At 42.8% G+C, this 43,600-nt stretch carries 36 protein-coding genes and 2 tRNA genes; 25 read left to right on the top strand and 13 right to left on the bottom strand.

What is annotated here, in order from left to right:
* Positions 1-615: 615 nt before the first annotated feature.
* From thrS to rplT, 4 genes are all read left to right on the top strand, one after another.
* Positions 616-2,553 carry a threonine--tRNA ligase gene (gene thrS, locus BW980_RS16485; RefSeq protein WP_076456308.1) on the top strand — a complete coding sequence of 646 codons (1,938 nt, stop codon included), beginning with the start codon at positions 616-618 and terminating at the stop codon, positions 2,551-2,553.
* Positions 2,554-2,585: 32 nt separating this feature from the next.
* Complete coding sequence (infC, locus tag BW980_RS16480; RefSeq protein WP_083690505.1) at positions 2,586-3,140, top strand: translation initiation factor IF-3; 555 nt, start codon at positions 2,586-2,588, stop codon at positions 3,138-3,140.
* A 104-nt stretch (positions 3,141-3,244) separates the two neighbouring features.
* Positions 3,245-3,442: a 50S ribosomal protein L35 gene (rpmI, locus tag BW980_RS16475; RefSeq protein WP_013994375.1), complete on the top strand. Its 198-nt coding sequence runs from the start codon at positions 3,245-3,247 to the stop codon at positions 3,440-3,442.
* A gap of 88 nt (positions 3,443-3,530) precedes the next feature.
* Positions 3,531-3,875 carry a 50S ribosomal protein L20 gene (gene rplT / locus BW980_RS16470; RefSeq protein WP_013994374.1) on the top strand — a complete coding sequence of 115 codons (345 nt, stop codon included), beginning with the start codon at positions 3,531-3,533 and terminating at the stop codon, positions 3,873-3,875.
* A gap of 53 nt (positions 3,876-3,928) precedes the next feature.
* On the opposite strand, the gene BW980_RS16465 is transcribed toward rplT, so the two are convergent.
* Positions 3,929-4,351 carry a secondary thiamine-phosphate synthase enzyme YjbQ gene (locus BW980_RS16465; protein WP_076456241.1) on the bottom strand — a complete coding sequence of 141 codons (423 nt, stop codon included), beginning with the start codon at positions 4,349-4,351 and terminating at the stop codon, positions 3,929-3,931.
* Positions 4,352-4,444: 93 nt separating this feature from the next.
* Between BW980_RS16465 and BW980_RS16460 the strand changes: the two genes are divergently transcribed.
* On the top strand, positions 4,445-5,245 hold the full coding sequence (locus BW980_RS16460; protein ID WP_076456240.1) for an HAD family hydrolase: 801 nt from the start codon (positions 4,445-4,447) through the stop codon (positions 5,243-5,245).
* A gap of 15 nt (positions 5,246-5,260) precedes the next feature.
* Here the strand turns inward: BW980_RS16460 and BW980_RS16455 are convergent, their stop codons facing one another.
* From BW980_RS16455 to BW980_RS16445, 3 genes are all read right to left on the bottom strand, one after another.
* Positions 5,261-5,665, bottom strand: coding sequence for a hypothetical protein (locus BW980_RS16455; RefSeq protein WP_076456239.1), 405 nt, complete (start codon positions 5,663-5,665; stop codon positions 5,261-5,263).
* Positions 5,662-7,608, bottom strand: coding sequence for a hypothetical protein (locus BW980_RS16450; RefSeq protein ID WP_139327710.1), 1,947 nt, complete (start codon positions 7,606-7,608; stop codon positions 5,662-5,664). The genes BW980_RS16455 and BW980_RS16450 overlap by 4 nt, the downstream gene beginning before the upstream one ends.
* Before the next feature lie 123 nt (positions 7,609-7,731).
* A complete protein-coding gene (locus BW980_RS16445) occupies positions 7,732-8,712 on the bottom strand; it encodes a helix-turn-helix domain-containing protein (RefSeq protein WP_076456237.1) in 981 nt (326 codons plus the stop codon).
* 126 nt (positions 8,713-8,838) lie between these two features.
* Here BW980_RS16445 and BW980_RS16440 point away from each other — a divergent pair, with 126 nt between their 5' ends.
* From BW980_RS16440 to BW980_RS16420, 5 genes are all read left to right on the top strand, one after another.
* Positions 8,839-11,253 (top strand): TonB-dependent receptor, encoded by a 2,415-nt coding sequence (locus BW980_RS16440; RefSeq protein ID WP_076456236.1) that lies wholly within the window; start codon positions 8,839-8,841, stop codon positions 11,251-11,253.
* Positions 11,254-11,273: 20 nt separating this feature from the next.
* Positions 11,274-12,656 (top strand): hypothetical protein, encoded by a 1,383-nt coding sequence (locus BW980_RS16435; protein WP_076456235.1) that lies wholly within the window; start codon positions 11,274-11,276, stop codon positions 12,654-12,656.
* 81 nt (positions 12,657-12,737) lie between these two features.
* Complete coding sequence (locus BW980_RS16430; RefSeq protein ID WP_083690504.1) at positions 12,738-14,249, top strand: ankyrin repeat domain-containing protein; 1,512 nt, start codon at positions 12,738-12,740, stop codon at positions 14,247-14,249.
* A gap of 6 nt (positions 14,250-14,255) precedes the next feature.
* A complete protein-coding gene (locus BW980_RS16425; RefSeq protein WP_076456234.1) occupies positions 14,256-14,753 on the top strand; it encodes a DUF2271 domain-containing protein in 498 nt (165 codons plus the stop codon).
* Between the two features lie 5 nt (positions 14,754-14,758).
* Positions 14,759-16,954 carry a PepSY domain-containing protein gene (locus BW980_RS16420; protein ID WP_076456233.1) on the top strand — a complete coding sequence of 732 codons (2,196 nt, stop codon included), beginning with the start codon at positions 14,759-14,761 and terminating at the stop codon, positions 16,952-16,954.
* A gap of 43 nt (positions 16,955-16,997) precedes the next feature.
* Here BW980_RS16420 and BW980_RS16415 read toward each other — a convergent pair whose 3' ends face one another.
* From BW980_RS16415 to tgt, 6 genes are all read right to left on the bottom strand, one after another.
* Positions 16,998-18,263 carry an asparagine synthetase B gene (locus BW980_RS16415; RefSeq protein ID WP_076456232.1) on the bottom strand — a complete coding sequence of 422 codons (1,266 nt, stop codon included), beginning with the start codon at positions 18,261-18,263 and terminating at the stop codon, positions 16,998-17,000.
* A 108-nt stretch (positions 18,264-18,371) separates the two neighbouring features.
* Entirely contained in the window at positions 18,372-19,919 is a 1,548-nt protein-coding gene (gene dnaB / locus BW980_RS16410; RefSeq protein WP_076456231.1) for a replicative DNA helicase, read from the bottom strand.
* Positions 19,920-20,074: 155 nt separating this feature from the next.
* Positions 20,075-21,028, bottom strand: a complete 954-nt coding sequence (locus BW980_RS16405; protein WP_076456230.1) for an acetyl-CoA carboxylase carboxyltransferase subunit alpha — start codon at positions 21,026-21,028, stop codon at positions 20,075-20,077.
* A 48-nt stretch (positions 21,029-21,076) separates the two neighbouring features.
* Positions 21,077-21,970: a DMT family transporter gene (locus BW980_RS16400; RefSeq protein ID WP_076456229.1), complete on the bottom strand. Its 894-nt coding sequence runs from the start codon at positions 21,968-21,970 to the stop codon at positions 21,077-21,079.
* Between the two features lie 20 nt (positions 21,971-21,990).
* Positions 21,991-23,073, bottom strand: coding sequence for an LptF/LptG family permease (locus tag BW980_RS16395; protein WP_076456228.1), 1,083 nt, complete (start codon positions 23,071-23,073; stop codon positions 21,991-21,993).
* Positions 23,073-24,203 (bottom strand): tRNA guanosine(34) transglycosylase Tgt, encoded by a 1,131-nt coding sequence (tgt, locus tag BW980_RS16390; protein WP_046287948.1) that lies wholly within the window; start codon positions 24,201-24,203, stop codon positions 23,073-23,075. The genes BW980_RS16395 and tgt overlap by 1 nt, the downstream gene beginning before the upstream one ends.
* A 261-nt stretch (positions 24,204-24,464) precedes the next feature.
* Here tgt and BW980_RS16385 point away from each other — a divergent pair, with 261 nt between their 5' ends.
* From BW980_RS16385 to BW980_RS16375, 3 genes are all read left to right on the top strand, one after another.
* The gene (locus BW980_RS16385; protein WP_256439066.1) at positions 24,465-25,340 is read left to right on the top strand and encodes a transketolase; all 876 of its coding nucleotides are present in this window, start codon (positions 24,465-24,467) and stop codon (positions 25,338-25,340) included.
* 61 nt (positions 25,341-25,401) lie between these two features.
* Positions 25,402-26,355: a transketolase family protein gene (locus BW980_RS16380; RefSeq protein WP_076456226.1), complete on the top strand. Its 954-nt coding sequence runs from the start codon at positions 25,402-25,404 to the stop codon at positions 26,353-26,355.
* Between the two features lie 47 nt (positions 26,356-26,402).
* A complete protein-coding gene (locus BW980_RS16375; RefSeq protein ID WP_076456225.1) occupies positions 26,403-26,996 on the top strand; it encodes a porin family protein in 594 nt (197 codons plus the stop codon).
* An 81-nt stretch (positions 26,997-27,077) separates the two neighbouring features.
* Here BW980_RS16375 and BW980_RS16370 read toward each other — a convergent pair whose 3' ends face one another.
* A complete protein-coding gene (locus BW980_RS16370; protein ID WP_139327709.1) occupies positions 27,078-27,989 on the bottom strand; it encodes an FKBP-type peptidyl-prolyl cis-trans isomerase in 912 nt (303 codons plus the stop codon).
* Between the two features lie 83 nt (positions 27,990-28,072).
* On the opposite strand from BW980_RS16370, the gene BW980_RS16365 reads away from it, so the two are divergent.
* Positions 28,073-28,474, top strand: coding sequence for an RNA-binding S4 domain-containing protein (locus tag BW980_RS16365; protein WP_076456224.1), 402 nt, complete (start codon positions 28,073-28,075; stop codon positions 28,472-28,474).
* 53 nt (positions 28,475-28,527) lie between these two features.
* Positions 28,528-29,025, top strand: coding sequence for a phosphoribosyltransferase family protein (locus BW980_RS16360; protein WP_076456223.1), 498 nt, complete (start codon positions 28,528-28,530; stop codon positions 29,023-29,025).
* On the opposite strand, the gene BW980_RS16355 is transcribed toward BW980_RS16360, so the two are convergent.
* Positions 29,017-29,532: a shikimate kinase gene (locus tag BW980_RS16355; protein ID WP_076456305.1), complete on the bottom strand. Its 516-nt coding sequence runs from the start codon at positions 29,530-29,532 to the stop codon at positions 29,017-29,019. The genes BW980_RS16360 and BW980_RS16355 overlap by 9 nt on opposite strands.
* Positions 29,533-29,670: 138 nt before the next feature.
* Between BW980_RS16355 and BW980_RS16350 the strand changes: the two genes are divergently transcribed.
* Both BW980_RS16350 and BW980_RS16345 read left to right on the top strand, forming a co-directional pair.
* Positions 29,671-29,746, top strand: a tRNA-Lys gene (locus tag BW980_RS16350).
* 96 nt (positions 29,747-29,842) lie between these two features.
* A tRNA-Lys gene (locus BW980_RS16345) sits at positions 29,843-29,918 on the top strand.
* 178 nt (positions 29,919-30,096) lie between these two features.
* On the opposite strand, the gene BW980_RS16340 is transcribed toward BW980_RS16345, so the two are convergent.
* Positions 30,097-30,558, bottom strand: coding sequence for an Lrp/AsnC family transcriptional regulator (locus tag BW980_RS16340; RefSeq protein WP_076456222.1), 462 nt, complete (start codon positions 30,556-30,558; stop codon positions 30,097-30,099).
* Positions 30,559-30,723: 165 nt separating this feature from the next.
* Between BW980_RS16340 and BW980_RS16335 the strand changes: the two genes are divergently transcribed.
* From BW980_RS16335 to pafA, 8 genes are all read left to right on the top strand, one after another.
* Entirely contained in the window at positions 30,724-31,698 is a 975-nt protein-coding gene (locus tag BW980_RS16335; RefSeq protein ID WP_076456221.1) for an NAD-dependent epimerase/dehydratase family protein, read from the top strand.
* Positions 31,683-32,882 carry a glycine C-acetyltransferase gene (gene kbl, locus BW980_RS16330; RefSeq protein ID WP_076456220.1) on the top strand — a complete coding sequence of 400 codons (1,200 nt, stop codon included), beginning with the start codon at positions 31,683-31,685 and terminating at the stop codon, positions 32,880-32,882. The genes BW980_RS16335 and kbl overlap by 16 nt, the downstream gene beginning before the upstream one ends.
* A gap of 597 nt (positions 32,883-33,479) precedes the next feature.
* A complete protein-coding gene (locus BW980_RS16325; protein ID WP_076456219.1) occupies positions 33,480-34,073 on the top strand; it encodes an RNA polymerase sigma factor in 594 nt (197 codons plus the stop codon).
* 142 nt (positions 34,074-34,215) lie between these two features.
* Entirely contained in the window at positions 34,216-35,409 is a 1,194-nt protein-coding gene (locus BW980_RS16320) for a FecR family protein (RefSeq protein ID WP_076456218.1), read from the top strand.
* A 118-nt stretch (positions 35,410-35,527) separates the two neighbouring features.
* Positions 35,528-39,031: a SusC/RagA family TonB-linked outer membrane protein gene (locus tag BW980_RS16315; RefSeq protein WP_083690502.1), complete on the top strand. Its 3,504-nt coding sequence runs from the start codon at positions 35,528-35,530 to the stop codon at positions 39,029-39,031.
* 18 nt (positions 39,032-39,049) lie between these two features.
* Positions 39,050-40,438, top strand: a complete 1,389-nt coding sequence (locus BW980_RS16310) for a RagB/SusD family nutrient uptake outer membrane protein (protein WP_076456217.1) — start codon at positions 39,050-39,052, stop codon at positions 40,436-40,438.
* 68 nt (positions 40,439-40,506) lie between these two features.
* A complete protein-coding gene (locus BW980_RS16305; RefSeq protein WP_076456216.1) occupies positions 40,507-41,457 on the top strand; it encodes a glycerophosphodiester phosphodiesterase family protein in 951 nt (316 codons plus the stop codon).
* Positions 41,458-41,794: 337 nt separating this feature from the next.
* Positions 41,795-43,423 carry an alkaline phosphatase PafA gene (pafA, locus tag BW980_RS16300; protein ID WP_076456215.1) on the top strand — a complete coding sequence of 543 codons (1,629 nt, stop codon included), beginning with the start codon at positions 41,795-41,797 and terminating at the stop codon, positions 43,421-43,423.
* The last annotated feature ends 177 nt before the right edge of the window (positions 43,424-43,600 follow it).

Genomic DNA, 43,600 nt, shown 5'->3' with positions numbered 1-43,600 from the left:
AGGTTTCCCTTTTTTCCCTATTACGCTGTCTCCACAATATGTCAAATGAACTTCTATATTCCTCCCCGGTCTCCCGGTGACGCCCGATGAACACTATCAGTGTTTGTCTAAGCGGCTGCAAATATACGACTGTTTTTTTAACCGGCAACTTTTTTTGAAAAAAAATTGAATCTTTTTTTTCGCCGTAAAAAACAATATTTCAAAAGGAACGTTTACTCTTTCTTTACCCTCGCTTAACAAACATCTTCATACCTGTTTTGCGGGCTGCAAATGTAAGACCCTTTTTTAATTCTCAAAGAGTTTTTTCAAACTTTTTTCAAGTTTTTTACAACTTCCTTACAACGAGGAAATTACAATCCTTAAAAATTAGAGGGCCTTAAAATTAGACCTTTTTATCGATCCACACAATAGGTAAACGGTACTTTTTACTCAATTTTAAGATTATTATACCCTTAACCTAGAGTTTTCCATAACCTAACCATGGCTTCACAATCGCCCCTATCTATATATATACCCCTCTTCTATAATATAGCCCCCCAATAAACTTGACACTATATATTGTGTGCGTTACGGCGGAATACTATCTTTGCACCCTTATTAAAAACAATGGGCAAGATGAAAATTACATTACCGGACGGAAGTATAAGGGAATATGCCAATGGAAGCACTCCTATGGATATTGCTAAAAGCATAAGTGAAGGTCTGGCGCGGAACGTAATTTCCGCAAAATTCAATGACACGGTAGTAGAAACCGTTACCCCGCTTAACGAAGACGGGACCTTAGTACTCTACACCTGGAACGACAAGGAAGGCAAAAAAGCGTTTTGGCACTCTTCTTCCCATATTGTGGCCCAGGCCCTGGAAGAGCTCTACCCCGGTATCAAACTGACCATCGGGCCGGCTATTGAAAACGGTTTTTATTACGACGTTGATTTCGGCGAGCATACAATTTCGGAAAAGGATTTCCCGGCCATCGAAAAAAAGGCCCTGGAAATCGCCAGGGGAAAGCACGATTTTAAAATGCGCCCCGTATCTAAGGCCGATGCCCTAGCGCTTTACAAAAAGCAAGGGAACGAGTTCAAGGTAGAACTGATCGAAAACCTTGAAGACGGCACCATCAGCTTTTGTGACCACGACACTTTTACCGATTTATGCCGAGGCGGCCACATCCCGAACACCGGCATCGTAAAGGCCATTAAAATATTGAACGTTGCCGGAGCCTACTGGCGAGGTGACGAGAACAAACCGCAACTCACAAGGGTCTATGGTATTTCTTTTCCTAAACAGAAAGAACTTACCGAATACCTAGCCCTTATAGAAGAGGCTAAAAAACGCGACCACAGAAAACTGGGCAAAGAGCTTGAGCTTTTTACCTTTTCTCAGAAAGTAGGCCAAGGTTTACCCTTATGGCTCCCAAAAGGTGCGGCCCTAAGGGAACGCTTAGAGAATTTCTTGAAAAAGGCCCAAAAGAAAGCGGGCTACGAAATGGTAGTTACCCCACACATTGGACAGAAGGAGCTTTATGTAACTTCGGGTCATTATGCTAAATATGGAGAGGATAGTTTTCAGCCTATAAAGACTCCTAAGATGGACGAAGAGTTTTTATTAAAGCCAATGAACTGTCCGCATCACTGTGAAATTTTTAATTTCAAACCTCATTCTTACAAAGATTTACCAAAACGTTTCGCAGAATTTGGTACCGTATATAGATACGAACAAAGTGGCGAACTTCACGGCTTGACCCGGGTAAGGGGCTTTACCCAAGATGACGCACACATTTTCTGTACGCCCGAACAGCTTGATGAAGAATTCAAAAACGTTATAGATCTATCCTTATATGTACTGGGCTCACTAGGGTTCGATAACTTCACAGCCCAAGTATCCGTAAGGGATCTTGATACGCCCGACAAATATATAGGTAGCGTAGAAAACTGGGGAAAAGCAGAAAATGCTATTATCAACGCGGCCAAGGAAAAAGGATTGGATTTCATAATAGAGAAAGGTGAAGCTGCTTTTTATGGCCCTAAACTAGATTTTATGGTGAAGGATGCCCTAGGCCGACAATGGCAGTTGGGTACCATACAAGTAGACTACAATCTTCCGGAACGCTTTGACCTTACCTATAAAGGAAGTGATAACGAACTACATAGGCCGGTAATGATTCACCGTGCCCCCTTCGGTAGCATGGAACGCTTCATCGCCCTGCTACTTGAACATACGGGAGGAAATTTCCCGCTTTGGCTGATTCCGGAACAAGCTATTGTATTGCCAGTGAGCGAGAAACATGAAAAATATGCGGAAAAAGTTTTAAAATCCTTAGAAAATGACGAAATTCGCGCCCTCATTGATGATAGGAATGAAACTGTAGGCAAGAAAATACGTGAAGCCGAAATGAACAAAATTCCTTTTATGCTAATCGTCGGGGAAAATGAAGAAGCGTCGAACACCATTTCCGTTCGCAGACATGGCGGGGAAGATTTAGGTTCTATTTCCCTAGAACAATTTTCAGACTTGGTAACTAAAGAAATAAATAGTACTTTAAAGTCGTTTTAAAAAAAATTAAGTTTAACTAAAAAGAATTAGTCATAGCAATACGTAAAAGATTTAGGCCCCAACCTAGGAGGGAAAATAAAAACCCTCATAAAATCAATGAAAAAATATTAGCACCTAAGGTAAGGTTGGTAGGTGACAATGTAGAGGTCGGGGTATACCCGATACGCGAAGCACTGAACAAATCGGAAGAAATGGGTCTTGACTTGGTCGAGATATCACCAAAGGCAGAACCACCGGTTTGTAAGATTATAGATTACAAGAAGTTTCTTTACGAACAAAAGAAGCGTGAAAAAATCATGAAGGCGAAGGCCACCAAGGTTATCGTTAAGGAAATCCGTTTCGGACCCAATACCGATGACCATGATTACGACTTTAAAAAGAAGCACGCCGAAAAGTTTTTGAAAGACGGAGCCAAATTAAAGGCCTACGTTTTCTTTAAGGGACGTTCTATAGTATATAAGGACAAAGGTGAAATTCTACTTTTAAAGCTTGCCCAAGATTTGGAAGAGTGGGGTAAAGTAGAACAACTACCTAGACTAGAGGGTAAACGAATGACCATGTTCATTGCCCCTAAAACAAAAAAATAGAAGTACTACGGTTCAAACCGTATTACCCAAAAGATACTGAGCGCTGTCCGTCTTATGGCGGACAGTTTCAGCATAAATAAGTGAGATTCATATAAATAGGAAAAATGCCTAAACAGAAAACAAAATCGAGTGCCAAGAAGCGTTTTAAGCTTACCGGTACCGGTAAAATCAAAAGAAAGCACGCTTTTAAGAGTCACATCTTGACTAAAAAGTCTAAAAAGCGTAAGCTTAAGTTAACCCATGATGGCTTAGTTCATCAGTCAGACGTTAACAGTATTAAAGAACAGTTGCGTTTAAAGTAACATTCTTTCGGTAACAAAGTATTAACCATGGAGTTAGGCTCTAAAAGTGTGCAGCAAATTGCACCGCCTACTACAAAAATTAAAAATTATGCCAAGATCAGTAAATGCAGTTGCTTCTAGAGCCAGAAGAAAAAAGGTGATGAAGCAGGCCAAAGGTTACTTTGGAAGACGTAAAAACGTTTGGACAGTAGCCAAAAATGCGGTAGAAAAAGCAATGTTATATGCTTACCGCGACAGAAGAAACAAAAAGAGAACTTTCCGTGCCCTATGGATTACCCGTATTAATGCAGGTGCCCGTTTACACGGATTGTCTTACTCCCAGTTTATGGGGAAATTAAAAGCGAACGACATTGAGTTGAACAGAAAGGTTCTTGCCGATTTGGCCATGAACCATCCGGAAGCTTTTAAAGCCATCGTAGACAAGGTTAAATAAATTAAGAATATATCTCACTTAGAAAGAATCCGGTACGTTTGTACCGGATTTTTTTATTCCCCAAAAGCGGTAAGCACCAGGTTTCTTCCCGATGCATGGTCCCTGTGCTCACATAGGTAAACCCCTTGCCAAATCCCTAGGTTCAATCTTCCATTGCTTATTGGTATTTGTACCGATGCGCCCATTAGGGACGCCTTTATATGTGCCGGCATATCGTCCGGACCTTCGTATGTATGAATATAATACGGTGCGTTCTCTGGTACCATCACGTTCATATGGCTTTCAAAATCGGTTCGTACGGTCGGGTCGGCATTTTCGTTGACCGTTAAGCTGGCCGAGGTGTGCTTTATAAAAATCTGGCACATACCTACCCTGATCTTCTTAAGCTCGGGAAAGGCGTACAAAATCTCTTCGGTCACTAAGTGAAAACCCCGTTTGTATGCCTTTAACCTTATCTCTTTCTGGAAAAATTTCATGTGTGATTTTATATGAAATAAATGTAAAACTTTCTAAATACGAAGCCTAATTAAATTTTGAACAGATACCTTTGCATCTTCTAAAAAATGCATATGGACCTATCGAAAGTAAAAATGGTCGTCACCGATATGGATGGCACCTTGTTGAACTCCAACCACCAAGTAAGCGATCGCTTTTTTGAACTCTTTGAAATCATGAAGCAAAGGGGGATTATTTTCGTTGCCGCCAGTGGAAGACAGTACCATAGTATTGTAGACAAGTTGCACCCCATTAAAAACGATATTGTCGTAATTGCCGAAAACGGCGGCTTTGCCATGCAAAGGGATATTGAGCTCTTAGCCACCCCCCTACCCTATGCGGCCAAGAATTCGGTTCTTAAGGTATTGGATTCCGTTGAGAACATCCACCCTGTTCTTTGCGGGAAGCACAATGCCTATATCAAAAACAATTCAAGGGAATTTGAAGCCAAACTACGGGAGTATTATACCGACTTTAAAATGGTAGACGACCTCAAGGAGTTTGACGGCGAGATCCTAAAGATTGCCATCTACCACTTTGAGAGTTCAGAAAAATACATTTACCCCTCGGTGGCGCATTTAGAAGGCTCATTAAAAGTAAAGGTCTCCGGTGAAAACTGGGTAGACATTTCGAGTCCTGACGCCCATAAAGGATACGCCCTTCAGAAAGTTCAAGAACGCTTTAACGTTAGCCCGGCAGAAACCATGGTTTTTGGCGATTATAACAATGACCTTGAAATGTTGGCCTTAGCGGACTTCAGTTTTGCGATGGAAAATGCACACCCCAACGTAAAGAAAGCGGCCAACTACCTTACCGCCAATAATGATGATTTTGGTGTGGAACGCATTCTCGAAAAATTGGTGAACGCCCGATAAGAAACAAAATACAAGTTATTCTACAAAAATTTTAGCCTCGACCGATTCGTACTCATAGACGGACAGATTTATCGTCTCCGATAATACGATGCTAGAGTTAGGGGCTATTTTCCTGTAGATACGTTTGTAATGGCCTATTTCACGACCTTCCTTGGTCTTCACCTTAAAGAATACATTGTATTTCCTTTGGGGCGATAGAAAAATATCTTCGGACCGGTTCATTACCTCGTAATCCACTTTAATGGAATTCGTCTCCTTACGCAGCTCTTGAACATATACAACTTTCACCTCTAACTCAAACTCCTTCGGCGCCGTTTCATGATGGGAAGAAGACATCTCGTAGCCTTGATAGGCCAAGGAGCCACAACTATTCAGTGCCAGCTCTAAAACAATGCTTCCTATCAGTAGAATCCTTTTCATTTCACGAATATCGATAATATATTGGCCACTCTCTGGTCATCGTGCAAATTCTTGTGCTTTGCCCCTATCTCATCTTCATCGGCCCTGTACAGTTCATAATAAACCTTCAGCTCCTTTTTTAAAAATTGATGGGCGCTATGATGCAAATACTGACCTATTGAAGTATCGGCCACAAAGAGGGACACGTAGGTTTTTTGATATTTCTTGAACAGTTGCTTGAACAATTTGGGGTTGGCCCCATAAGACACCTTATCCTCAGAAGAAAGCTCCTCGAGTAAGGTTTCCAATAAAGGAAGGCTCCTAATCGTTTCATTGTTGATCAGCAACATCTTGTCGGCAAGCAAATCGATGTTTTTGTAAAGCGCTCTTTTGTCATCCTTCTCACCACCCTGCCATTGGTGTAAAACCACCAAAAGCTTGTCTAAAATCTTCTGCATTTCTTCCCAGTCGTCTTGAGACTCCTTGTTCAATGATATTTCCTTGTCGTAAATATTGTAGAAATCGATTAGGTCTTGCGATATTTTCGAGGCTATAATCTTTTCATCTTCGTCGAGTACACTTAAATCGAGAAACTCTATTTCCTCCGACTCCTTTGCCGCACGATTAAATACCTCTACATAATAGGCATCGGTCTCTTCGAAACCTACGTCGGCATTCCCCCTTTCGCTGAACTTTCGGCCCAAGCGCTTCAGCTCTTCAAGGTATTGATAATGCCCTAAAATTTTACCTAAGAGATAGGCACGCTTCTTTCTCGTCTCGAGAGTAGACTGTGCGACTTCCATCCTATTGGCGCCAAGAAGTCCTACTTGAAAGTTTTTATAATGTACATAACTTGGGTTATGCGTACCCTGAAAGCCGACTTCGTCGAGAGACTTGGGCGTATCGGTTCCGAAGAAGGCCTTTCGCTTTACCATTTGTTCTTCGGGAAGTTGCTCCAGGTATTTATAACTGCCCCTGTAATCCAACTTTTCAATTTCCTGATACACCTCAAGGGCTTTTTCATCCTCGCCAAGTGCATGGTAGGCCCCGGAAATATTCGCCAATAGGCCCCAAACCACTTTCACCTGTTTTTTGTCTTGACTATCGTATTTCGATATCTCCTCCCGCCAAAAATCAATTTTTGGAAGCAATAGGGCCTCTATCTCCTTCTGATAATTCCTTCCTGGCGCTACATCCGATAAGCTCTTTAAAGCTTCTATCGAAGCTTGTATGCCACTTAAATCAAAGCCCTTTTTCTTCTTAAACGTATAGACGTACAGCGACTTCTTTTTACGACGCAGATCAATAAGGTCTTGCAAGTACTCCACTAGCTTATAATGCAAGGGTCCTGATACGCTCCCGTTCGCACCCGCCATATACTTTTCCGCATTTTCCATAAAATGGGCCTTCGTCAATTCCAATGCCTTTTTTTCACTGGTAATGGCGCTATTTTCGAAAACATTTATCGAGTGCAAGGTGTTGTAATCCTCAAGTTTTTTCTCGTGCAGAAGTCGACCTTGGGCATCGGTGATTTCGATTTTTATACCGCTATGAAGTTTTAACTGGCCCTTATAGCGCTCTTCTTCTTTTCCCCCCTTCTTTTCCTTATCGGCCGAAATCTCAAAAACGCTAGGTTCGGGAGTAAGAATAACCTTTATATCCGCCTCATCGATTCGCGTGGTTTGATACGACCATAGATCGAGAAAGGTCACCAAATTCGAAGAAAGGGTTATTTTACCCTCCGTAGATTTCAAAAAGACCAACTTATCCCCATTCCCATGGATCAAGGCCGCAGATATCGTCAGGGGCTTTTCATCGATGGAAAAGGCTATTTTATTCGATGTAGCCTGTATTATAGGGTAATTCCATGCGTAATAATCAATGGATCTTTGTTTCGGATTTTGCGCCACAGCACTAAAAATCCCTAATAGAAGTAGTAGGTAAAGAGTACAATTTTTGTTCAAAATAATTCTGTTTGTAATCAAACGAAAAAGGAATAAAAATATTGGGACATCAAGGTTCCGTCCACACCTTGGCAAAACCATTTTTGCCCGATCAAGAATGACCACCTGTATTACACCACCTTATTAAATTACTGACAACAAAGTACTTGGCAAATACCCCATAGTCTTCTTGAAGGCTACGGTAAAATGCTGGGGATTGGAATAGCCCACTTCGTAAGAAGCCTGAGCGATAGAACAGTTTTCGTCGACTATCAAAGTTTTGGCCCTTTCCATCCGAAGACGTGTGATATATTTAAAAATGGTAGTTTGATGGACTTTCTTAAAGCAAGTTTTGAGTTTGGTGGTATTAAACCCTGCTATTTCCGACAGTTCTTTTATGGTCAACTTTTTCTTGAGGTTCTGCTTTATGTACCCCACTACCCTTTCAATGGCTTCATTATCCAAAATAGGCAACTCAACTTCGCCATGCCCACCAATACTATGTCCTCTTCCCAAAAACACCTCTATGAGCAAACAACGTATTTGAGACGCTATATAATTCGTTCTGGCGCTTCCGGTAAATGGGCAGTTCAACATTTCAAGAAGCGGTACACGCAACTTTCCGGGTATTACCCGTCCTTTACTCCAAAGAAGTTTGGCTTCCTTGTCCTCGGCCATAAAATGTCCAAGCACGGAATCGCCCCCTTTTCCCAACAAATCCTCAAGAAACTTCCTTGTAAAGAATATTTCCACGGAAGTATAATCTAGACCTTTAAACTTCTGAGTGCCCAAAATACTCGGCCATTGGACGAGATTGTAGTAGCCTGACTTAATACCGACTCTAGCCCTGTTTTCAATTCCGGTAAACTTGTAAGTGCCTTGCAACAAGAAATGAAGCCCCAAACACGAATGAAGGTTTTCATATGGGACGGTAGAAGGATTTTCTAAGCTGAATTTTCTCAATAAGATCCTAGCCCCTTCCAATCGGAGCTCTTGACAACTTCCCTTTAGCCCTTTTTCATGTTGAAAATCAAGCGCTTTGGTTACATTTTCATGAATAGATGGCACTAGGTCACCCCCCTGGTCTGCCTTATACTGCCCCGATGGAAAAAGACCTATTCTCATTTATTCTTAATTCGTAACTAAAACTTCCTTTTGCGTTAGTGCTACCCAAAAACCTAGATTAGTTTTGCAAAGCTATTTATTTAGATTAAATCTTAATAAGAATAATAGATTATTTTTCAAAATAATATGAAGAACATATTTGCGGCTTTCTTTTTACTAGTTGTCTTCTCTGCCCAATGTCAAGAAGCCTCATCAACCATATCCGGTATTGTGACCGACGCCTATGGAAGGCCCTTGTCATTCGCCAGTATTATACTTGAAAACCTAAAATTGGGTGTTCTTACAGATGATAACGGGGCATACTCCATTCATCAGGTACCTAAGGGAAACCATAAATTGAAGGTTTCGTATATCGGTTACGGTACAAACTCAAAGCTTATTGAGGTCAACGAAAAAAACACCAATCTTAAAATAGATTTCGCCTTAAAGGAAAGTGTCGAGAATCTAGACGAGGTAACCGTTAACGGAAAGACGAAGAAAACCTCCCTCGAAACAAAGGGGTTTGCCGTAAACTCGGTCGAAACCAAGGAAGCAGGACTCAGAAGCATTCAAACCAATGAGTTATTGAATACTACGGTCGGTGTAAAAATACGACAGAACGGTGGTTTAGGTTCTAATGTCAAATACAGCTTAAACGGCCTATCCGGTAGATCTGTCAGCATTTTTATCGATGGAATTCCCATTTCCATATATGGTTCATCCTTTAGCCTGAACAGCATTCCTCCTTCAATGATCAAAAACATTGAAGTTTACAAAGGGGTAGTACCAGGGCACTTATCTAGTGACGCCGTTGGTGGCGCCATTAACATTGTACTTCACGAAGGAGCCAAAAATAACCTGAACGCTTCGGTTTCATACGGGTCGTTTAATACCATACAGACAAGTTTGAACGGGGCGTATCGATTCGATAAATCAGGTTTTACCATAAAGGCATCGGCCTTTCATAATTACTCTGACAACGATTATAAAATTTCAGGCAGAACCATTGTCGATATTGCCCCCAATGGGATAGAAACACCTATTGTCGCTAGAAGGTTTTATGATGCCTATAGATCTACCGGAGGTATGGCACAGGTCGGTTTTACAAATGTGGAATGGACCGATCAATTTTTAGTCGGTGTTACCGCTTCCGATGAGTACAAACAAGTACAACATGGCACTTTTGTAACCAAACTACCCTACAAAGGCCGATTTTTGGAATCGGACGCCATTCTAGGAAACCTAACGTTTAAAAAGAAAAATCTATTCATAAAAGGACTCGACCTAAATATCAACGGGGTATACGGCAAACGCAATCGCATTATAAACGATACAGTGGCCCAAGCTTATAGTTGGACCGGGAAAAGAAGAATCAGGTTCGACGGGGAATATCTCGATTACATCTGGGATTCACAAAATGAAAACGGTCCTACACTGGCGAAAATTACCCGCAATGTATCCTCTATACGTTCAGGCCTGTCCTATACCATAAACGACAACCATAAAATCTTATTGAACCATGTATATAGTGGTGTAGACCGAGAAGATAGTGACGAAATGATATCGCTACTCGAAAACACTTTCCATCAAACTAGCGACCTTTATAAGAATATTATTTCCCTAAGCTACGAACTACAAGCCTTTGAAAGTAAGTTTAAGCTAAATGCCTTTGGAAAACATTACATTCAAAAAGTACTAAATACACAACCCGTATTTAACGATGACAATACCCAAGTCATAGATGAAGTTTACCAAAGCGATAAAGATTATACAGGATACGGTTTTGCGGCTTCTTATGCGATTCTTCCCTCCATTACTTTCTTGACATCTGCAGAAAAGGCCATTCGTTTGCCCAGTGAAAAAGAAGTGTTTGGGGATGCCGGGGATAATTTGCTTCCCAACCTGACTATTCAACCCGAAACAAGCAACAATGTAAACCTCGGTATACGACTGGGAAAATTCAACCTTAATAAACACGGATTCACCTTAACCTCCAACTTCTTTGCCAGAAATATTGAAAACCGTATTGGATTACCTACAAATGCAGATGGACTTAGGGAAAGTGATGAGTTCGTACAATATACCAACTTGGAAAACACTGCGGAATCTAAAGGAATTGAAGGAGAGTTCCATTATACCTACAACAACAATCTAGGTTTTAATTTCAATATCACACGGATGAGTTTGACCACGGTAAATTCGGGTGTTGAGACCAACGTTCCCAACGTACCCCTATTTACCATGAATGCTGGTTTACGGTATACCTTCAAAAATTTTATTCAAGAAAAATCACGCCTAAACTTATTCTACAATACCTACTATACCGATGAGTTTAGCTACAAATTCGCCCAAGGAAAAAATACGACAGGGGAAGAAGAGTTTCTAGTTCCAGAACAGCTATCGCATGACTTTGGGCTGAGCTATACCTTTCCAAAAGAGGATTTTGTATTGAGCTTTGATGTCAAGAATATATTCGACCAAGCCATATACGACAACCTATCCGTACAAAAACCGGGAAGGGCTTTTTACCTAAAACTGAATTATACTATCAATAATCTCTAATTATCTAAATAGATTCTATTATGAAACGACCCTTATTAAACTTAAAATCGTACGCCACTGCGTTATTTGCCATAGGTTTAATGACCGCCTGTAGCAGCGATGATAACACCGTAACTCCCGATCAAGAAGAACAGGAAGAGGAGCAAGAGGAGGAAGCATCTAGATGGATTACCGTTGCCGGAGCCAAAATGGGCGAAAACCCAGGTGATGGAAATGGCGGAACCTTAATTTATTCCGTAAGCAGCGAAGACGCCAAAGACCCAACAGTACAAATAGACCCGTTTAACAACGGCTTTGTGGCCCCGTCTAACCGAACGGCCAGACTGCAAGCTTCGGAAGATGGCAATACTATTTTCAACATCAGCTATGCCGGGGATACCGGTGGTAATTACACCAAATATATCGTAGAGGGCGAAGGAAAGTTTACCCCTACCGGATCGGAAATAAGTATAGCCCCTTATGTAGGTACTGCACCGCGATGGATCAAATTATTCGATGGGGACAAAACCGGTGCTGCCGTTTATGTGTCAACGGAACATCAAGTGGATGATAACGATACCCCTAAGGATGTAACCGATGACAATTACCTATATACAAATTCGACCATTGGCGTAGTTACCTTAGACTTGGTAGATTCTCAAATCAACAACTTTCAAGAGCATGTTATTACCCTTAGTGAGGAGGAATCTGCAGCAGGATATTATATCTCTAGAATCGATATGCCCGTTCTTAATGCCGCCGGAGATAAACTGTATATTGGGGCGCGTGTGAGCAAGGTCGACCCTGCCACTGTTGAAAGCGATACAGATTATGAGGTTTTAGGCGCTAAAACCATAGTCCTAGACTATCCTTCTTTGCTAAACCCTACTATCATCTCTTCAAGCATAGGCCGTGGAAACACCAATGGATACCGCAGTATCAACGCTTTTCTATATGACGGAAGCGTCTACCAAGCCAACCAGAGCGACCCTGAAGGCTCACATATCTTAAAAATTGGATCGAATAACCAATATGACGATTCTTACGACTTCAATTTAGATGACGCCCTAGGTGTAGAAGGCGCATATGTATTGGCCTGGAGACCAGCAGCAAACGGAAAGGCAGTTCTGGCTTACCGTCATGATGGTTCTGCAGAAGGTATTTCGGGGAGAGGAGAAAGCTTTTTTGCCTTAGTTGACTTAAATGCAAAAACAGCGACCACAATAAACGATATTCCTTATGAGGTAGATTTTGAATTATTCCAATACCAAGGGTATGCAGTAGATGGAAACGAAATCTATCTTACACAAGCTCCTGTTGGAAAAAATGGAAACATTTATGTTATAGATACCGAAACCGGTACAGTAACGAAAGGTGCCGAGTTAGTCAATGCCGAAGGAAGCCACTTTATCGGCGCTTGGTAAACCTAAAAATTATCAGCTTCAATATGCCATTATCGGGTCTACGGCCCGGTAATGGTTTTAGCAATTTAAAACCCTATTACGATGAACATGAAAATAAATTTACTTAGAACCCTGACCTTAGTACTCGGTTTCGCCCTTGTTTCAGTAAGTGCCATGGCCCAACGCAATGCGCCGCGCGACCCTAATCCGTTTTTAAATAAAGACTACTGGGAAAAACAACCTAGTATCGGTACCATTCAGGCCACCATAAAAGAAGGCCATTCGGTTACCGAAGCTAACCGTGGTGGCTTTGACGCCACGACCTTCGCCATTTTCAGTAAAAACCCGATTAGCACCGTTCAGTTTTTGATGGACCAAGGCAACGACATCAACAAGCGCACCCACGATTCCCGAACCTATGTATTTTGGGCGGCTTCAAGTGGTAATCTTGAGCTCGTAAAATATTTAATAGATAAAGGCGCCAAGCTAGACCTTGTGGATTCCCACGGATATGGCCCTATTTCGTTCACCGCGGCAACAGGACAAGAGAACACCGCCATCTATGACGCATTCATCGAAGGGGGTGTCGATTTGAAAAAGGAGAAAGACCATCATGGGAAAAACGCCCTGCTAACTGCTGTTGGAAGGGCCAAAAACCTAGATGTTGTAGATTATTTTATTGGAAAAGGCCTAAACCTAAACAGTGTGGACGACCACGGAAATGGCGCATTCCATTATGCCGCCCAAGGTGGAAATATCGATATTCTTAAGGAATTAGTTAAACGAGGGGTGTCTACGGCAAAAAATGAATCGACCGGTGAAAATGCCATTTTCTTTGCCAGTAAAGGAAGGGGTGCTTCCGTGGAACTTTTTAAGTATTTAGAGGGATTGGGCCTCAATGCCAATATAAGCACAAAAAAGGGAGAAAACCCACTGCATAATTTAGCCAGTTCATCGAAAGACATCAAGGTTTTTAAGTATTTCGAAGAAAAAGGTGTTGACCCCAATGCCGTAGATGAAGAAGGGAATACCCCCCTTTTAAAAGCTGCAGCAAGAAACGAGCTTAGCATTGTAAAATACCTGGCCGAAAAAACAAAGAAAATCGATCATTCCGATAGCAAAGGACAAACGGCCTTGGCCCTAGCCCTTCAAAACAACAGTACCGATGTTGTGTCTTACTTGATCTCTAAAGGCGCCGATGTTCAGGTCAAGGACAATAAAGGAAACAATCTTGCCGCCTATCTTTTCGGTAGCCGGGGCAAGCCACGTGATTTCGATGCCAAGGTGGCCGCATTAAAAGCCAAAGGTTTTGACTTTAAACAATTACAAGCCGATAATAGCTCGGTATGGCATTTGGCCGTTTCGAAAAACAACTTGGACCTACTGCAAAAAGTAAGTGCATTTGGCGCGGACATCAATGGCAAGGACAAAGATGGAAATACCCCCTTGCATTATGCGGCCATGAAGACTGAAAATGCAGAAATACTAAAGTATTTGATAAAGAACGGGGCAGACCTTAAGTCCACTACCGAATTTGGTGAAACTGCACACGACTTGGCCAGTGAGAACGAGCTATTGGCCAAAAACAAGGTAAACCTTCAATTTTTAAACTAAAATTCCATGAAAAATATCGTAATAAAGACCGTTGGGGCCTTAGGTTTGGCATCTGCAATCTTTCTATTATCTTCTTTTATTAAGGAAGCGGAAGTAAGTTACAAATGTATGATTCAAATGACCAACTACACGGGCGAAAAGGCCTATGTTGTGGTTTCGTTGATCAATCCTGAAGGAAAATACGAAAAAACCTTATACATTCAAGGAGATGACAAAGAGTGGTTTCCCGATTTAAAAAACTGGTGGAACTTCACCGATGGCATCGGTGAAAACGTAGATGCCCTTTCGGGCGCTACAATTGGAAACGGTGAGCGAAACGTAATTTCTTTAGGCTTTAACGCTTCGCACATAGACGCTGGTTATAAAGTTCGTTTTGAGTCCGCCGTAGAAAACCAAGAATATTACGCCGTAGATGCGGAAATTGAATTGAACTCGGCTACCATAAAGGATAAGGTAAACGGAAAGGGTTACATCCGTTACATTAGAATGGTACCTAATAGATAGTTTTTATGATGGTATCGGTATGGAGGTATAGCCATTTGGTATTTGCCATTGCCTCGTCTATTTTTCTATTGATAGCATCGGTTACCGGTGTTATTCTTGCCGTAGAGCCAATTTTGAACAAAATTGAACCCTACAGTGTTTCCGGGGCCGATGAACTTTCATTGGCCGAAACCCTTGGGCATATCCATACGAAATATGAAGAAGTCTTGGCCGTTAAGCGCGACCGAAACGGTTTTGTTAGTGCCACGGCCATCGTAGATGGAAAGAACGATGAGTTTTACATCGATCCATTTACTGGTGAAAAATTGGGGAGCCTTATTCAAAAAAAGCCCTTCTTTCAATTTGCCACCAACCTCCACCGCTCTCTTTTTTTGAAATCCACTGGACGTTTTCTCATTGGCTTCGCCTCTTTTCTTTTAATTCTCATCAGTATTTCGGGCATAGTGCTCATTGCAAAGAGACAAGGGGGCTACAAGCAATTTTTTGCGCCTGTTGTTCGCGAGAACTTTTCTCAATACCACCACGTTGTATATGCAAGATGGACCCTAATTCCGCTTTTGGTATTAGCCCTAACGGGAGTATACCTTTCCTTGCTTCGCTTTGATGTTATACCCGATCCCAAAGTTTCATTGCAAGTCGATTTTGATTCTATTCAAGAGGAACCTATAAGAGAATACACGCAATTTGACCTGTTCAGAAACACGCCCCTATCCGAGCTTCGTGAATTGGAATATCCCTTTTCGGAATTTGTAGAAGACTATTATATCATTCGGTTAAAGGACAGGGAAGTATATCTCAACCAAGTTACCGGAGAGGTTCTTGCCGAAGAAAAATACCCTGGCCTTCAGGTCATGTCGTCATGGGCAAGGGTTTTGCATACCGGGGAAGGAAGCATTATTTGGTCTATAGTACTCGGTTTCGGAAGCTTGGCCATCCCTTTTTTAACGGTAACGGGCTTTATCGTATACTTCAGAAGGCCTAAAACCAAAATCAAAAATGCATATGCAAAACATGAAAGTGAATATATAGTCTTGGTAGGAACGGAAGCAGGCAGTACCCTTCAATTTGCCCAAGAATTTCACAAACAACTATTATCCGCAGGAAAGAAAAGCCATCTGGCCCTGATGAACCAGTACTCCCTTTTCAAAAAAATGGAGCATTTGGTCGTTATTACGGCTACGTACGGACAAGGGGAAGCCCCCGCTTCGGGAGAGAAGTTTATACAACTGGTCAAAAAACATCGGCAGAAACAAGCTTTTGATTTTAGCGTTGTAGGCTTTGGTTCGACGGCCTACCCCAATTTCTGTCAATTTGCCTACGAAACCCATACCGCCTTAGAAGCCTCCGATAAAGGTATCGCCCTACACGAGGTATTTACGGTCAACGACCAATCTTTTGAATCTTTCAATAATTGGTTTATGGCCTGGTCAAAGAAAATGGACCTATCCATTCATTTGGAAAAACCAAAATTGCTCGGCAGTTCAAAACCGGCATCTACCTTTAAGGTCATTCATAAAGCGGAACTCCCCGAAGAGGATACCTTCCTTTTAAGCCTTAAAAACCTGAATGGGTCAAAACCTGTTTCAGGTGATCTGTTATCGGTAGTACCCACCGAAGGGGCTCGCGAGCGCTTATATTCCATTGGCAAGGTAAATACGGACACGCTGGTAATCAGCATCCGAAGACACGACAAAGGCTTATGTTCCAACTATCTACACCAACTGAGGCAAGGCGAAAAACTCACCGCTACCGTGGTAAACAATAGGAATTTCCATTTTCCAAAGCACGCCAAAAAAATCGTGTTTATCGCCACAGGTACCGGCATTGGTCCTTTTTTGGGAATGATACAGGAGAATGTCAAAAGAAGGGAAATCCATTTGTATTGGGGAGCGAGAACTAAGGATTCGTTCGACCTGTATAAAGATTATATCGACAAGGCCATTCGAGAAGGTAAATTAACCGATTTTAAAACGGCCTATTCGCGTCAACAAGCTGAAAAAATGTACGTTCAGAACTTAATCCAACGAGATAAGGACTTGTTTTTAGATGTCTTAAAAAACAAAGGATGCATTATGATCTGTGGATCCATAGCCATGCAAAAAGAAGTGCTCGAAGAACTGCAACTGTTAAGCAATGAATACTTGGGCAAAGACCTCAGTCATTACCAAAACCGCAAACAGATCAAAATGGATTGTTATTGATTGGCGGAAGTTGAATCCACGAACACAAGGGAATCTACTCAGTTTAGGTCTTTTGCTTCTTTTTTCTAGCTGCCGGAAACAATACATTATTCAATATCAAACGATACCCGGGAGAATTGGGATGTAGCTCCAATTCCGTTTTCGGGTCACCTACCCTATGTTGGTAGTCTTCCGGGTCATGCCCGCCATAGAAGGTAAAAAAACCTTTTCCTTTTACCCCATGAATGTAACGGGCCTCGCCATTTTGTTTGTTTTCTCCGAGCACCAAAACGGTCGATTTGACCGCTTCCCTCATAAACGAGGTGGTCTGCCCCATAAAACCTTTGACCAAGGCCGTGTGGTTTTGACAGAGCATGGTGGGTACTGCATCCCATTTTGCGGAGAAGTCCATTAAGGAAAAATAATCGTATTCCTTAGATATATTGCCCCTCTTGCTTGTCATGTCTATGGACGAAAACTCGTATTTCAAGGGATTTCGCTCCAGTGTAAAATCGGTAAAAGCAAAGGTTCTATCAAAATTCAACTTGCCTTGATAGTTTGCATCGCTCGGGTCGTTGTCGAACATAGGTTCACAAATATCGACTCCCTTGGCGGAAAGGGCTATATCAAAACTATCGGTAGCAGAACACATGGCGAACATAAAGCCTCCCCCGATAACGTACTCCCTAATCTTTTCGGCTACGGCACTTTTCACTTCGGAAACTTTAGAAAACCCCATTCGTTCGGCCAGTGCTTCGGCCTCCTTCTTTTGTTCTATGTACCAAGGTGCCGCCCGATAAGCTCCGTAAAACTTGCCGTATTGGCCGGTAAAATCTTCGTGGTGCAAATGCAGCCAATCGTACAACGCCAGTTTATCACCCAACACTTCTTCGTCATAGACCGTTACATAGGGAATTTCGGCATAGGTCAAGACCATGGTCACCGCGTCGTCCCAAGGTTGGTTTCCCTTGGGGCTATACACCGCAATCTTAGGAGCTTTCTCCAAAATGACCGCATCTTGATTTTTGGAAGGGCTACTTATTTCGTTCAGTATTCCTTCGGTTTGACTATCGGACAAAATTTCAAAGGAAACCCCACGTATCTGACATTCCTTTCTTATGACTTCACCATCGGGCAACAAAAAAGAACCTCCCCTATAATTTAGGAGCCATTGTACCTTTTGCTGCTTGGAAAGCACCCAATAGGTGATACCATATGCCTTGAGATGGTCTTTCTGCCCTTCGGCATCCATAGGGATCAGAATGGCAGAAGCGGAAACCTGCAAAACACCTACCAAGATAAAAAGAGTAGACAAAAGCGATTTTACCATATTTCTAGCACTTTGATTTTTTCTAAAGATACTTGAAAAAGCGCGTTTATTATGACCGCCTAAGTTAAAGCTATTAAAAAACTTGTTGTAGGATCTTCAATTCAGGCCTTAAAACGGAACATCGTTGTCGTCATCCGCGTTCAAGTCGTTCATAGAACTACCGAAAGCCTGGTTGGCATCGGGCAGGTTCTTTGTAATGAACGGATTGTCTTCGTTCTCGTTCATTTTAGACTGAAACTCAAAGGGAGAATCAAAGTCATCAAGGTTATCGAACTTACCGAGATTTCCGATAAACTTCAGACGAATGTTCTCAAGTCCACCGTTACGGTGTTTGGCCACGATAAATTCCGCCTGTCCTTGTGTCGGGCTTCGTTCCTCATCATCCCATTCATCGATTTTGTAGTATTCGGGACGGAAAATAAAGGATACAATATCCGCATCCTGCTCGATCGCACCCGATTCACGTAAATCGGAAAGCAAGGGTCTTTTACTACCCCCACGGGTTTCAACCGCACGGGATAGCTGTGACAGTGCAATAACCGGTATGTTCAATTCTTTTGCCAAGGCCTTGAGGTTACGTGAAATGGTCGAGATTTCCTGTTCACGGTTACCTCCCTTTCCAGTACCACCGGCCGTCATTAGCTGTAAGTAGTCAATTATAATGATCTTGATATCATGCTGCGAAGCCAAACGTCTCGCCTTGGCCCGTAAATCGAAAATGGATAAAGACGGGGTATCATCGATGAACAAGGGGGCCTTTTCAAGCGCCTTTACTTTTACGTTCAACTGTTCCCACTCATGCTTCTCCAGCTTTCCCGTCCTCAATTTTTCCGATGAGAGTCCTGTTTCCGAAGAAATAAGACGGGTAATCAACTGTACGGAAGACATCTCACAGGAGAAAAACGCAACGGCTTGACCACCGTCTACCGCAATATTCCTTGCCATAGACAAGGTAAGGGCCGTTTTACCCATACCGGGACGTGCCGCTACAATGATCAAGTCACTGGGCTGCCAACCCGAGGTCAGTTTATCGAGTTTATCAAATCCGGTAGCGATACCGCTCATACCTTCTTTGTTGGAAATCTCCTCAATTTTTTTCTTTGCCTGAATTACCAAATCCATGGCAGTTTCGGCAGAACGCTTCAGGTTACCTTGGGTAACGTCGTAAAGCTTAGATTCCGCACTGTCCAATAAATCGAAAACATCGGTAGACTCATCATAGGCCTCTTCGATGATTTCATTGGAGATTTTAATAAGGCTACGCTGTATAAACTTCTGAAGGATAATCCGCGCATGAAACTCGATATGCGCCGAAGAAGCTACTTTTTGCGTCAGTTTTATAAGGTAGAAATCACCACCTACGGCCTCTAAACGACCATCTTTCTTCAATTGTGACGAAACGGTTAATAAATCGACCGGTTCTGAACTTTCAAACAACTTAAAGATGGCCTCATAGATGTACCTATGGGCATCTTTGTAGAAAACATCAGGATGTAGAATATCAATAACTTCATCTACGCCCTTTTTATCAATCATCATAGCACCGAGCACAACCTCTTCTAAATCAACAGATTGCGGCGGTATCTTACCTCGCTCCAAGTTGATCAAGGTAGATTTATCAATTTTGCGACCTATGACCGGATTAATTTTTTCCATTGTACGAAAATATGCAATTAAGTGACTAAAAAAATGAAGTATAATTCACAGGTAATCAACATTCCCCTGTTAATAAGTTACGATTTTATGTTGATAACAAAAAAAATCTGAAGAAAGTTTCCTTCAGATTTTGACCGGCTTGTGAAATGCGCCCGTTAACCGTTAAAAACACCCATTTGAGCGTACTTATCCATTCGGGCACTGACCAATTCTTTTGGGGATAACTTTTCCAATACCTCAAATTGGGCCACAATTTTATTCTTGACGACTTCAAAAGTCTTTTCACGATTGGCGTGGGCTCCACCTGCGGGCTCACGGACAATCTCGTCGATCAATTTCAATTTTTTCATATCGGTAGCGGTAAGTTTCAATGCTTCGGCAGCTACTTCCTTATACTCCCAACTTCTCCAAAGAATGGAAGAACACGATTCAGGTGAAATTACGGAGTACCAAGTGTTTTCCAGCATAAGGACCCTATCGCCTACTCCTATGCCCAAGGCACCACCAGAGGCTCCTTCACCAATAATGACCACTATAATGGGCACCTTTAAACGTGTCATCTCAAGTATATTACGGGCTATCGCCTCGCCTTGACCACGCTCTTCCGCCTCAATACCGGCAGCACCACCAGGTGTATCGATAAAGCATACGACAGGTATATTGAATTTTTCGGCAGATTTCATTAAGCGCAAGGCTTTTCGATACCCCTCAGGGTTTGCCATACCGAAATTCCGGTATTGTCTGGTCTTGGTATTGTATCCTTTTTGTTGACCGATGAACATAAAACTCTGATCACCGATTTTACCCAAGCCCCCTATCATGGCCTTATCGTCCTTTACATTTCTATCGCCATGAAGCTCTAAAAACGTATCGCCACAAATGGCGTTGATATAATCTAGGGTATAAGGTCTATTGGGATGTCTTGACAACTGAACCCTTTGCCAAGCGGTAAGGTTCTTGTAGATTTCCTTTCGGGTATCGGCCAATTTCTTTTCAATCTGCTTGCAGGTTTCCGATACATCAACATCGCTTTCTTGTCCGATAATCATGCATTTATCCAACTGCTCTTCAAGCTCTTTTATCGGGAGTTCAAAATCGAGATATTCCATTAGTAGTGTAATAGGTTTAGTTTGATAGGCAAATATAGAACTTTAAGCTTATCCCTTGAAGGGTTTTTTAAACCTTCTCCGATTTTTCAATATTCCATTGGCCAGAACCGTCAACAGAATAATGCCTCCGCCCAAATAGAACAGGGGGTTCATTTTTTCCGAATCCCCTAAAATCAAAAAGGCCAAAACGATACCGTAGACCGGCTCTAGATTAATGGTAAGCATTACGGTATAAGGGCTTATAAACTTTAAGATCTTCACAGAGGCAATAAATGCATAAGCCGTACAGACCGAGGCCAAAATGAACAGATAGAGCAGATCATCGGACGACAATTGAAAAAATCGGGCATTAAAACTTCCTTGAAAGGCCAAAAATATACTGAGCAGGCCCACCCCGCTCAATAGCTCGTAAAAAGAAATGACCGAGGGTTTCTCTTTTTGGATCAACTTGCCGTTGATCATTGAAAAAAGGGCCGAAAGAAACGATGACACCAGCGCGATCAGAATACCATAGAGGTATTGGGTATCGACCTTAAAGATCATGTACAGGCCCAACATTACCACGATACCGAATACGACCTCGTACCATATCATTTTTCGCTTATACCAAAACGGCTCGATCAAGGCCGTAAAAAATGCCCCCGTAGACATCGTGGCCAATGCTATGGAAACATTCGACACCTTTATGGCCATAAAGAAGGTGACCCAATGCAGGGCGATTACAATTCCCGCACCTATTAAGGCCAGAAGCATTTTAGGGCTTACCTTTAAGGAATACCGCTTAGCGAATAGGTAGAAGAATATCAGCACCGCCGCCATAAGCATACGGTACCACACCAAAGGCATGGCATCAAGGGTAATAAGCTTGCCCAAAACCGCGGTAAATCCCCAGATAAAGACAATAAAATGTAAATGCAGGTAATTTTTGAGCTGTGCCCCCATGCCTTTTTATAGCTATCGTATTATCGTTTGGCCCTCTGCAGCAACACTACCGCGAGAATACCGAAAAGCATGTTCGGGATCAATACCGCCAACAGGGGAGAAAAACCCGATTGCTCGGCCAATGTACCAAAAACCTTGTCAAAGAAAACGAACACAAAGGCCACGATAATACCAAAGGCCAGATTGATCCCCATACCTCCCCTTCGTTTTACCGAGGAAACGGCCACCGCTATAATGGTCAGGATAAAGGCCGTTATCGGCAAGGCCCATCGTTTATATTTCACCAGAACGTAGGCATTGATATTGGAAGCCCCTTTGAGCTTCTGATCTTTGATAAAGCGATTGAGCTCAAAAATATTCTTGGTTTCCGCGGCATAGGACACGGGCGTAAGGTCGCTTATATTAAAGGCAAAAAGGGTGTCTAAACGGCGCTTGGTTTCCACTAGGGCCGTATCGTTATAGATTTTTCGCTTTTTATACGTGGTGAGGCGATAGACACTGTCTTTTTCCACCCATCTGATATTGGCCGCCGATATCTTGAACTTCAATTGGTTCTCTTTATCAAAACGCTCAAAGGTAAAGTTATAGCCGATTTGGCGCGCGGGGTCAAAGCTACTTACGTAAATGAAGTCATTTGCATTCAATTGCGTAAAAATATTATTGGTCACCCGGTCTTGTTTTCCTTTCTTAAGATACTTGTATTTAAACTCGTTAAAACCCTTGCTAGCATTAGGTACTATAAACATACCCATGACAAACATAATTACCGCAATAATAGAGGCACCAATAATATAGGGGCGCAAGAATCTAGAGTACGACACACCTGAACTAAGAATGGCCACAATTTCTGTATTTCCCGCCAATTTAGAGGTAAAGAAAATTATAGACAGAAAGAGGAAAATAGGAAATAGAAGACTTCCTATGTAGATGGTAAAGTTTCCAAAATAGACGAGTATTTCATCCAACGGAGCTTCGTTGGCCTGCATCTTTCCTATCTGCTCGGCCAAATGGGCCATGATACCGATAGGGATGAATAGCAAGATCATCACCGAGAAAGTGACCAAATATCGCTTAAGTATATATTTATCTAATATGGTAAGCACTACAATCGTTTATCCATTTGTTTCACCATACGGTCTTTCCATTCGGTAAAATCTCCTGCTAAAATATGCTTTCGAGCTTCACGAACCAACCAAAGATAGAATCCCAGGTTGTGAATAGTGGCTATTTGCTTGCCCAAATACTCCTTAGCTACGAACAAATGGCGCAAATAGGCCTTTGAATACTCTAGGTCTACAAAGGTAATCCCCATTTCATCGACGGGAGAAAAATCATCTTCCCACTTCTTGTTCTTTATATTAATCGTTCCATGGGCCGTAAACAACATTCCGTTTCGCGCATTTCTCGTAGGCATTACACAATCAAACATATCGATTCCCAAGGCAATGTTCTCCAAAATATTGATAGGCGTACCTACCCCCATCAGGTATCTCGGCTTGTCTTCGGGCAATATTTCGCAGACCACCTCGGTCATAGCGTACATTTCCTCGGCAGGCTCACCAACGGACAGGCCACCGATGGCATTGCCTTCGGCCCCTACCCCGGCGATATACTCGGCCGAGCGTTTTCTTAGATCGGTATAGGTAGAACCCTGTACTATCGGGAAAAACGCCTGTGAATAATCATATTCAAAAGGGGTCTTTTTTAAGTGCGTTATACACCGCTCCAGCCACCTGTGGGTCATATGCATAGACCGTTCGGCATAGCGATAATCGCATGGATAAGGCGTACATTCGTCAAAGGCCATAATGATATCGGCCCCAATGACACGCTGTATTTCCATTACGTTTTCCGGTGTAAAAAGATGGGTCGTACCGTCAATATGCGACTTAAACTTTACCCCTTCTTCCTTTATCTTACGATTGCCCGAAAGGGAATACACTTGATACCCCCCACTGTCGGTAAGGATGTTCCTATCCCACCCCATAAACTTATGGAGTCCCCCGGCCTTCTTTAGAATTTCCGTCTTGGGCCGAAGGAAAAGGTGATAGGTATTTCCCAAAATAATATCGGGATTGATATCTTCCTTCAATTCACGCTGGTGCACACTTTTCACCGAAGCAACGGTACCTACCGGCATGAATATGGGTGTTTCTATTACGCCGTGATCGGTAACCATGGTTCCGGCACGGGCTTTACTCTTAGGGTCTGTATGATGTAAGGTAAACTTCAAAATAGTATTTATGGGCGCAAAGATAAACAACTGCCTAGCATAAAAGCCCTAAGGAAAAAATAAAGTTTGTCCTATACCCGGGTTTCCAACTACCGAATCTAGCTTTTTCACTTCCCTTACCTCTCTCTTTCAACAAATTCCATCCAAATAAACGGCTCTGGCATAAAACCTTGCCAACTGTTGCTTTTATCACTCTTTTTTTGATTTGAGGGCAAAAATAAACAAGGTGCGATTTGTATTCCCAAAAGATTGCGATTACATTTGAAAACTACTAAAAACGAACATTTACAAATGGCAAAATTAGACGAACTACAAGATATCGTAGTACAGACCCGAAGGGATATTCTACGCATGGTACACAAGGTAAATTCAGGTCACCCAGGGGGGTCTTTGGGCTGTACCGAATTTTTGGTCGCGCTTTACAATGAAGTAATGGACCTTAAAGAAGGTTTTGATATGGACGGTAAGGACGAAGACCTTTTCTTTCTTTCAAACGGTCACATATCACCTGTATTTTACAGTGTTTTGGCAAGAAAGGGGTACTTTCCCGTGGAAGAATTGAACACCTTCCGTTTATTGAACTCCCGTCTTCAAGGACACCCGACTACCCACGAAGGCCTACCAGGGGTCCGTGTAGCATCGGGATCTTTAGGTCAAGGAATGTCTGTAGCGATCGGTGCGGCATTGGCCAAGAAATTGAACGGAGACGACCATTTGGTCTATAGTCTTCACGGTGATGGGGAATTACAGGAAGGCCAAAACTGGGAAGCCATTATGTACGCTGCAGGAAATAAAGTAGACAACTTGATCTCTACCATAGATAGGAACGGACAACAGATCGACGGCCCTACCGAAGAAGTACTTCCTTTAGGAAACCTAAAAGAGAAGTTCGAAGTTTTCGGATGGGATGTTCTTGAAGTAGCCGAAGGCAACAACCTTGAAGCCATAATCAACGGATTGAACGAGGCCAAGAGCAGAACAGGAAAAGGAAAACCCGTATGTATCATTCTAGATACCATGATGGGCAACGGTGTAGATTTTATGATGCACACCCACGCATGGCACGGTAAAGCACCTAGCGATGAGCAATTAGCGAACGCTTTAAGCCAGAACCCTGAAACCTTAGGTGATTATTAAAATTCCGAAACTATCTTAAAATTTTAGCTTTCCGCCTCGGAAACGACAAAAACTGAATAAAATGACAAAATATATAGATCAAGGAAAAAACGATACTAGAAGTGGCTATGGAGACGCCATGACCGAGTTGGGAAGAACCAACCCTAATGTAGTAGCCCTTTGTGCCGATTTAGTAGGTTCTTTAAAAATACAACCTTTTATTGACGAGAATCCCGAGAGATTCTTTCAAATAGGTATAGCCGAAGCCAACATGATGGGTATCGCAGCCGGACTTACCATTGGTGGAAAGATTCCTTTTGCCAGTACATTCGCCAACTTTGCCACAGGTAGGGTTTACGACCAGATCCGTCAGTCTATCGCCTACTCCGGAAAGAACGTAAAAATATGTGCTTCTCACGCTGGTGTAACCCTTGGTGAAGATGGCGCCACCCACCAGATTTTAGAGGATATCGGTATGATGAAAATGCTTCCGGGCATGACGGTCATCAACCCATGTGACTACAACCAAACGAAAGCCGCTACTTTGGCGATCGCCGAATATGACGGACCTGTATACTTGCGCTTTGGCCGACCAAAAGTAGCCAACTTTACCCCGGTCGACCAAAAATTCGAAATCGGTAAGGCCGTAATGTTAAGCGAAGGTACCGATGTAACCATAGTTGCCACAGGTCACTTGGTATGGGAAGCTTTGATCGCTGCGGAAAAACTGGAAGAACAAGGAATTTCAGCAGAGGTCATCAATATCCACACCATCAAACCCTTTGATGAGGAAGCGGTGTTAAAATCAGTTAAAAAAACCGGTTGCATCGTAACTGCCGAAGAACACAATTACTTGGGCGGACTCGGGGAAACAGTGGCCAGAACCCTTACAGTTCAGCATCCTACACCTCAAGAGTTCGTTGCAACGCAAGATACTTTTGGCGAAAGTGGTACCCCAGAACAACTTATGGAGAAGTACGGACTAAACAATAAAGCTATTGAGAAGGCCGTTTTAAGGGTATTGAAAAGGAAATAACAATGGTATCGTTTTTGATACTGTTGTGGTATTAAAAACGAGAACATATGAGAAGAACACTCCTTACAGCGGTTTTTGCCTTGGTAAGCATCGCTGCATTTTCGCAAAAAGATTTGGTAGAAATCGGTGTAAAAGCCGGCCTGAACTACAGTGCCAATGGAGACTATTTTGAATCCATTGGGGATGCGGCCAGAGACCCTGACCGAAACATGGGATACCATTTGGGATTATTTGGAAAAATCGGCATAAGCCGTATTTACTTCAGACCCGAATTGATGTACACCAAAACAAAGTCCGATTACAACGGAGACAAGTTCGACATCAGTAAGTTAGACATGCCTTTGTTGGTAGGCATCAAGGTCGTAGGTCCCTTACACGTATTTGCCGGACCGTCGTTCCAGTATATCCTAGATACCGAATTTGACGGTATCAGTATAGACGATATTGAAAACGACTTTAGTGTAGGTGCCAATATCGGAGCCGGTGTAGACCTAGGCAAGTTGGGTATCGATATTCGGTACGAAAGAGGCTTTAACAGCAACGAAGCTACCTTTATCAACACCAACATCACCGAACTAGGTCCAAGTCGCGTAGATGCGAGACCTGACCAGTTGATCGTTAGTTTGTCTTTGACTTTATAAGGAAAGGAACAGATTCCATAAAAAGAAAGCCCGAAACATGTGTTTCGGGCTTTCTTTTTTATTGGCAATAGTATCGCCTTTCTATTTTGTATCGGAATCTAGATAATCCGGTATGTTATCGCCATCGGCGTCAGGAAAAGTAACATTACCCTCTCCGTCCACTTCAATTTCATCGCTTGTCAACACCCCGTCATTATCGTCATCACTGTCTTGGTGATCCGGTAATCCATCACCATCGGTATCATCGTTGTTCAGGTTCCCATCATTGTTCAGGTCCTCCATGATAGACGGCACGCCATCTCCATCATAATCGGTATCCTTTACAAAAACACCCAACTCCAAAGTAAAGACCAAAGGCGAATAGGTAGGGATCAAAACACTAGGGGTACTATTATAATAAGCTAGGCCTGAGGGCATGATTACCATCCCTACACCTGCATCGCTTATCGTATACGTACCGTCTTCGTTCTCTACAACCGCTCCCCCCGACTTCAAATGTGAAACACCTTCGGCATACCCCCTTAAAAAACGGGGTAGATATTGCCACGAATAACTATCCGCTCCATCAAAGCGTGTTCCGTCCAACAAGGTTCCCTCGTATTTCACAAAAGTAGAATCCGCTACCGTAGGAGATTCCCCAACGCCTTCCTTTGCCACCAAATAATAGTAGGTATGGGCCAACTCTTCTTCCCCTTCCTCTGTAGTGGCCGTAACCGTTACCGATTTTGATTTCACTTGATCGATCAAGGGAATCACATCGGTATCGCCCTCCCCTATTTCCATCACTTTGATCTTATAATCAAAATCTTCGGTGGGGTTTTCGAATTCGGCATAATTGTAATAATGCGTTTTAAGATATTCCTGAATCTTAACTTCATCTTCACTCAAAACCTCGGTCAGAGGTCTTGGCGGTTCTATCGTGACACCTCCATCATCGTTATTACAAGACCATAGTACAACTACCAACGCCGACAAGGCAACTATTCGATTCATTATCATCAATTCATTTTTACAGCCGGCAAGATACAATTTTCCCTTATTTTTGTAGAGAGCCTTAACAAAGATTTTTAATAGTTATGCGAATTGACAAGTACTTGTGGAGCACCCGTTATTTTAAGACCCGGAACATGGCTTCTACGGCCTGTAAAAAAGGTCAGGTAAGAGTTAACGACCAAGTGGTCAAACCTTCCCGTGAGGTCTACCCTATGGATAAAATAATAGTACGTAAAGACCAGATCAACCTTCAACTTACGGTTTTGGACACCCCGAAAAGCCGGGTCGGTGCCAAATTGGTGGATATTTACAGAAAGGACACCACCCCAAAAGAAGCTTTTGAACATAACGAACTTTTAAAACAGGCCAAGGAACACTACCGAAAGAAAGGAACGGGAAGGCCTACCAAAAAAGACCGTCGCGATATTGAAGAGTACCTAGACGACCCCGAAGCCGCTCCCGACGATTTTGTCCAAAAAGAATAAAAACAGGCAGGTTTGCCCTTGGTTGGCTATATTTGAAATGAAAATACCCGTTTATGGAAAACAAAATACTTACGCACCAGCAGATCCAATATAAAATAGAACGCATTGCCTACCAGATTTACGAGGCCAATGTTGAAGAAAAGGAAATTATTATAGCCGGCATTGATGGCGGGGGCCTCAATTTTGCAAAAAAATTACAAAAGGTACTTGAGAAAGTCACCGATGCCGAAATCACGCTCTGCAAGGTAATAATGGACAAAAAGGACCCGTTGCGAAGTGGCGTAAAAACCTCGATCCCGGAATCGGAATACCAAGACAAATCCATTGTTCTGGTCGACGATGTCCTAAACTCGGGCACCACGCTCATTTACGGCGTTCACCATTTTCTAAAAACCCCTGTCAAACAACTTAAGACGGCGGTGCTAGTCAACAGAAACCATAAAAAATATCCCGTGAAAGCCGATTACAAGGGCATTTCCCTATCGACCTCCCTACAAGAACATGTACACGTGAAATTTCAGTCCAAAAACGATATGGTCTACCTAGACTAGGGCAGCATTTATTTCTTCCACAATATCTTTTACGTCTTTGGTATCGCAGGTAATGACCTTGCGGGCCAGGCTATAAAATTGGTTTCGTTCGAACAGGTGCTTGCCGATAAACTCGGGAAGCTCGTCTTCGGCTATGTTCTTGACCAATGGGCGTTCATCTTTCTCTTTTAAGAGGCGTTTGGTCAATTCGGAAATCGAAACTTTTAAGTAGAAGGTATTCTCCGTTTTTTCAGCAATCGATTTCATATTGTCGCCATAACAAGGGGTCCCACCGCCGAGCGACAGTACAAAATCATCTTTTTGATCAAGTACCTCGTTCAGGTATTGATGTTCCTTTTTTCTGAAATAGAGCTCCCCCCTTATTTTAAAGATATCTGAAACCGACATATTTTCGGCCTGTTCAATGTAATGGTCAAGATCTATGAATTCCAAGTTTCTTTTATGGGCCAATATTTTACCAATGGTACTCTTACCACTCCCCATATATCCTAACAATACTATTTTCACAATTTTATTTTGGCGTAAAAGTGGCTTATTTTCAGGGGATTTCAAAAAAAATTAAATTTATATAAAAAAGGGCTTGGAAAATAAAGTAATCGACTTATATTTGCACCCGCATTAAGGGAATCAATCCTGTATATGTTTGACCTGGTAGCTCAGTTGGTAGAGCATCTCCCTTTTAAGGAGAGGGTCCTGGGTTCGAGCCCCAGCCAGGTCACCAAATAAATAGTAGCCTCTTCAAAATAAAGAGGCTTTTTTATTTAAACACCTGAGCTTATTTTTTTAACAGAATACGCTTTCGTTCTTTACTTTTTTTGACCTGGTAGCTCAGTTGGTAGAGCATCTCCCTTTTAAGGAGAGGGTCCTGGGTTCGAGCCCCAGCCAGGTCACCACACCGGATATCCTCCGTGAGCAAAACCTCGTAAATCACATGATTTTCGAGGTTTTTTTTTGACTTGGTTTTTACCTAAATCCTGAATCTTAATTTCGGAATTTATAAAATTGTGGTGGAATAAAACCGATCGCCCATCACTAGCCGCCCTCAACACTATTTATGCTATGGAGCCTACCTTAGATATCGAACTCGGTTCCATGGGATATCTCCTTCAGCACAAAATAACTCTCCAACACGCCTATATTGTCGATCTTAGACAGTTTGGTCCTGACAAACTCATGATACCCCTCAAGGCTTTTCAAATGAATTTTTAGGAAGAAATCTACCTTGCCGGCCATATGGTAACACTCCTGAACCTCCTTTAATTCCTTTATCTGCTTTTCAAACGTATCGATAAACCCCTCATTGTGATAACGCAACGATACCATACAGATGGCACTTACGTGTTTCCCCAATTGTTTTTTGTTCAACAGGGCGACGTACTTTTTTATAAAGCCCCTTTTCTCCAAGCGCTTTATTCGTTCATAGACCGGAGAAGCCGTCATATGGAGCGATTCGGCTATTTCCTTGGCCGTCCGTTTCGCATCGACCTGCAAAATCCGTAAAATCTTTAAATCTATTTCATCTATCATTTCCATAGCAGTTAAAATTACTGGTGAGCGCAACACATCTACTTCTAAAAAGTAAAATATATTTCACATCTACATATACAAAGCTAAAATTACTTATTTTTTCAGTATCCAAAGGTTTTATTGTGGTAAAAACACTTGTTTACATAACTTTATACTTGTTAATATAAAGATATGAGCAAGCAAAAAATTTTGGTTACCGGGGCTAACGGTCAGTTAGGAACCGTGCTTAGCAAGGCCCTAATTGAACGATATGGCAATGATTCGGTCATCACTTCAGACCTTAGGGATAAAGCTAACACCCCAAATATTCATGAAATTTTAGATGCTACCGACACTGCCGGTCTTAAGCGTATTATTAGTACGCACGGCATTACAGAAGTCTATCATTTAGCGGCGGTTCTGTCGGCCAAGGGTGAAGAAGATCCGATCCGCACTTGGGAAATCAACCTTAAAAGTCTGCTTTCGGTTCTAAGTGTTGCGGCCGAACATAAATTGAACAAGGTATTTTTTCCTAGCTCAATTGCCGTTTACGGTGGTAACATCAAAAAATGGGATACGCCCCAAGACGCCCCTTTAAACCCTTCTACCGTTTACGGAATAAGCAAGGCTGCGGGCGAAAACTGGGCCAATTACTACTTTACCAAATACGGATTGGACGTGCGTTCCTTAAGATACCCCGGCATCATCGGGCATGAATCCCGACCCGGCGGTGGCACCACCGACTACGCCGTCGATATTTTCCACAAGGCCGTTCAGGGCCAAAAATTCGAATGTTACCTGCACGAAGATGCCACACTGCCCATGATCTATATGGACGATGCCATTAGGGCCACCATTGAACTTATGGAAGCCCCCAAGAACTGTATCAGCATTCGAACCTCCTACAATTTACAAGCTGCCAGTTTTAGACCCAAGGATGTCGCAAAGGCCATCAGAAAGTTCTATCCTGATTTTCAAATCGACTATAAACCCGATTTCCGACAAGACATCGCCGCTAGTTGGCCTTATTCATTAGACGACAGTAAAGCTCGCGAAGATTGGAAATGGCACCCACAATTCCATTTAAAGGATATTGTGGAAGAAATGATTTCGGAATTAAGCAAACAATACACTAAACAAGGTTACAAGACATGTACGACAATATAAAACAACAGTTTCAAGAAGAACTGGACTCCCTTGACGCGTCCGGACTATTTAAAAAAGAACGTATCATCACTACTCCGCAAGGGGCCTGCATCGACACAAAGGACCACACAAACACCCTCAACTTTTGTGCGAACAACTATTTAGGGCTTTCTGCCGACCCAGATGTCATTGAAGCCGGTATAGATGCAATGATGACCTATGGTTTCGGACTTTCATCGGTACGTTTTATCTGCGGGACCCAGAACATACATAAAGAACTGGAACAAAAGACGGCGGAATTTTTAGGTATGGAAGATTGCATCCTTTATGCTGCCGCATTCGACGCCAACGGAGGCGTATTCGAACCGCTACTGTCAAAAGAAGATGCCATCATCTCTGACGAATTGAACCACGCCAGCATTATAGACGGCATACGCTTATGCAAGGCCCAAAGGCACCGCTACAAGCACAACGACATGCAGGCCCTTGAGGAGGAACTAAAAAAAGCCTCCGGTGCAAGACGAAAGCTTATCGTCACCGATGGGGTCTTCTCTATGGACGGAACTATTGCCCAACTAGATAAAATCTGTGACTTGGCCGAGAAATACGGGGCCATGGTAATGGTAGACGAATGCCATGCCACTGGATTTATTGGGGAAACCGGAAGAGGAACCCATGAGTACAAAGGTGTAATGGGCCGGGTAGACATCATTACCGGCACCTATGGTAAAGCCTTGGGTGGGGCCTCAGGAGGTTTTACGGCCGCCAGAAAGGAAATCGTAGCCCTATTGCGACAAAAGTCGAGGCCCTACTTGTTCTCCAACACCCTTGCCCCGGCCATCGCAGGGGCTTCTTTAAAAGTTTTGGAACATTTGGAAAACTCCAATGAGCTTATCGAAAAACTCCGACAGAATACAGAGCAATTCCGAGCCGGAATGACCCAGGCCGGCTTTGACATCATACCGGGTACACACCCCATTGTTCCCGTAATGCTTTACGACGCGAAGTTGGCGCAGCAGTTTGCCTCAAAACTTCTGGAGGAAGGAATTTACGTGATAGCCTTCTTTTATCCCGTGGTACCCAAGGAAAAAGCCCGTATACGAGTGCAACTTTCGGCATCACACACGCAAGAGCAGATCGCTAAGGCCATAGCCGCATTTACCAAAGTGGGCACCGAACTCGGCGTATTGAATACCCTTGTGTAAAACACCATATATATTCTCGTCAAGAATTTGGGCTATGTCAAGTTCCGACCACACCCATAATCAAGGCCACTATAAACGGAGTAAAAATGGTGAAACCTCCTACCGTAGAAGAGGCGCTTAGTTTAACAACACCCGATAATCATGGAAAAAGCTGCAGATATCTTTCAACGGGAACACCAAAATGCCGAAACAGAATGCTTCCGTTTCCCATTAATCGAGAATAGCCTCTTATCCGATATGTAAAAACGGGGGTATTTACATTATTTTTTTAAGGAAGAAAAGGGTCGAATGTTACTTTAGAACACCTAGGTGGCAGCTAGGTGTTCCAAGTACATATCATCTACCACGAATGATTTGTGTAAGAAAGCACTGTATCCTACGGAAAGTTCTACAAAACAGGTAAATATGCGCTAAACGGCCGTCAACTTCATCATCCCGTATTCCCCATTATATTCGCGGCTGTTGAATAATCCTACACATATATTGCCATATATTTAGTTCATACTTCCCAAATTATGAATTTGATAAAATTTTATTGATTTTTTATTACTTTTACTTGCTGTGTTTTTTAAACGTAGTGCTACTGAAACATATCACTTGGACAAAAAAGTAATCTATATTGATGAGAAACTTGTTTCAAAACTCCAAAAAGGAGATGAACATGCTTATGAATTACTTTTCAACAAATACCACAAAGATATTTATAGGTACGCCTATAGTTTGATTAAATCCAAAGAACATGCCGAAGAGGTAGTTCAAGAGGTCTTCGTAAAAGTTTGGTTAAAGAGAGCTAAGCTTAAACCCGAACTATCTTTCAAATCATTTCTCTTCACAATTGCCAAAAACACGGCCTACGACTTTTTGGTAAAGGCATCGAAAGACCAAAAATTAAAACAGCACGTCTTTAACAACACTTCCGTTTCCTACTCCCCAGTGGAAAATTACATGCTCAACACCGAGTATGAATTGCTCAAAGAAAAAGCCATCAACAGCCTCCCCCCAAAAAGAAAGCTCATCTTCGAAATGTCGAGAAACGAAGGCAAGAGTTATCAAGATATCAGTTCGGAACTAGGTATTACCACCCAAACGGTCAAAAATCAAATGAGCCAAGCCTTGGGCAGTATTTCGGCTTTTCTTGAATCGTATGGAGGCATCACCTTTATGTTGCTGCAAATTCCGTACTTTTTTTAGCTTCCCTAAAAACCATAAAACACTCACTTCAAACAACTTACCTTTAAACCTTTCTTTTTCCTGTAATTTTTTTTGATTTTTTTTCAGAAGGGAATAGTACTTTTTTCCTTTACGGGAGTATTCTATATACAAACACTGATCAATGCATCAACACAAACCTATTTCCGAACTTTTAAAACGCTACATTCTCAATGAATGTGACGAGGAAGAGACTTCCTGGGTGATCTCCTATTTCCAAAGTTCTACAAATTCGAACGACATACCTTCCGTTGAAGAGGTATTGCAATTATTGAAAGAGCACCAAAAAACCGAAGCTACCTCCACGGACCTTTCCTTTGGTGATATATTGAAGACGGCCAAGGAAAAAGAACAGTCGATCCCGTCAAAAACAAAGTCGTCTACCTTGTGGCGTAAATATGCCTCTATAGCCGCCCTTTTCATAGGTGTGCTCGCTACGAGTTATTTCTTTTGGAAAGACAGCCAGGCAGACAACACAATGATCATACCGCCCAATGCCATTACCTTGGAAATGGAAGACGGCCAAATTCAGGTACTTAGTGAAGATGGCACAAAGCAAGTTATTGGCAAAAACGGAAATGTAGTAGGGCTACAAAAAGGAAACCAAATTGTTTACGAAGGTAGCAGTACCTCAGAAAAACCAATATTCAATACCCTTAAGGTGCCTTATGGCAAAAGGTTTGAACTAAAACTCTCCGATGGCACCGTTATAAATCTCAACGCAGGCACTTCCCTTAGATATCCTACCAATTTTTTAAAGGACCAAGACCGAACAGTGTATTTATCAGGGGAAGCCTTCTTTGACGTGGCCCAAGATTCTTTGCGCCCCTTTATCGTAAAAGCCGACCAATTGGACGTACGGGTGCTCGGTACGCATTTTAATGTTTCGTCCTATCCCGAAGATACCCAGACCAACGTAGTGCTCGTAGAAGGTTCCGTGGGGATGTATGAACAAACACAATCTTTCGACCAGCTAACAAGTACCATTCTAGAGCCTGGTTTTATGGGGTCATTTGAAAAAGAAAACGGTACGATAGAAACCCAAGAGGTCTCTACCGATATCTACACTTCTTGGATGAACGGAAACCTGGTCTTTCGCAATATGACCTTTGAAAGCATCTTGAAGAAAATGGAGCGACATTATAACGTATCCATAACCAATAACAACACCCGATTGGGGGAAGAAATCTTTAATGCAAGCTACGCGAACATCACCATACAAAAAGTACTCGAAGATTTAAGGGTGACCTACGGCATAGATTATTCAATAAACGACACTCACATAACAATTAACCAAAACCCTGCATCTATGAAATAAACAAGCCTAACAACTTACATCATCAGCCTCTTAAAGGCAAAAATCGGAAAGTGCTGCAACACTTCCCGATTGTAAAATTGATCGAAAAGAATTCAACCAAAAAAAACATTATAAAAGTATGAAAAAACTTCTTATATCAACGAGAAGCATTCGTTCAACCATTCGTTTTGACCTGAAAATGAAATTGACCACGCTATTTGTATTGACCGCGATGTTCTCCATGAGTGCCAACAGCACGTATTCACAGAACAAAATCTCAGTGAAACTTGAGAACACCACGATCGCACATTTTATCGACGAGATTGAAAATAGTACGGACTTCAGGTTTGTCTATAGAGTAAAGGACGTTGACTTAAAAAGAAAAATCTCCATTTCTGCCAATGAAGAACTCATTGAAAAAATCTTGAGACAGGTTTTTAATGCTGGAAAGACCGAGTTCACGATCTTGGAGAACCAGATTTATCTGACCCAGGCCAAGAACACGCCTAAAGCCGTCAATATTCCCATAACGCCCTTGATCGTACAGCAGAGCATATCGGGAATGATAACCGACGAAAATGGCGACCCCTTGCCCGGTGCGAGCGTTGTCGAAAAAGGTACGACTAATGGAACCGCTACCGATTTTGACGGTAATTTCGTTTTGGAAATAGGTCCTGATGCCGTTTTGGAAGTCTCTTATATTGGCTACAAATCACAAGAAATTGTCGTAGGCACCCAAACCACTATCTCTGCCCAACTTGAGCCTGCCTCGGCGGCACTTGAGGAAGTCGTACTTATTGGATATGGCCAACAATCCCGTAGCAAGGTCATCGGATCCGTATCCGAAATAAAAAGTGAAGACCTACAGAACGTTACGGCAGCCACCATAGACCAACAACTTGCCGGTAAACTTTCCGGAGTTGTCATTAACCAATCGAATGGACAGCCCGGCCAAGATTCACAAATAGTGATCAGGGGCACGGGAACGCTTACCGCTGGATCAAACCCCTTGATCGTGGTAGACGGTTTTCCGCTATCGGAAGGAAGCTCATTAGGTTCGATCAACCCAAATGACATAAAAACCATCAACATTTTAAAAGATGCCGCCTCAGCCGCCATCTACGGTTCACGTGCTGCCAATGGGGTTATATTGATTACCACAAAAGCGGGTGGCCTCAACAAGAAGACTACGGTAACTTTAGATGTGTACGGAGGGGTACAACAACAAAGCTCCGGAATGGATTTGGTAGATGCCTATCAATTCGCCCAATTCCTTACCGAGGCCCGTAACTGGGGTTATGTATCAAAAGATCCTACCAATAGAAGTGAAAGTGATCCCAACTCGGTAAGGGTCACAAAATTGATCGACGGAAAACAAATAGACGGTCGCGAATTATTTTTGACCGATCTTCAACCCTACCTCGATGGACAATCAGGACTTGTAAACACCGATTGGATGGACCAAGCGTTCCGAACGGCTCCGATTTCCAATTATGCCCTTTCGATTTCCGGAGGAAACGACAAAACTCAATACTACACCTCATTAGGGTATTTCGATCAAGAAGGGGTTGTAATTGGTACCGATTACAAACGCTATTCGGCATCGATCAACCTTGAAAGCAAGGTTTCCGAAAAGATAAAATTCGGAGTAAACATAAAGCCTTCCTATTCCATTGAAAATTCAGTGGACCAAGGTAGCCGAAGTAATGGGGCCCTAGGACTTATCCCTTTGAACTCCCCTTTCTACAGGGCATATAACGCGGATGGAAGTGTGAACATCAGTGAACAGTTGATAAACGAACAACATGAAATCGAAGGTGTTCGCATTAACGGAACACCGGTAGAAAACCTTGTGGCCACTTCCAATGAAGTGGGAGACAATAAGCGACGCTTTCGCGTTTTTGGCAACACCTATTTAGATGCCGAAATTATCGACGGCCTCACCTACCGATTGTCACTTGGTGGCGATTACGACTCCTATATAAGAAATTACTATTATCCGATAAGTGTCGGTTCCTATAGAACTCCAGCCCCAAGGTCGGATGCCGAAGCGGATCAATACAAACAGAGCAAAATCAATTATTTGATCGAGAATACACTGACCTACGACAAAACCTATGGAGACCATCATTTGAACGTTTTGGCCGGGTATACCTTTCAAAAGGAAAGAATCGATTTGACCCAGGTTACAGGTACAGGGTTTGCCGATGACAACATAAGAAACATTGCAGGTGCCAGTACGTTTACCGCAGTCTCCGATATGGGAATCTGGACCTTGGAATCGTATCTCGCGCGTTTACAGTACGATTTTGGTGCAAGATACCTACTTTCCGCCGCCATTAGAAGGGACGGATCTTCAAGGTTCGGTGTAAACAATCGTTGGGGTAACTTTCCTTCGGTATCTGCCGGATGGGTATTCAGCCGAGAAGAGTTCTTTCCATCGGATGGCTTGGTGAGCTTTGGTAAATTCTCCGCTAGCTGGGGACAAACAGGGAACAACCAGATAGGCACCTATGGCTCCAAAGCCTTGGTTACGGGTTCTAACTATGTTTTTAACGGTGCGATTTCCCCTGGTTTTATCACCACCTCCGCTCCCAACCCCGATCTTGGATGGGAAATAGCCTCATCAATGAACATCGGACTAGACTTGGGCCTTTTCAACAACAAATTGAATTTTACCATGGCCTATTACAAGACCAATACCAAAGACCTTTTGCTTGATGTACCCGTACCCCAACAAACCGGTTACGATAACGTACTGGCCAATATTGGTGAAATGGAGAACAAAGGCTGGGAATTTCAACTTGCCGGTAATAATTTTATGGTCGGCAACCTTGGTATTGGATTCAATGCCAACCTGACCTCTTACCAGAACAAGGTGCTGGCCTTAGGCCCAGGCCAAGATAGGATCGCCACGGGAAGAGACCAACTCTTCGTTACCCAAATCGGTCATCCGATCGCTGAAATTTACGGGTATAAAGTTGATGGCGTGTTCAAAACCCAAGATGAAATAGACAACTACCCTCATTTAGATGGTACGATTACCGGTGACCTTAGGGCGGTTGATGTAAACAACGACGGTGTAATAGATAGTAACGACAAGGTATCAAAAGGGACCTATGCCCCTGACTTCACTTACGGCTTCGGAGCCAATGTAAGCTATAAAGGATTCAACCTAAGTTTTAATTTCACAGGCGTGGAAGGAAGGACCTTACTCGATGACGACCTTAGTTCCTTGACCGAATCAGGTGAAGGTTTCGGAGTACCCACTACCTATTATTTTGAAAACAGATACCATCCGGTAAACAATCCTGATGGATTCTTAGGACAACCGAATTTCGGTAACTTCTCAAACTCAAGGAAGATTTTAAGGAGCTCAGTAACCGTAGAGGAAGGTAATGGCGATTACTTTAGGTTTAGGGATCTTCGTTTGGGATACGACTTTCAACAAAATCTATTAGACAAGTTAAAGGTATCGGCCCTTCAAGTGTACGTATCGGGCAACAACCTCTTTACCTCAACAAAATGGAGAGGTTGGAACCCAGATGGAACTTCTAGCAACATCTTAGAGTCGGGCTATACTACCGGAGGAAACTACCCTATTTCCAGCACTTACACGGTAGGTCTTAAAATATCATACTAAATATAAAAAGAAATTAAAATGAAGAAGTATCTATATATACTGATCTTTGTCATGGCCTTGGTTGTGACAAGTTGCGAAAAGGAACTTATACAAAACCCGAACACATCAAAGGTCGCCGATAACTTTTACACGAACGAGACCGAATTGGAAGAAGCCGTAAACGCCGTTTTTGCCACACTTCAATTAACAGGTATTTACAATACGGCCATGCCTGCCGTAGGCGAGTTGCCCGGTGAAGATGCCTATGATGAGACCCCGGCCAATGATGGTGGTGTTTATGGTATGTTAGACGATTTTAACGTCATCCCCCAGAGTGAACTCATTGCCGATGTTTGGGAAGATAGTTATCAAGGAATACAAAGGGCCAACATTGTCATCAATAGAATTCAGGATATTGAATTCGCTGAAGAGGCCACCAAAGACGCAAGAAAAGGCGAAATGCTATTCATAAGGGCCATGCTCTATTTTAATTTGGTGCGTACTTTCGGCGATGTGCCCTTGGTAATCGACGAGGTAGCCAACCCACAAGATTATTTCGGTCAAACCCGAACTCCGGTCAGTGAGGTATACCCACAGATTATAAGCGACCTTGACGAAGCGGTAGGCCTATTACCGGCACGCAATGACGATAACAAAGGCCGAGTTGTAAAAACGGCCGCACAGACCTTATTGGGTAAAGTTTACCTGACCTTGAAAGATTACGCCAAGGCCAAGTCATATTTAGATGCCGTAGTAGAATCAAAGACGCATAAGCTCATAGCGGCCGACCAAGTCTTTTCTTTGGAAAACGAATTGAACGACGAACTCATTTTTGTCGTACAATATGCTTCGGGCCTAAGTTCAAACACCGAGGGCTCTGATGCCTACCGAATGTTCAACCCTACGGGAAGGGTCGAGGAAAACATGACCGGCACCAAAGGACACGGTGTTCTTAAACCTGACTTTTACGCCCTGTATACCGAGGCCGATGCCCGTAAAGATGTCTACGTCAAGACCTTGGAATCAGGACTGGCATTTAACAATAAAATTGCCGTACCTACTACCGTGGTAGCCGATTCAGGTAGCGACTGGGTAGTACTTCGCTATGCCGATGTTCTTTTAATGTTGGCCGAAATCGAGAACGAACTGGGCAATGGAGCGGAAGCCATCGATTACTTGGATGAAGTCAGAAACCGAGCAAACTTGGGCGCCTATACCGGGGCAACCGACAAAGAATCCGTCTTTGGGGAAATCGACCTTCAGAGAAGATTGGAATTGGTATGGGAAGGCCATCGTTGGTTCGATCTCTTACGTCAAGGAAGGGCCAAAAGCGTTCTAGGCATTACCGATGACAGCAAATTGTTGTTGCCGCTTCCTGCCAGTCAGATAGCTGCAGACCCCGCACTTGTTCAAAATCCGGGATACTAAAACCATCAAGAGGGGGGCGGAAAAATAGTCCCGCCCCCCTTTAATTCACACAAAAAACCCTTTTGACGATGCCTAAAAAAGTAATAGGGTTGTTGACCCTGGTAATTAGCCTAACGGCCTGCAACCAACAGGTTAAGGACGACACCCCGATCGACCCGCCCCGCACGGAGGCAAAACAAACAAAGAAACCTAGCGTAGAAGACCTTATTGCCAACCTTACCGATTCGCACAACGACCAAGTAATCGTGGTGGCGCATAGAGGTGATTGGCGCAATGCCCCGGAAAACTCCTTACAGGCCATTCAAAACTGTATCGATATGGGCGTAGACATGGTCGAAATAGATGTCAGGGAAACCAAGGACGGCCAACTGATATTAATGCACGATGGATCCATTGACCGCACCACTACAGGGAGCGGAAACGTATCGGACCTGAGCTGGGAATACCTGCAAACACTCCATTTAAAAGACGGGATCGGACATAGCACCCCGCACAAAATCCCCACCTTGGAAGAGGCCTTACAACTTTGTAAAGGAAAAATTTTGGTCAATCTGGACAAGAGTTACGACATCTTCGATAAATGCTATCAAATGGTAAAGAAGACAGGTACCCAGAACCAGGTAGTGATCAAGGGAAATATTCCTTATAGCCAAGTAAAGGAAGAATTCGGGGAATATCTAGACAAGGTATTCTTTATGCCCATAGTGCGATTGGACGACCCGGATGCCAAGCAAACCATAGATAGCTATCTCACCCAAGACATACCCGTTGCATTTGAATTTACCGCCCCCCAAGATACCATTTCCATCATACAGGATTTTGACGAAATCAGAAAAAAAGGTGCTTCGGTATGGGTCAATTCATTATGGCCACAACACAATGGGGGCCACGATGATGAAAAAGCCGTCTTAGACCCCTCGATTTACGATTGGTATATAGATAACCATATCGACATCATACAGACCGATCGCCCACAATTACTGATAAATTACCTGCGTAGTAAAAAGCTCCATCGATAAAAAAATTAGTATTTACCAGGCCAGGCCTAGAATAGCGCAACTGCGAACATGGGAACAAGAAACCTACGAACACGGCACCTGAACGAGACCTATTTATGATTACAATTCACTCTTTTTGCCCTAAAAGCGCTTTCTTAAAAGTCCTTGGTACACTAACTTGCACCCTATGCCTTGCCACTTGGCAGCTAAGCGCCCCCCTTTCAATGCTTGCAGTTCTTCTTGCCAGTAGTACGATCAAAGTTGAATACGACATAACCAACATACCAACAAAGTTCATTTTTAGATATATCACCAATGGCCACCCGACAAAAGTTCGGCCATTACAAAAACAAACAGTATGAATTACAGGATTTTTTTAGTAGCTATTGCCCTTGTTTCGCAATTGGCCCACGCACAGACGAATGACAAACCCAAACTGGTAGTGGGTATTGTTCTTGACCAAATGCGTGCCGAATACCTTTACCGCTTTCAGGACAATTATTCCGAAAACGGTTTTAAACGCTTGATGAACGATGGGTTTAACGTTAAGAACATGCATTACAATTATGTGCCTACCTATACCGGACCGGGGCACGCATCGATCTACACCGGTACCACCCCTGCCAACCACGGTATCGTTGCCAATGATTGGTACAGTAGAAAAAAAGGACGAACGGTTTACTGTGCCGAAGATGAAACGGTATTTTTAACCGATGGTAGCGGCGTTTCAAAAAAGGAGGTGAGCAGCTATTCCCGTTCACCGAGAAACCTAAAATCGCAAACCATTACCGATGAATTGAAACTAGCCACCAGTGGCCGATCGAAGGTCGTTGGAATATCGTTAAAAGATAGAGGTGCCATTCTTCCTGCAGGACATATGGCCGACTATGCTTTTTGGTACCACTCGGAAACAGGTAAGTTTATTACAAGCAACTACTATACGGAAAAGCTTCCCGCTTGGCTAGAACAGTTCAATGCACGGCAATTGGCCGATTCGCTGCTAGACCTCACTTGGGAAACCATAAGGCCAATACAGGATTATAGGAACAGTGGCGCCGATAAGGCCCTTATGGAAAAAGTGTTCAAAGGAAGAAAAGATGCCACCTTTCCGTACAATCTTAAAAAAATCAGGAAAAAGAACGGCAATTTCGGACTGATGTCACAAGTTCCTTTTGGCAATACCCTATTGACCCAAATGGCCAAGGCCACCATTGAAGGGGAAAAATTAGGCTCGCACGACGATACCGACTTTCTGACCATCAGTTATTCCAGCACCGATTATGTCGGACACGGTTTCGGCATACGCTCCAAGGAGTTGGAAGACACCTATGTACGTATGGACGGGGAACTATCGGAACTGCTTAGCTTTTTAGACGATAGCGTTGGCAAGGGCAATTACCTACTCTTTCTTTCTGCCGACCATGCGGGAAGCGACAACCCGGTATTCTTGGAAAAATCGCGTTTAACGGGCAAGTTCATTGATACTAAAGGCATTAAGGATAGCTTAAACATGGGGCTCGCCAAATTATTTGGGCCAGCCGATTATATCGCCCATTTTAGTGTCCCCCACATCTATTTTAACGATGTAGACACACCAAAGGAAGAAATCTTAAAAGCCGCCGCTTCCATTCTTAAATCTTTGGACGGTGTAAAAGAAGTATACGCTCCATCACTTCACAGTTCCAGAAATTTGGATATCGATGCCTTTTTCAGAAAAAGTGTGAACAAAATGAACTCTGGCGACCTCCTTTTACATTTAGACCAGGGCCGCATGCCGACCCGAACCGAGGGTACCACCCACGGTACGGCATACAATGATGATACCCATGTACCCATGTTGTGGTACGGATGGCATGTTCCAAAGGGAAGCAGTGTAGCCAAACACACTATCGACCAGATTACCCCTACCCTATCTTTTCTGTTAGATTTACCCTTGCCGGACACATCTTCCGACCAAGCTATTGAAGAAATTTTTGAAGGGAAATAAAACGATACGACACTTCCGTATAAGGAAAAATAGCCAAGGCATGCCTTGGCTATTTTTTTATACCCTATATATTCGTCCTTGAAAAACTTTAAACAAATCTCCATCACAAACCCATAAATCATTCTTTCTGATTTTCAATACATTAACAATCCCACCCCTAACTTTCCCTATCTAAAA

This window comes from Zobellia uliginosa, assembly GCF_900156625.1.
Lineage (GTDB): Bacteria > Bacteroidota > Bacteroidia > Flavobacteriales > Flavobacteriaceae > Zobellia > Zobellia uliginosa.
The sequence above is the reverse complement of the archived record's forward strand: the minus strand, read 5'-3'. Positions and strand labels throughout refer to the sequence as shown.

Coding starts and splice junctions, on each gene's coding strand:
- thrS (WP_076456308.1), top strand. CDS start 616: ATGAAAATTACATTACCGGACGGAAGTATAAGGGAATATGCCAATGGA.
- rpmI (WP_013994375.1), top strand. CDS start 3,245: ATGCCTAAACAGAAAACAAAATCGAGTGCCAAGAAGCGTTTTAAGCTT.
- rplT (WP_013994374.1), top strand. CDS start 3,531: ATGCCAAGATCAGTAAATGCAGTTGCTTCTAGAGCCAGAAGAAAAAAG.
- BW980_RS16465 (WP_076456241.1), bottom strand. CDS start 4,351: ATGAAATTTTTCCAGAAAGAGATAAGGTTAAAGGCATACAAACGGGGT.
- BW980_RS16460 (WP_076456240.1), top strand. CDS start 4,445: ATGGACCTATCGAAAGTAAAAATGGTCGTCACCGATATGGATGGCACC.
- BW980_RS16455 (WP_076456239.1), bottom strand. CDS start 5,665: ATGAAAAGGATTCTACTGATAGGAAGCATTGTTTTAGAGCTGGCACTG.
- BW980_RS16445 (WP_076456237.1), bottom strand. CDS start 8,712: ATGAGAATAGGTCTTTTTCCATCGGGGCAGTATAAGGCAGACCAGGGG.
- BW980_RS16440 (WP_076456236.1), top strand. CDS start 8,839: ATGAAGAACATATTTGCGGCTTTCTTTTTACTAGTTGTCTTCTCTGCC.
- BW980_RS16435 (WP_076456235.1), top strand. CDS start 11,274: ATGAAACGACCCTTATTAAACTTAAAATCGTACGCCACTGCGTTATTT.
- BW980_RS16430 (WP_083690504.1), top strand. CDS start 12,738: ATGAACATGAAAATAAATTTACTTAGAACCCTGACCTTAGTACTCGGT.
- BW980_RS16425 (WP_076456234.1), top strand. CDS start 14,256: ATGAAAAATATCGTAATAAAGACCGTTGGGGCCTTAGGTTTGGCATCT.
- BW980_RS16420 (WP_076456233.1), top strand. CDS start 14,759: ATGATGGTATCGGTATGGAGGTATAGCCATTTGGTATTTGCCATTGCC.
- BW980_RS16415 (WP_076456232.1), bottom strand. CDS start 18,263: ATGGTAAAATCGCTTTTGTCTACTCTTTTTATCTTGGTAGGTGTTTTG.
- dnaB (WP_076456231.1), bottom strand. CDS start 19,919: ATGGAAAAAATTAATCCGGTCATAGGTCGCAAAATTGATAAATCTACC.
- BW980_RS16405 (WP_076456230.1), bottom strand. CDS start 21,028: ATGGAATATCTCGATTTTGAACTCCCGATAAAAGAGCTTGAAGAGCAG.
- BW980_RS16400 (WP_076456229.1), bottom strand. CDS start 21,970: ATGGGGGCACAGCTCAAAAATTACCTGCATTTACATTTTATTGTCTTT.
- BW980_RS16380 (WP_076456226.1), top strand. CDS start 25,402: ATGACAAAATATATAGATCAAGGAAAAAACGATACTAGAAGTGGCTAT.
- BW980_RS16375 (WP_076456225.1), top strand. CDS start 26,403: ATGAGAAGAACACTCCTTACAGCGGTTTTTGCCTTGGTAAGCATCGCT.
- BW980_RS16370 (WP_139327709.1), bottom strand. CDS start 27,989: ATGAATCGAATAGTTGCCTTGTCGGCGTTGGTAGTTGTACTATGGTCT.
- BW980_RS16365 (WP_076456224.1), top strand. CDS start 28,073: ATGCGAATTGACAAGTACTTGTGGAGCACCCGTTATTTTAAGACCCGG.
- BW980_RS16360 (WP_076456223.1), top strand. CDS start 28,528: ATGGAAAACAAAATACTTACGCACCAGCAGATCCAATATAAAATAGAA.
- BW980_RS16340 (WP_076456222.1), bottom strand. CDS start 30,558: ATGGAAATGATAGATGAAATAGATTTAAAGATTTTACGGATTTTGCAG.
- BW980_RS16335 (WP_076456221.1), top strand. CDS start 30,724: ATGAGCAAGCAAAAAATTTTGGTTACCGGGGCTAACGGTCAGTTAGGA.
- kbl (WP_076456220.1), top strand. CDS start 31,683: ATGTACGACAATATAAAACAACAGTTTCAAGAAGAACTGGACTCCCTT.
- BW980_RS16320 (WP_076456218.1), top strand. CDS start 34,216: ATGCATCAACACAAACCTATTTCCGAACTTTTAAAACGCTACATTCTC.
- BW980_RS16315 (WP_083690502.1), top strand. CDS start 35,528: ATGAAAAAACTTCTTATATCAACGAGAAGCATTCGTTCAACCATTCGT.
- BW980_RS16310 (WP_076456217.1), top strand. CDS start 39,050: ATGAAGAAGTATCTATATATACTGATCTTTGTCATGGCCTTGGTTGTG.
- BW980_RS16305 (WP_076456216.1), top strand. CDS start 40,507: ATGCCTAAAAAAGTAATAGGGTTGTTGACCCTGGTAATTAGCCTAACG.
- pafA (WP_076456215.1), top strand. CDS start 41,795: ATGAATTACAGGATTTTTTTAGTAGCTATTGCCCTTGTTTCGCAATTG.